Origin of the sequence: Cobetia sp. 3AK (assembly GCF_029846335.1) — a bacterium.
In the GTDB taxonomy this organism is placed as follows: domain Bacteria; phylum Pseudomonadota; class Gammaproteobacteria; order Pseudomonadales; family Halomonadaceae; genus Cobetia; species Cobetia marina.
In genome coordinates this window covers 288,358-346,028 of the sequence record NZ_JARWKR010000003.1, presented here as the reverse complement: position 1 = coordinate 346,028, position 57,671 = coordinate 288,358, and the positions used below count along the sequence as shown (strand labels likewise).

45 protein-coding genes, 9 tRNA genes and 1 pseudogene (1 of these 55 running past the window's edge) are annotated in these 57,671 nt (G+C 62.7%); 31 read left to right on the top strand and 24 right to left on the bottom strand.

All coding sequences use genetic code 11. From position 1 onward, the window contains the following. From QD228_RS06240 to QD228_RS06225, 4 genes are all read left to right on the top strand, one after another. Positions 1-210 carry the 3' portion of a formate dehydrogenase accessory sulfurtransferase FdhD gene (locus QD228_RS06240; protein ID WP_279874801.1) on the top strand. Its footprint begins 567 nt before the window's first position, so 210 of the gene's 777 nt are visible here — the last part of the coding sequence; the start codon falls outside the window, past its left edge; the stop codon is at positions 208-210. Between the two features lie 138 nt (positions 211-348). Further along, on the top strand, positions 349-2,667 hold the full coding sequence (locus tag QD228_RS06235) for an FdhF/YdeP family oxidoreductase (protein ID WP_279874843.1): 2,319 nt from the start codon (positions 349-351) through the stop codon (positions 2,665-2,667). Between the two features lie 175 nt (positions 2,668-2,842). Next, a complete protein-coding gene (locus tag QD228_RS06230) occupies positions 2,843-3,283 on the top strand; it encodes a VOC family protein (RefSeq protein WP_084209428.1) in 441 nt (146 codons plus the stop codon). Between the two features lie 302 nt (positions 3,284-3,585). Then, positions 3,586-4,758 (top strand): GGDEF domain-containing protein, encoded by a 1,173-nt coding sequence (locus QD228_RS06225; protein WP_279874800.1) that lies wholly within the window; start codon positions 3,586-3,588, stop codon positions 4,756-4,758. Between the two features lie 32 nt (positions 4,759-4,790). Here QD228_RS06225 and QD228_RS06220 read toward each other — a convergent pair whose 3' ends face one another. Further along, a complete protein-coding gene (locus QD228_RS06220; RefSeq protein ID WP_279874799.1) occupies positions 4,791-5,501 on the bottom strand; it encodes a phosphatase PAP2 family protein in 711 nt (236 codons plus the stop codon). Positions 5,502-5,815: 314 nt separating this feature from the next. On the opposite strand from QD228_RS06220, the gene QD228_RS06215 reads away from it, so the two are divergent. Then, entirely contained in the window at positions 5,816-6,337 is a 522-nt protein-coding gene (locus QD228_RS06215; RefSeq protein ID WP_279874798.1) for an META domain-containing protein, read from the top strand. A gap of 114 nt (positions 6,338-6,451) precedes the next feature. On the opposite strand, the gene QD228_RS06210 is transcribed toward QD228_RS06215, so the two are convergent. Next, a complete protein-coding gene (locus tag QD228_RS06210) occupies positions 6,452-9,295 on the bottom strand; it encodes a valine--tRNA ligase (protein WP_279874797.1) in 2,844 nt (947 codons plus the stop codon). Positions 9,296-9,560: 265 nt separating this feature from the next. Here QD228_RS06210 and QD228_RS06205 point away from each other — a divergent pair, with 265 nt between their 5' ends. Beyond that, the gene (locus QD228_RS06205) at positions 9,561-12,533 is read left to right on the top strand and encodes an ATP-binding protein (RefSeq protein WP_279874796.1); all 2,973 of its coding nucleotides are present in this window, start codon (positions 9,561-9,563) and stop codon (positions 12,531-12,533) included. A 33-nt stretch (positions 12,534-12,566) separates the two neighbouring features. Here the strand turns inward: QD228_RS06205 and QD228_RS06200 are convergent, their stop codons facing one another. The 3 genes from QD228_RS06200 to QD228_RS06190 form a co-directional block, all read right to left on the bottom strand. Continuing rightward, positions 12,567-13,037: a DNA polymerase III subunit chi gene (locus QD228_RS06200; RefSeq protein WP_077378736.1), complete on the bottom strand. Its 471-nt coding sequence runs from the start codon at positions 13,035-13,037 to the stop codon at positions 12,567-12,569. Between the two features lie 178 nt (positions 13,038-13,215). Continuing rightward, on the bottom strand, positions 13,216-14,310 hold the full coding sequence (locus QD228_RS06195; protein ID WP_084209423.1) for a branched-chain amino acid aminotransferase: 1,095 nt from the start codon (positions 14,308-14,310) through the stop codon (positions 13,216-13,218). A 145-nt stretch (positions 14,311-14,455) separates the two neighbouring features. Further along, complete coding sequence (locus QD228_RS06190; RefSeq protein WP_141392388.1) at positions 14,456-15,976, bottom strand: leucyl aminopeptidase; 1,521 nt, start codon at positions 15,974-15,976, stop codon at positions 14,456-14,458. 494 nt (positions 15,977-16,470) lie between these two features. Here QD228_RS06190 and lptF point away from each other — a divergent pair, with 494 nt between their 5' ends. Genes lptF through QD228_RS06175 form a run of 3 tightly spaced genes read left to right on the top strand, consistent with a single transcriptional unit; the run spans position 16,471 to position 19,107 of the window. Beyond that, positions 16,471-17,565: an LPS export ABC transporter permease LptF gene (lptF, locus tag QD228_RS06185; RefSeq protein WP_169477242.1), complete on the top strand. Its 1,095-nt coding sequence runs from the start codon at positions 16,471-16,473 to the stop codon at positions 17,563-17,565. Continuing rightward, positions 17,565-18,647 carry an LPS export ABC transporter permease LptG gene (lptG, locus tag QD228_RS06180; protein WP_077378750.1) on the top strand — a complete coding sequence of 361 codons (1,083 nt, stop codon included), beginning with the start codon at positions 17,565-17,567 and terminating at the stop codon, positions 18,645-18,647. The genes lptF and lptG overlap by 1 nt, the downstream gene beginning before the upstream one ends. Positions 18,648-18,660: 13 nt before the next feature. Next, positions 18,661-19,107: an RDD family protein gene (locus QD228_RS06175; protein ID WP_279874794.1), complete on the top strand. Its 447-nt coding sequence runs from the start codon at positions 18,661-18,663 to the stop codon at positions 19,105-19,107. A gap of 148 nt (positions 19,108-19,255) precedes the next feature. Here QD228_RS06175 and QD228_RS06170 read toward each other — a convergent pair whose 3' ends face one another. After that, the gene (locus QD228_RS06170) at positions 19,256-20,080 is read right to left on the bottom strand and encodes a hypothetical protein (RefSeq protein WP_279874793.1); all 825 of its coding nucleotides are present in this window, start codon (positions 20,078-20,080) and stop codon (positions 19,256-19,258) included. Positions 20,081-20,787: 707 nt separating this feature from the next. Here QD228_RS06170 and QD228_RS06165 point away from each other — a divergent pair. Next, positions 20,788-20,991 carry a bacterioferritin-associated ferredoxin gene (locus tag QD228_RS06165; RefSeq protein ID WP_077378756.1) on the top strand — a complete coding sequence of 68 codons (204 nt, stop codon included), beginning with the start codon at positions 20,788-20,790 and terminating at the stop codon, positions 20,989-20,991. A 468-nt stretch (positions 20,992-21,459) separates the two neighbouring features. Further along, the gene (gene bfr, locus QD228_RS06160; protein WP_077378759.1) at positions 21,460-21,939 is read left to right on the top strand and encodes a bacterioferritin; all 480 of its coding nucleotides are present in this window, start codon (positions 21,460-21,462) and stop codon (positions 21,937-21,939) included. A 95-nt stretch (positions 21,940-22,034) separates the two neighbouring features. Here bfr and QD228_RS06155 read toward each other — a convergent pair whose 3' ends face one another. The 8 genes and pseudogenes from QD228_RS06155 to QD228_RS06120 form a co-directional block, all read right to left on the bottom strand. Continuing rightward, on the bottom strand, positions 22,035-23,156 hold the full coding sequence (locus QD228_RS06155) for a 5-(carboxyamino)imidazole ribonucleotide synthase (protein WP_279874792.1): 1,122 nt from the start codon (positions 23,154-23,156) through the stop codon (positions 22,035-22,037). A 3-nt stretch (positions 23,157-23,159) separates the two neighbouring features. Then, entirely contained in the window at positions 23,160-23,678 is a 519-nt protein-coding gene (purE, locus tag QD228_RS06150; protein WP_077378762.1) for a 5-(carboxyamino)imidazole ribonucleotide mutase, read from the bottom strand. 223 nt (positions 23,679-23,901) lie between these two features. After that, positions 23,902-24,159 (bottom strand): DUF1653 domain-containing protein, encoded by a 258-nt coding sequence (locus QD228_RS06145; protein WP_240499615.1) that lies wholly within the window; start codon positions 24,157-24,159, stop codon positions 23,902-23,904. A 48-nt stretch (positions 24,160-24,207) separates the two neighbouring features. Beyond that, complete coding sequence (gene tcdA / locus QD228_RS06140; RefSeq protein WP_279874842.1) at positions 24,208-25,071, bottom strand: tRNA cyclic N6-threonylcarbamoyladenosine(37) synthase TcdA; 864 nt, start codon at positions 25,069-25,071, stop codon at positions 24,208-24,210. Between the two features lie 156 nt (positions 25,072-25,227). Next, positions 25,228-26,018: pseudogene (locus tag QD228_RS06135) on the bottom strand (pseudouridine synthase). Positions 26,019-26,256: 238 nt separating this feature from the next. Continuing rightward, entirely contained in the window at positions 26,257-27,150 is an 894-nt protein-coding gene (locus QD228_RS06130; protein ID WP_279874791.1) for a DNA-binding domain-containing protein, read from the bottom strand. Further along, complete coding sequence (locus QD228_RS06125; protein WP_136939091.1) at positions 27,147-28,097, bottom strand: DUF692 domain-containing protein; 951 nt, start codon at positions 28,095-28,097, stop codon at positions 27,147-27,149. The genes QD228_RS06130 and QD228_RS06125 overlap by 4 nt, the downstream gene beginning before the upstream one ends. 153 nt (positions 28,098-28,250) lie before the next feature. Further along, positions 28,251-28,523 (bottom strand): hypothetical protein, encoded by a 273-nt coding sequence (locus QD228_RS06120; RefSeq protein WP_279874790.1) that lies wholly within the window; start codon positions 28,521-28,523, stop codon positions 28,251-28,253. Positions 28,524-28,830: 307 nt separating this feature from the next. On the opposite strand from QD228_RS06120, the gene QD228_RS06115 reads away from it, so the two are divergent. Continuing rightward, the gene (locus tag QD228_RS06115) at positions 28,831-31,329 is read left to right on the top strand and encodes a fatty acid cis/trans isomerase (protein WP_279874789.1); all 2,499 of its coding nucleotides are present in this window, start codon (positions 28,831-28,833) and stop codon (positions 31,327-31,329) included. 97 nt (positions 31,330-31,426) lie between these two features. Here QD228_RS06115 and fnr read toward each other — a convergent pair whose 3' ends face one another. The 4 genes from fnr to QD228_RS06095 all read right to left on the bottom strand — a co-directional run bounded on the left by fnr (position 31,427) and on the right by QD228_RS06095 (position 34,903). Continuing rightward, a complete protein-coding gene (fnr, locus tag QD228_RS06110; protein WP_077378772.1) occupies positions 31,427-32,176 on the bottom strand; it encodes a fumarate/nitrate reduction transcriptional regulator Fnr in 750 nt (249 codons plus the stop codon). A 356-nt stretch (positions 32,177-32,532) separates the two neighbouring features. Further along, positions 32,533-32,811: a hypothetical protein gene (locus QD228_RS06105; protein WP_279874788.1), complete on the bottom strand. Its 279-nt coding sequence runs from the start codon at positions 32,809-32,811 to the stop codon at positions 32,533-32,535. Then, on the bottom strand, positions 32,808-33,467 hold the full coding sequence (locus QD228_RS06100; protein ID WP_279874787.1) for a cbb3-type cytochrome c oxidase subunit II: 660 nt from the start codon (positions 33,465-33,467) through the stop codon (positions 32,808-32,810). The genes QD228_RS06105 and QD228_RS06100 overlap by 4 nt, the downstream gene beginning before the upstream one ends. Next, complete coding sequence (locus QD228_RS06095) at positions 33,464-34,903, bottom strand: cbb3-type cytochrome c oxidase subunit I (RefSeq protein ID WP_279874785.1); 1,440 nt, start codon at positions 34,901-34,903, stop codon at positions 33,464-33,466. The genes QD228_RS06100 and QD228_RS06095 overlap by 4 nt, the downstream gene beginning before the upstream one ends. A 150-nt stretch (positions 34,904-35,053) precedes the next feature. Between QD228_RS06095 and QD228_RS06090 the strand changes: the two genes are divergently transcribed. From QD228_RS06090 to QD228_RS06065, 6 genes are all read left to right on the top strand, one after another. Next, entirely contained in the window at positions 35,054-35,884 is an 831-nt protein-coding gene (locus QD228_RS06090) for an alpha/beta family hydrolase (protein ID WP_279874784.1), read from the top strand. Positions 35,885-36,098: 214 nt separating this feature from the next. Beyond that, positions 36,099-36,174, top strand: a tRNA-Val gene (locus QD228_RS06085). Between the two features lie 77 nt (positions 36,175-36,251). Beyond that, positions 36,252-36,328: transfer RNA gene (locus QD228_RS06080), tRNA-Asp, on the top strand. Between the two features lie 40 nt (positions 36,329-36,368). Next, a tRNA-Asp gene (locus tag QD228_RS06075) sits at positions 36,369-36,445 on the top strand. A 50-nt stretch (positions 36,446-36,495) separates the two neighbouring features. Next, positions 36,496-36,572 (top strand) — tRNA-Val (locus QD228_RS06070). 4 nt (positions 36,573-36,576) lie between these two features. Beyond that, a tRNA-Asp gene (locus QD228_RS06065) sits at positions 36,577-36,653 on the top strand. A gap of 173 nt (positions 36,654-36,826) precedes the next feature. Here QD228_RS06065 and QD228_RS06060 read toward each other — a convergent pair. Beyond that, a complete protein-coding gene (locus tag QD228_RS06060; protein ID WP_279874783.1) occupies positions 36,827-37,942 on the bottom strand; it encodes an AraC family transcriptional regulator in 1,116 nt (371 codons plus the stop codon). A gap of 318 nt (positions 37,943-38,260) precedes the next feature. On the opposite strand from QD228_RS06060, the gene QD228_RS06055 reads away from it, so the two are divergent. From QD228_RS06055 to QD228_RS06030, 6 genes are all read left to right on the top strand, one after another. Next, a complete protein-coding gene (locus QD228_RS06055; protein ID WP_279874782.1) occupies positions 38,261-40,288 on the top strand; it encodes an NADPH-dependent 2,4-dienoyl-CoA reductase in 2,028 nt (675 codons plus the stop codon). Between the two features lie 263 nt (positions 40,289-40,551). Beyond that, on the top strand, positions 40,552-41,667 hold the full coding sequence (locus QD228_RS06050; RefSeq protein ID WP_279874781.1) for a pyridoxal-phosphate dependent enzyme: 1,116 nt from the start codon (positions 40,552-40,554) through the stop codon (positions 41,665-41,667). 211 nt (positions 41,668-41,878) lie between these two features. Next, entirely contained in the window at positions 41,879-42,919 is a 1,041-nt protein-coding gene (locus QD228_RS06045; RefSeq protein ID WP_103751481.1) for a low specificity L-threonine aldolase, read from the top strand. Between the two features lie 680 nt (positions 42,920-43,599). Next, positions 43,600-45,522, top strand: coding sequence for a PrkA family serine protein kinase (locus tag QD228_RS06040; protein ID WP_077378796.1), 1,923 nt, complete (start codon positions 43,600-43,602; stop codon positions 45,520-45,522). Positions 45,523-45,619: 97 nt separating this feature from the next. Continuing rightward, positions 45,620-46,903 carry a YeaH/YhbH family protein gene (locus tag QD228_RS06035; protein WP_084209411.1) on the top strand — a complete coding sequence of 428 codons (1,284 nt, stop codon included), beginning with the start codon at positions 45,620-45,622 and terminating at the stop codon, positions 46,901-46,903. Between the two features lie 46 nt (positions 46,904-46,949). After that, positions 46,950-48,524, top strand: coding sequence for a SpoVR family protein (locus tag QD228_RS06030; protein ID WP_077378801.1), 1,575 nt, complete (start codon positions 46,950-46,952; stop codon positions 48,522-48,524). Positions 48,525-48,617: 93 nt separating this feature from the next. Here QD228_RS06030 and QD228_RS06025 read toward each other — a convergent pair whose 3' ends face one another. Beyond that, entirely contained in the window at positions 48,618-48,935 is a 318-nt protein-coding gene (locus QD228_RS06025) for a high-potential iron-sulfur protein (RefSeq protein WP_077378804.1), read from the bottom strand. 454 nt (positions 48,936-49,389) lie between these two features. Between QD228_RS06025 and QD228_RS06020 the strand changes: the two genes are divergently transcribed. Then, positions 49,390-50,256: a DNA/RNA non-specific endonuclease gene (locus tag QD228_RS06020; protein WP_279874780.1), complete on the top strand. Its 867-nt coding sequence runs from the start codon at positions 49,390-49,392 to the stop codon at positions 50,254-50,256. A gap of 284 nt (positions 50,257-50,540) precedes the next feature. Here QD228_RS06020 and QD228_RS06015 read toward each other — a convergent pair. The 4 genes from QD228_RS06015 to QD228_RS06000 all read right to left on the bottom strand — a co-directional run bounded on the left by QD228_RS06015 (position 50,541) and on the right by QD228_RS06000 (position 51,154). Further along, positions 50,541-50,627 (bottom strand) — tRNA-Leu (locus QD228_RS06015). Between the two features lie 100 nt (positions 50,628-50,727). Further along, positions 50,728-50,814, bottom strand: a tRNA-Leu gene (locus tag QD228_RS06010). Between the two features lie 42 nt (positions 50,815-50,856). After that, positions 50,857-50,943: transfer RNA gene (locus QD228_RS06005), tRNA-Leu, on the bottom strand. 124 nt (positions 50,944-51,067) lie between these two features. After that, positions 51,068-51,154 (bottom strand) — tRNA-Leu (locus QD228_RS06000). Between the two features lie 352 nt (positions 51,155-51,506). Between QD228_RS06000 and rnr the strand changes: the two genes are divergently transcribed. The 6 genes from rnr to rplI all read left to right on the top strand — a co-directional run bounded on the left by rnr (position 51,507) and on the right by rplI (position 57,539). Then, a complete protein-coding gene (rnr, locus tag QD228_RS05995) occupies positions 51,507-54,224 on the top strand; it encodes a ribonuclease R (RefSeq protein WP_084209409.1) in 2,718 nt (905 codons plus the stop codon). Between the two features lie 340 nt (positions 54,225-54,564). After that, the gene (gene rlmB, locus QD228_RS05990) at positions 54,565-55,320 is read left to right on the top strand and encodes a 23S rRNA (guanosine(2251)-2'-O)-methyltransferase RlmB (RefSeq protein WP_240704295.1); all 756 of its coding nucleotides are present in this window, start codon (positions 54,565-54,567) and stop codon (positions 55,318-55,320) included. A gap of 258 nt (positions 55,321-55,578) precedes the next feature. Next, positions 55,579-55,959: a 30S ribosomal protein S6 gene (rpsF, locus tag QD228_RS05985; RefSeq protein ID WP_065392636.1), complete on the top strand. Its 381-nt coding sequence runs from the start codon at positions 55,579-55,581 to the stop codon at positions 55,957-55,959. Between the two features lie 26 nt (positions 55,960-55,985). Continuing rightward, entirely contained in the window at positions 55,986-56,213 is a 228-nt protein-coding gene (gene rpsR, locus QD228_RS05980) for a 30S ribosomal protein S18 (RefSeq protein ID WP_024952281.1), read from the top strand. A 12-nt stretch (positions 56,214-56,225) separates the two neighbouring features. Next, positions 56,226-57,080 (top strand): hypothetical protein, encoded by an 855-nt coding sequence (locus QD228_RS05975; protein ID WP_084209830.1) that lies wholly within the window; start codon positions 56,226-56,228, stop codon positions 57,078-57,080. Between the two features lie 12 nt (positions 57,081-57,092). Then, positions 57,093-57,539 (top strand): 50S ribosomal protein L9, encoded by a 447-nt coding sequence (gene rplI, locus QD228_RS05970; RefSeq protein WP_065392637.1) that lies wholly within the window; start codon positions 57,093-57,095, stop codon positions 57,537-57,539. Positions 57,540-57,671 lie beyond the last annotated feature (132 nt).

Below are 57,671 nucleotides of genomic sequence, written 5' to 3'. Positions count from 1 at the left end.
GACAGCGGCGTCTGGCCCGAGGCGCTGCTGGTCTCCAGTCGCTGCAGTCTGGAGCTGGTCCAGAAGACCATCCGTGCCCGCATTCCGACGCTTGCCACCCTTGCCGTGCCTTCACGCCTGGCGGTGGAGACCGCGCGTGCCTGTGATCTCAACCTGATCTGTGCCCATCGCGGGCGTCGACTCGAGCTGCTCAGTGGTCAGGCCGACTGACGGCCCCTGGCGCGTACTCACGCCTGTCTGATCCTTTCCCGCCTTCCCCTTTTGCCTGTGGACCCTGACATGACTGATATTGCCGCCCCCGAGACGCCTGAGCACGCATCGGCTCGCCTGCCACGTGAGGATGAGAGGATGACGCGCCATCCCCGCATCGCTGCCTACTCTGGTCCGGCGGGCGGCTGGGGGGCGCTCAAGAGTGTCGGTCAGCATGTCAGTCACTCCAGGGCGCCATGGAAGAGCGTGCGCTCCCTGCTCAAGGCCAATCAGGACAAGGGCTTTGACTGCCCCGGCTGCGCCTGGGGCGATCCGGAGCACGGCTCCTCCTTCGAATTCTGCGAGAACGGCGCCAAGGCAGTGGCCTGGGAAGTGACCGCCAAGCGTGTCACGCCACGCTTCTTCGCTCAGCACACCGTCACGGAGCTGCTGGGCTGGGACGACTTCATGCTCGAGGATCAGGGCCGCCTGACCGAGCCAATGCGCTATGACGCGGCCAGTGACCGCTATGAGCCGATCAGCTGGGAGGCGGCCTTCGCGATCATCGCCGAGCACCTCGATGCGCTGACGTCACCGGATGAGGCGCTGTTCTATACCTCCGGACGCGCCAGCAACGAGGCGGCCTATCTGTATCAGCTGTTCGTGCGTCTGTTCGGCACCAACAACTTCCCCGACTGCTCCAACATGTGTCATGAGGCCAGTGGCGTCGGCATGAAGGCGAGTCTCGGTGTCGGCAAGGGCACGGTACTGCTGGAGGATTTCGAGCACGCGGATGCCATCTTCGTGTTCGGTCAGAACCCCGGCACCAACCATCCCCGCATGCTGGGGGACCTGCGACGTGCCTCTCGACGTGGGGCGCGCATCGTCAGCTTCAATCCGTTGCGTGAACGGGGGCTGGAGCGCTTCGCCGACCCGCAGTCGCCGCTGGAGATGATGACCCTCTCCAGTCAGCCCATCAGTCATCGTTATTACCAGCCGCGGATGGGGGGGGACATGGCGGCGGTGCGGGGCATGGCCAAGGCACTCTTCGCCATGGAGGCGCGCGGCGAATTCACGCGCGCTGCTTCCTTCATCGAGCGCCATACGCGGGGAGCGACGGCCTGGCAGGACGTGGTCGAGGCGACGGACTGGGCCACGCTCGAGGATCAGTCCGGGCTGACCCGTGCGCAGCTCGAGGAGGCCGCGATGATCTTCGCCGGGGCCGACAACGTCATCTGCACCTGGGCGATGGGCATCACGCAACATCTGCACGCCGTGGACAGCGTGCGGGAGATCGTCAATCTGCTGCTGCTCGGAGGCCATTTCGGGCGTCCCGGTGCCGGTGCCTGCCCCGTTCGCGGACATTCCAATGTCCAGGGAGACCGCACCATGGGCATCGACGAGAAGGCGCCGGCCGCGTTGATCGATGCACTCGAAGCCCGCTATGGCGTGAGCATGCCGCGTGGCCAGGGCTTCAACACCGTGGAGAGTCTGGCGGCGCTGGAACAGGGCAGGGCGAAGACCTTCATCGCGCTGGGCGGCAACTTCACGCGCGCCACGCCGGACAGCGAGCGCACCGAGGCGGCCATGCGCAACCTCAAGCTCAACGTCCAGATCAGCACCAAGCTCAACCGCAGTCATCTGGTGATCGGCAAGACGACGCAAGCGCTGATTGTGCCGTGTCTGGGGCGCAGCGAGATCGATCGCTCCGCACAGGTGGCCTCCCAGCACATCAGCGTCGAGGACTCGATGTCGATGGTGCACTCAAGCGCTGGCATCAAGGCGCCGGCCAGTGACGAGCTGCGCTCGGAACCCGGCATCATCGCGGGTATCGCGCGCGCCACGCTTGCCCGGGTGCTGCCACGGCGCGGCGTGAGTGACCCGGTCAACTGGGAGGCGCTGAGCGAGAACTATGACCTCATCCGTGACGAGATCGCGGCGGTGATTCCCGGTTTTGCCGATTTCAATGCCCGTCTGGCCCAAAAGCGCGGTTTCCATCTCGCCAACCCGGTGCGTGAGCTGCGCTTCCCCACCACCAGTGGTCAGGCGGAGTTCTCGGCGGCGGCGCTGCCGGGGTCCGTGCTGCATCAGCAGCTCGCGCGCCGGGAAGGCTGGTTGACCCTGCAGACCATGCGTAGCCATGATCAGTACAACACCACCGTCTATGGCTACAACGACCGCTATCGTGGCGTGTCGGGTCAGCGTCGAGTGGTCTTCATCAATGCGCAGGACCTTGCCCGCCTGGGGCTGGCCGATGGTGACTGGGTCGACATGGTCGGTGAGCCGCGCCCGGATGGCAGTGAGCGGCGTGCGCCTCAGTTCAAGCTGGTGGAATACGATATCCCGGCCGGTTGCATCGGTGCCTATTATCCGGAAACCAATGTGCTGGTCGCATTGGAAAGCCATGGCAGCGATACCGGCACACCTGCCTCCAAGGCGGTCCCCGTGCGGCTGGAGCGCAGTTCACGCATCGCCTGACGGTGCGAGGCGCCAGCAGCAGGATGCAAGCATCACCACATTGCCGCGTGGCGAGGAGACTCGTCGCGCGGCAGTCGTGTGTCTAGAATATTCCCGTACGCCGAGCCCGCTTCGCTCGGCACACGTCCTTTCCCGTCTTCAGTGCCGGCTCATCCATCGTTCAAGAGAGTGATCCATGCAATATCTGCACACCATGCTGCGTATCCGTGATGTCGACGCTTCACTGCATTTCTTCCGTGACCTGCTCGGCATGGTCGAGATCTCGCGCAAGGATTCCGAGAAGGGCCGCTTCACGCTGATCTTCCTGGCAGCCCCGCAGGATGCCGAACGTGCCCGTGAGATGCAGGCGCCGATGCTGGAACTGACCCATAACTGGGACCCGGAAGACTATGAAGGCGGGCGCAACTTCGGCCATCTGGCCTATCGTGTCGAGGACATCTACGCCACCTGTCAGCATCTGATGGACAATGGCGTGACCCTCAATCGCCCACCGCGTGACGGCCACATGGCGTTCGTGAAGAGCCCGGATGGCATCTCGCTGGAGTTGCTGCAGGCCGGCGAACCCCTTGCGCCGCAGGAACCGTGGGTCTCGATGGCCAATACCGGCAGCTGGTAACGCTCACGCCGGGGTCGCGATGCCCGACAGCGCTCAGGCGCGGGCAAGCGTCGCACAATGGTGACGCAATGTCGGTGCGGGGCTGGCGGAACCGGCATTTGGGCTTATGCTGTGATCAGAATAATAATGCTCGCCGCATGAGACATGACACGTCATGCGGTGGCTTTCTGGTGTTGTGCAGGGCTACCCCTGCCGTCCAGACAGGTGCAGGCTCCATGACACTCCCCCTGTCGCGCGCTGGCCGTGTCCGTGTCATGAGAGTTTCGCCCACGTGATGACCGCCGAATGGCAAGGACTGCCTGATGTTGAGTGTTGCTCGTGCCTGGTTGCGTCAAGAACCGCGTCTGCTCGCTGTCGAGCATCGCCGTTTCTATCATGCCTATCTGTGGGTCTATCTGATGGTGCTGGGCCTTTATGTGGCCTGGCTGCCTGTCTTCATGGTGCTCAAGGCACCACGCCTGGCGTTCGCCAGCGGGATCATGGTGCTGGTGGGGCTGCTGGGGGTGCTGTTGCATCGTCAGCATCACATGCTGATGGCTCTGGTGCTGGTACTGGGCAGTCTGACGTTGATGACCTGGCTTGCCTCCTACTGCTTCGGCAATGCCGCCGGCTACGAGTATTACTTCTTCATCGTGATGGCCGGTATCCATCTTGCTCCCCTGTCAGGCAAGGTGCGTGTCATCAGCACGCTGTCTCTCTTCGTCGCTGCAGTGCTGTCGCTGATGGTGGCCTCTCAGCATGTTTCCGATGGCTTCATCCCTGTCTGGATCATGCAGTCATTCAACCTGTTTGCCGTCTTCATGCTGATGGTCACCTTCCTGTGGCGCATGCTGGCACTCACCGAACACTTCGAACGCCAGTACCGCCAGGATGCCAGTCGCGATGAGCTGACCGGGCTGTTCAATCGGCGCCAGACCCTGCGCCAGGCGGAAAAATGGTGGCAGGACGCCGTGCCCTGCTCGGTATTGATGATGGATGTGGATCACTTCAAGCAGATCAATGATCTGCGGGGGCATGCGGCAGGTGATGAGGCCCTGAGACAGATCGGGCGCCTGCTCAATGCCACACTGCGCCAGGGGGATAGAGCAGGGCGTATCGGTGGTGAGGAGTTTCTGGTGCTGTTGCCGCGCAGCGGGCGCGGCGAGGCGATTTCCGTGGCGGGACGGATACGTTCCCTGCTGGCCAGCTCGCCGCCACAGTTTGCGGGAAGCACCGTGCCGGTCACCGTCTCGATAGGGGTCGCCGTCAGTCATGAGTGTGAATCACTGGATGACCTGCTGCAGCTGGCGGATCGTCGCCTGTACCACGCCAAGCATCAGGGGCGCGACCGGGTGGTAGCGGGGGGGGAGCGGCAGCAGGAAAGGGAAGGCGAGTCATGCAGCCTCTTGGCTGCCCCTGAGACGGCGCGCCAGGGGGATCAGGGTGAGCCCCCGGCAGAACATGGGCACTTTGCCGACAGGACACTCGTGGGGTGATTCGAGGCTGTCTTGCGCTCTCGAGTCGCTCTTCAGTTCTCGAGCGTGTGCCGGCCCAGGCCTGACAGGCAGCGCTCGATGGCTCTCGCCAGACGGCGCGCCACGGGCGTACACAGCACCCAGGGCAGAATGATCAGTGCAATGCTGAGCGAGCCCAGATAGACATCACTGAACCAATGGGCACCCACCATGATGCGTGGGGCACTCAATATCACCACGAATGCCAGACTCCACAGCGCGATGCGTCGTGGGGCGAAGGCCCACATGTAACCGGCGAAGACCATCAGCATCAAGCCGTGATCCCCCGGGAAGCTGTTCGAGGCCGAGTCCTTGGTCTTGAAGGACACCAGGTCGGAGAGATGCTGTGCGTGCTGGAAGACGCGAGTCGGACTGGCATGGCCGTAGCTGATGGCGCGCAGCACGAACAGCGAGATGATACCGGCGGTCAGCAGCATGGTGATGCCGAGGCTAGCCCAGCGCCGGTAGCGGTCGGGGCGCGAATCCTCAAGCATCGCCCAGCAGAACAGGACACCCATCAGGCCGAAGGCCGCAGCATCGAAGAACCGCGTGTTGAGAAGCCCCAGCAGGGTATCCCAGTGCGGATTGAGTGGCGAGATGAGGTGATTGAATGCCCAGAATACCCGGCCGTCCAGATCGGGCCAGAAATCCAGTGCCGGTACCCACCAGCTGATCAGCAAGGCGAATCCTGTGGCATTGAGTGCCAGTAGTCGTCTGGTCAGCATCTCCGTCCCTCCTGGTGCAGATGGTGCGAGGTATCATCAAGCATCAGCAAGCGATCCCTATCGCTGCCTTCACGGCGTATGGTAATTTCAAAGGCTCTTCAAGAAACACTGTTTTCGAATGTTCCAGGAGAGAAGCATCGTTGCGTCAGACGCGATCTGGCGGGCTATCGTCTCGCAAGCCAGTCGGCCTGTCGGGACCGGGATGGCGCAGGGCATCAAGGGGCTTGTGGTTTGCGCGACGGGTCTGCATGCTCGCGCCCGATCGTTTCATCAATGCCTGACATCGAGGCAGGCTCATCACGGGGGATCTCTTCATGAGCGTCATCTTGCGCCGTCTATCACTTGCCACTTCGCTGGCGATCGCGACATCCCTGCTGGCCGGCTGCGCGGTCAGTCACTCAGGCGCGACGGACGCCGGGCAGGGCGGTGGGAGCGGTGCCGGCAGTGCAAGTCCTGCGCTGGTCGGTACCCCCTGGAGCTTCTCGAAGACCGAGGAGGGCAGCGAGGCGCCCAATTTCCTGTTGCAGGCCCCGACACCGGAGCAGCTGGCGGATGAAGAGGATGACCGCCTGCGTCTGGTGGGCAGCAATGGCTGCAATCGTCTGATGGGGCCGGTGGTACTGGATGAGTCTCGCCAGACCCTGGAGATCGGCCCGCTGGCCTCGACCATGAAGATGTGCCCCAATCCGGAGCAGTCCAATGCCTTCAATCGCATGCTGGAGGAGGTGGCTCGCTATCAGATCGTCGGCAGTGGCGAGAGCGCTCGCCTGCGTGTGATGGATGACACCGGCTACCTGCTGGCGACCTTCATGCCCGTCGCGGCCAGCGACGACTGAGCGCCTGCGACGACTGAGCGCCTGCGCCGACTCCCGTGACATGCCCGGAATGAAGAAAGCCCCCGGCACCTTTCGGTGCCGGGGGCTTTTGCCTGCGATCAAGACGAGTGTGGCTTACAGCGCTTCGATCTTGGCGCGCTGACTTTCCAGCAGTGCAAGCTCCGCCTGGGCATCGGCCAGCTTGGCGCGCTCCTTCTCGACCACATCGGCCGGTGCGCGACCGACGAACTTCTCGTTGCCGAGCTTGTTCTCGAGACCGGTGATGACCTTCTGCTGCTTCTCGTGTTCCTTGTCGATGCGCTTGAGCTCGGCTTCCTTGTCGATCAGGCCGGCCATCGGCACCAGCACTTCCAGCTCACCGACACGCTGAATGGCGGACATCGGGGCTTCGTCGCCCGCCGCCAGGAAGGTGATGCTTTCCAGACGGGCCAGCTTGGACAGGAACAGACGATTGGCTTCCAGACGCTCGGCATCGCCGTCGGCCCCGTTCTGCAGGTAGACCTCCAGCGGCTTGCCCGGGGACAGGTTCAGCTCGTTGCGGATATTGCGCACCGCGATGATGATGCCCTTGAGCCACTCGATGTCACGGATGGCCTGCTCATCGATCCGCTCGGCGTCGGCCTGTGGCCACGCCTGGCTCATGATGCTCTCGCCTTCCACCGGCTTGCCGGCGTGAGGCGCGATGCGCTGCCAGATCTCCTCGGAGATGAACGGCATCATCGGGTGGATCAGGCGCAGGATGGTCTCGAGCGCGCGCACCAGGGTGCGACGCGTGCCGCGCTTGGCTTCCGCGCTGGCGTTCTCGTCCCACAACACCGGCTTGGACAGCTCCAGATACCAGTCGCAGTACTCGTTCCAGATGAACTCATAGAGCGCCTGGGAGGCGTGGTCGAAGCGGAACTCTTCCAGCGCGCGGGTGACCTGCTGCTCGGTCTGCTGCAGGCGCGCGATGATCCAGCGATCGGCCAGTGACAGCTCGACGGCTTCGCCGTTGACGCCGCAATCCTGGTCCTCGGCATTCATCAGCACGTAGCGCGCCGCATTCCACAGCTTGTTGCAGAAGTTGCGATAGCCATCGAGACGGCCCATGTCGAACTTCACGTCACGCCCGGTGGAAGCCAGTGACAGCAGGGTGTAGCGCAGCGCATCGGTACCGTGCGGCTCGATGCCTTCCGGGAACTCGTTGCGCGTGGCCTTGGCGATCGCCTTGGCCTTCTTGGGCTGCATCATGTTGCCGGTACGCTTCTCGACCAGCTCATCCAGGCCGATGCCGTCGATCAGGTCGATGGGATCGAGGACGTTGCCCTTGGACTTGGACATCTTCTGCCCGAGGCTGTCGCGCACCAGACCATGCACGTAGACCTTGCGGAACGGCACTTCACCCTTGAACTTCAGGGTGAACATGATCATCCGCGCCACCCAGAAGAAGATGATGTCGAAGCCGGTGACCAGCACGTCGGTGGAGTGGAAGGTCTTGAGTTCTTCGGTGTCCGCCGGCCAGCCGAGGGTGCCGAAGGTCCACAGCGCAGAGCTGAACCAGGTGTCGAGGACGTCTTCGTCCTGACGCAGTTCGACGTCGGCACCCAGCTGGTTCTCGGCGCGGACTTCTTCCTCGTTGCGGCCGACATAGACGTTGCCGTCGTTGTCATACCAGGCCGGAATGCGGTGGCCCCACCACAGCTGACGCGAGATGCACCAATCCTGCAGGTCGCGCATCCACGCGAAGTACATGTTCTCGTAGTTCTTGGGCACGAACTCGATGTCGCCGTTCTCGACCGCCTCGATGGCCGGGCGTGCCAGCTCCTCGACGGCCACGAACCACTGGTCCGTCAGCAGCGGCTCGATGACGTCGCCGGAGCGGTCACCGTGGGGCAGGGTGTTGTTGATGGTCTCGACCTGCTCCAGCAGACCCCGCGCGTCCATGTCGGCGACCAGCTTCTCGCGCGCGACGAAGCGATCCAGACCGGCGTAGGCGGCCGGCAGGCTGGCGTCTTCCTGGGGCTGCGGACGTCCCTGCAGGTCGTAGATCTCGGCGCGCTCCAGGATGGTGGCATCCTGGCTCATCACGTTGATCAGCAGATGGCCCTGACGCTTGCCGACTTCGTAGTCATTGAAGTCGTGTGCCGGAGTGATCTTGACGCAACCGGAGCCCTTTTCCATGTCGGCGTGTTCATCGGCGACGATGGGGATGCGACGGCCGACCAGCGGCAGTTCGATGAACTTGCCGACCAGGCTTGCGTAGCGTTCATCCTTGGGATTGACGGCCACGCCGGTGTCACCCAACAGGGTTTCCGGGCGCGTGGTGGCGACGACGACGTAGTCCTTGCCATCGGCGGTCTTGACGCCATCGGCGAGCGGATAGCGGAAGTGCCAGAAGCTGCCTTGCTGATCACGGTTCTCGACTTCGAGATCGGAGATCGCGGTGTGCAGGGTCGGGTCCCAGTTGACCAGACGCTTGCCACGGTAGATGAGGTCTTCCTTGTGCAGGCGCACGAAGACTTCCTGCACGGCCTTGTAGAAGCCATCGTCCATGGTGAAGCGCTCGCGGCTCCAGTCGATGCTGGTGCCCATGCGACGCAGCTGACGCGTGATGTTGCCGCCGGACTCTTCCTTCCACTCCCAGATCTTGTCGGTGAAGGCTTCGCGACCCAGATCATGACGCGTCTTGCCTTCTTCGGCGGCGACCTTGCGCTCCACCAGCATCTGCGTGGCGATGCCGGCGTGGTCGGTGCCTACCTGCCACAGGGTGTTGCGACCCTGCATGCGACGCCAGCGTACCAGGGTGTCCATGATGGAATCCTGGAAGGCATGGCCCATGTGCAGGGAGCCGGTGACGTTGGGCGGCGGGATGACCAGTGAGAAGCTCTCGCCCTGGCCTGACGGCGCAAAGCGATTCTCGGATTCCCAGCGCTCGTACCAGCGCGTCTCGATGGCGTTCGGTTGGTAGGTCTTGTCCATGGGTCTGCAAATGATCCGGTTGGGCGGGACGTCCCGCGCCGGCTCAGTGAGCGGGGCAGCGCAGGCAGAAAATGGGCTCGATTATAGCGCCGCTGATGTCAGGCGTCATTCGGTCTTGGCGTGCAGGCTCTTGTGGCCCTCGCCAAGGGGACGGTTTCACAAAGCAGGCAACATCCACGCAATGATGCCGTATCCTGACGCAACCTGCTGACGCCGAGGTGCCTCGCCTCGGAGTCTCCCTCCTGTTCCTGCTCGCGGAGCCGCAATGTCCAAGCCTCGCCCCACGGATGGTGCACCTCGTCCGACCCGTCGCTGGGTCTGGCATGAACTGCTGCGTCATGCACTGGTGCCACTGCTGGTGATGGAGGTGGCGCTGCTGGGCGGTTATCTGGGCTTGCACTGGCTGGTCGCGCAGCAGCAGGAAGCGACCCGTGAAGACCTGATCCGCACCCAGCTTGAGCAGCTGAGCCGTTATGAGGCGGAGCATGCCGGCATGGTGGTGGAGGATTGGCGCAGGGAAGTGCAGCAGCTGGCACACTCGGCACTCCGCGAGATGGATGCTCCCATCGCGCCGGGCGAGCGTGTCCGAGAGATGGCGCGTCATGTCTTCAGTGAGGATGGCACCCTCTACGTGGCCGAGGATGACGGGGAGGCCGGCTCCTATTATTCGTCGCTGGCCCCCAGTTATCTGCAGGACTACGGCAAGGTGGCACGGCTGTCGCGGCTGGATACGGTCATGCAGGACATGCTCGAGATCCGTCCCGAGCTGCGTCAGGCGTGGTTCTCCAGCTACGACGGCTATTTCCGTATCAAGCCGTGGATCGACACCCACGGCATCTTCACCCCCGGGGTGGATCTCACCAGCTACGGCTTCTATTACCTGGCCGATGATCGCAACAATCCCACGCGTGAGCCGGTCGTGACGCCGGCCTATCAGGACCCCGTCGGGGGAGGCTGGCTGATCTCGACCCTGATGCCGGTGCATCGCGGGGACTTTCTTGAGGGTGTCGTCGGTATCGATGTCACGCTCGATGCGCTGGCGAGGCATCTCGAGAGCACGCGACTTCCCTGGAACGCCTACCTGGTGCTGGTGAGTGGCAACAGCGTACTGGCCATGCCCGAGGCCGGTCAGAAGGATTTCGGGGTGCATGTCCCTCCGCGGATCGAGCCGACCCCGTTGACGCATGACCGCTTCCTGGAAACGGCACGTGATCAGAGCAAGTCGCCGGAGATGGTGCGCCTGCTGCATGGTATCGACGATGCTCCCCATGGCATGCGCAAGATACCGCTGCTCGCCGGTGAGCGGCTGGTGGCGTGGTATCCGGTGGCGGGGACGGACTGGCGGCTGCTGGCCGTGGTGGACCCGCAGCAGGTGGAAAGCGGCATCCAGCACTGGAATACGCGCTTCAATCAGTTGGGTTACGTGATGCTGGTCGGCCTGATCGCCTTCTTCCTGGTCCTGCTGGTGGTGATGCGCTGGCGGGCGGAATCCATGGCCACCACGCTTTCCGAAGCCCTGGAACGCTTGAGTGACATGGCGCTGCGCATCGGTCGCGGACAGCCGGTGGTGCGTCAGCGTTTTGCCTTGCAAGAGCTTGATCAGGCGGGGGAAGCCCTGCGGGAAGCCGCATTGCGGCGTGATCAGATCGAGCTCGAACGCGCCGAGGATGCCCGGCATGTCGAGATGGTGATGGCGGCCTCCGGTGATGCGACCTGGCGGTATGACTTCGAGCGTGATGATCTCCACTTCCACGAGAACTTCTTCCTGATGATGGGGCTCCCCATCCAGGCCAGCATGCATCTGGCCGATCTCGATGCCATGACTCACCCGGAGGATCTGGCGGGGATGCTGGAATCCCGCTGGCGCGTGTTGCATGGCGACAGCTGGGCCGAGGCGCGTGACGTGCGTTACCGCCATGCCGACGGCAGCTGGGTGTGGATGCAGGTGCGAGGTCAGGTGACCCGCCGCGATGGTGACGGACGACCGCTGCGTGCCACGGGGGTGGTGCTGGACATCCAGCGTCACAAGCAGACGCTGCAGGTGCTGGAAGCGGCACGTGACAGCGCCACCGAGGCAAGTCAGTCCAAGTCGCGGTTCTTCTCGAGCTTCAGTCACGAGATCCGCACGCCCCTCAATGCCATCCTGGGCTTCACTGACCTGCTGGCGGACGAATCGTCCCTGACGCGCGAACAGCGTCGCTATGTGGATGAAGCGGGCCACGCGGCAAGCCAGCTCTCGGCGCTGATCGAGGACGTGCTGCAGATGTCGAGCCTTGAAGCGGGAGAACTGCCCCTCGATTGCCAGCCTCTGTCGATCGGCCAGCACCTGATTCGCCTCGTCAGTCAGTACCAGCCGCGGCTGGACCAGGCGGAACTGACGCTGTCACTGGCGCTGGAAGAGGCGTCGCTGTGGCTGAATGCCGATCGCCGTCGTCTGGACCAGATTCTCGGCAACCTGATGGGGAATGCCATCAAGTACAACCGCGCGGGCGGCTGGATACGTCTCGCTCTCGGACGCGGTATCGACTCCCACGGCCAGGAGATGGCCTGGGTGGATGTCGAGGATGGTGGCTTCGGGTTTGACCCGAATCAGGCGGCTCAGCTGTTCCAGCCTTTCTCGCGTCTGGGTCGCGAGGATTCGGGAATCGAGGGCACGGGCCTCGGGCTTGCGCTGTCGCGTGAGCTGGCGCGGCGGATGCAGGGGGAGATCACCGCGCAGAGCGTACTGGGCGAGGGGGCCTGTTTCCGGGTATGGCTGCCGTTGGCGGATGTCAGTGCCCATGAACAGGTCGTGAAGGCGGCATGGTCGGCAGATCAGGCGCTGCCAGTGGCGTGTCGCTGGCTGGTGATCAGCACGCGCGCGGAGGACAGACTGCGCCTGGAAGTGATCGGCAGCCATGTCGCCAATCTGGACATCATCACTGCCAGCAGCGCGGCTCAGGCCTTGCGCCTGGTGCGTGATGTCAGCCCCTGCATGGTGATCTTCGGAGACGTCGCCGACATGAGCGTGGCGTCGCTGTTCAGCGAGATCCAGCGTCTGCCGCGTGAGGCGCCGTTGTGGGCTGTGCGTATTGGCGAGCGAACGGGTGCGGAAGCCGATGGCCTGCCGCCGGAATTCTTTGCGGTGGGGGAGAGTCCCCCCGGCATGCAGGACGTCGAGCACTGGATCGAGTGGCTGATCGTGCGTTTTCGCGAGTTTCTCGAGGCCCGGGGGCAAGGCGGGGAACGCGAGCGCTGAGTCGGCTGACAGCGCCACTGCCATCTGTCGGCGTCAGCTCACGCCCTTGAGCTGATGCGAACGCACCGCATAGCCACGTGACTTGTAGGTACGCCAGCATTCGCGCTTGGTGACCAGCACATCCTGATGCTGGTTGATGATCTCGGCGACGCGCTCGAAACGCGAGAACCACTCGGGGATCTCGGGGTGCAGATTGAGCAGTGCCTCGATGCCCGGTGCCGGCGCGTCCTGCCAACCGATGGTCACGGGCGGACGTGGCACGTCATCGGCGTGTTCTGCCTCGCGCGCCGCGAGATCCAGATCGATATCCAGCGCATGGGGTACGAAGCTCTCGGGGCGGAACTGCCACAGGTGCTCATCGAACTGACGCGCCATCGCCTCATCCTCGACATGCACGTGCAGGCGGAACCCCTTGGCATGGATGGTCTCGGCCAGACGGCAGGCGAATTCCAGCCGGGCTTCCAGCGTGGTATCGGGCAGGATGTAGAAGTCGATCTGGGTCATGGGCACCGCTCGTGGCAAGAGTTCGCGAGCGCTCAGGATACCGCACTCGCCACGTGGCTTCGATGCAGGAGGGACTCGGTACGCATCGGAAAGCGCGATATCTTCGCGTCTGCAAACATGAAGGCCCGCCTCTTGCGAGGCGGGCCTTCATGTTGTCGTCTGGCATGGGCCACAGGGCTTACGCCAGGCGGGTCATCCAGCCACGCGTGTCTTCGGCGCGACCGTATTGAAGGTCCAGCAGCTGGCGACGCAGACGCATGGCCACGTCGCCGGCATTGGCGGTCAGATCCAGACGCGCGTCTTCGCTGACCAGCTCGCCCACCGGGGTGATGACGGCGGCGGTACCGCAGGCGAACACCTCGGTGATCTCACCGGAGGCGATACCTTCGCGCCACTCGTCGATGCTGACCGGGCGCTCTTCCGGCGTCAGGCCGAGATCACCCGCCATGGTCAGGATGGAGTCACGGGTGACACCTTCCAGAATGGTGCCGGTCAGACGCGGCGTGACCAGACGACCATCCTTGAAGACGAAGAACAGGTTCATGCCACCCAGTTCCTCGACCCACTTGTTCTCGGCGGCATCCAGGAAGACGACCTGATCGCAGCCATTGGCGGTAGCTTCGCTCTGGGCCGCCAGGGAGCCGGCATAGTTGCCGCCACACTTGGCAAAACCGGTGCCACCGGCCGCCGCACGGTTGTAATGCGAGGACAGCCAGATGGAGACGGGCTTGATGCCACCCTTGAAGTAGGCGGCCACCGGCGAGGCGATCACGTAGTAATCGACTTCACGCGACGGACGCACACCGAGGAAGGCTTCGCTGGCGATCATGAACGGGCGCAGGTAGAGGCTGCACTCATCGCTGGCGCTGGCGGGGGTCGGTACCCAGGCGCTGTCCTGTGCGAGCAGGGCCTTGAGCGAGCCGACGAAGTCCTCGTCGGAGAGCTCCGGCAGTGCCAGGCGGCGGGCGGAGTTGCGGAAGCGTGCCGCGTTCTTCTCGGGACGGAAGGTCCACACCGAGCCGTCTTCATGACGATAGGCCTTGATGCCTTCGAAGATTTCCTGGGCGTAGTGCAGTACCGAGGCGGCGGGGTCGAGGCTCAGCGGGCCATAGGGGCGGACTTCATGGCCGTGCCAGCCGCCATCGGCGGTCCAGCGGACGTGTGCCATGTGGTCGCTGAAGTGACGGCCGAAGCCGGGATTGGCCAGGATGGTGTCGCGAATGGCAGCATCCGCCGGTTGCGTGGACGCGCGGACGTCGAAGCCTTTGGTCACGTGGGTGTCTCCGTAGCAGCGAGACCCCCGGCGCGAAACGCCGGGGGTCGAATCATTTTTATAGGACCTCTGGGGTCAGCGGTGCCGAGTGGCGTGCCGACCCGCGTGTCTCAACGCTAGCACGCCATCGAGAGCATGCGAAGCCTCAGAGCGTCTCTTCCTGGGCGGCATTGAGTTCCGCTTCGCGATCCAGCAGATACTGGGTCAGCAGGCCCACCGGGCGGCCGCTGGCACCTTTCTGCTTGCCGGACTGCCAGGCGGTGCCGGCGATGTCCAGGTGCGCCCACGGGAAGGTGTCCGCGAAGCGGGACAGGAAGCAACCTGCGGTGATCATGCCGGCTTCACGGCCACCGATGTTGGCGATGTCGGCGAAGTTGGAATCCAGCTGTGCCTGATACTCGTCCCACAGCGGCATGTGCCAGGCGCGGTCCCAGGCTTCTTCCCCGGCATCCAGCAGATCCAGCGCCAGGTCATCATCGTTGGAGATCAGGCCGGTGGCGTGATTGCCCAGCGCGATGACGCAGGCGCCGGTCAGGGTGGCGATGTCGACGACGCTGGCCGGCTCGAAGCGCTCGGCGTACGTCAGGGCGTCGCACAGCACCAGGCGGCCTTCGGCGTCGGTGTTGAGGACTTCGACGGTCAGGCCCTTCAGGGTCTTGATGATGTCGCCCGGCTTGGTGGCACGGCCGTCCGGCATGTTCTCGGCGCTGGCCACGATGGCGACCACGTTGAGCTTGGGCTTGAGTGCCAGCACGGTGCGCATGGTGCCGAAGACGCTCGCCGCGCCGCCCATGTCGTACTTCATCTCGTCCATGCCGGCGCCCGGCTTCAGCGAGATGCCACCGGTATCGAAGGTGATGCCCTTGCCGACCAGCACGTGCGGTGCCTCGTTCTCGTCTTCCGCGCCGCGGTATTCCATCACGATCAGACGGCTCGGCTCTTCACTGCCACGGCCGACCGAGAGCAGTGACAGGGCGCCAAGCTTCTCGAGTTCTTCCTCACCCAGCACGGTCACCTTCAGTGCGCCTTCGGAGGTGCTGCCCAGTTGCTCGGCACGCTCGCCCAGATAGGTCGGGGTGCAGATGTTGCCCGGCAGATTGCCCAGGGTGCGGGCTTCGTTGACCCCTTCGCCGATGGCCGCGCCAATACGCAGACCCGCTTCCAGTTCTTCCTGCTGACTCTTGTCGGCACTTACCACGCTCAGACGGGTCAGAGAGGCAGGCTCGCCCGGCTGACTCTTCATCTCGGTGAAACGGTAGGCGTTGCGCAGCGCGCTCTCGGCGATCATGCGTGCCTTCCATGCGGCGTCGCGCAGCTCGATATCGAGGCCGACTCCCGCGAAGGCGGCGTCTTCCACCGGCAGCTTGAGCAGTGCTGCCATGGCGGCGTCCAGCCCGCGCTTGTAGCGGCTCTCGTCGAGTTTCTCGGCCTTGCCGAACCCGGCCAGCAGCAGGCGCTGTGCGCCGAGCCCCGGGGCGAAAGGCAGCAGCAGGGTGTTGCCCAGCTCGGCCTTGAAGTCGCCGCGTTCGATCAGCTGGGAAATCAGCTTCTCGCTGGCGTCGTCCAGACGTGCCGCGGCGCCTTCGAGTTCGCCTTCAATGACGGGAACCACCAGGCAGGCGGTCTCTAGCTGGGCCGGATTGACAGTGACAACAGGAAATTCCATGACAACTCCACGCGGGCGAGTAAGGGATACGAAAATGAGGATAGCGTCAGACCGAAGCGGGTCGGGCGTGTCGCGATATCCGGGGTCAGGCATCCAGGTCCGGCAGGGGCGGATGTGAAGAGGCTCTGCCGTCCATCGGTGTCTGACCGAGCATGACCTTTGAATGGGGACACTGGCCGCTGATGGCAAGCATCTCCCGGTGCCGTCCATCATGCGGAAGATCATGTGCCTGTCGCAAGGCATGGCCGCGACAAGGCTGCATGCTTTCTGGATAATGCTCGAGCATGCCCTTGCGGGGCTCGGTACGCCCAGTGTCATCGACACTCGATCGCACCGGGCCGAGGCGCAAGTGCAGGCCGGATGCCCAGTGTACGCAAAGGCGGTTCGGCATGCATGAGGGATGGTGCATCTTCATGTGTCCCGTATCGTGTCTTCACCGGCTATCATCGTTCTGGTCAACACGCTCGATTGCGAGTGGGAAACAGGAGTTTCATTTGATCATCTTCCGCTACCTGACACGCGAGATTCTCACCACCATGGCCGCGGTGGCCGGGGTGTTGATGCTTGTCATCATGGGCAGCCGATTCATCCGCTATTTCAGTGACGCGGCAGAGGGGGACTTCCCGGCCTCGATTCTCGGCAGCCTGATGCTCTATCACCTGCCGGGGTTCTTCGAGTTGCTGTTGCCGCTGTCCTTCTTCCTGGCCGTGCTGCTGGCCTTCGGTCAGCTGTACATGAACAGTGAGATCACCGTGCTGGTGGCCTGCGGTGTCGGCCCGGAGCGTCTGCTGCGCGTCACCTTGCTGCCGGCACTGCTGATCACGGCGCTGGTGGCGGCCTGCAGCCTCTACCTGACGCCGGCTGGCGCGCTGAAGAACGAGATGTTGCTGGAGCTTCAGAAGCAGAAGACCGACTTCTCGGTGCTGGGCGCGGGACGTTTTCAGCAAATCGGCGATCGCACCGTCTATGCCGAGAGCATGAGTGACGACAACAGCGAACTGAAGCACGTCTTCATCGCCGAGCGTGGCAATGACGGGGCCACCCGCCGCGATGACAGCGAACCGAGTCAGTCGGTGGTGCGCGCCGAGCGCGCCTTCCAGGACGTCAGCGAGGAGACCGGCAGTCGCTATCTGGTGCTGGCGGATGGCTCACGCTACGCGGTGGAGCCGGGCAAGTCGGCTTCACAGCGACTGGGCTTCGAGCGTTATGCGGTGCGGGTCAGCGAGGGGCAGAGCGAGGCAAGCCTCAAGGATGACATCGAACTCGTCTCCACCCGAGAGCTGTTGGCCACGCAGACGCCCGAAGCCCAGGCCCAGCTGCAATGGCGTATCTCTCTGCCGTTGATGGTGCCGATCCTGATGCTGATCGGTCTGCCACTGGCACGCGTCAATCCGCGCCAGGGCCGCTTCGCGCGTCTGTTGCCGGCCATCTTCGTGCATATCACCTACCTCAGCTTGCTGATCGCGGCTCAGAATGCCGTCGCGTCCGGCAAATATCCGGCCGCGATCGGCCTGTGGCCCATTCACGGCGTCTATCTGGCGCTTGGCCTCTGGCTGAGCTGGCGCGACAACCGCGGAGGTGGCCGCTGATGCTGCTTGATCGTCTCGACCGTTACATCGCGCGCAACGTGCTGCTGGCCATGCTGGTGGTACAGGTACTGATCCTCGGGCTTGATCTGATGATCACCTATATCAATGACCTGGGCGATGTCGAGGGGGATTACGGTGCCCTTGAGGTCTTGCTCTACCTGTTGATGAGGCTACCGTCACGTTTCTACGAATTCGTGCCGGTAGGGGTGCTGCTGGGGGCCTTGATCGGCTTGGGCAGCATGGCATCCAGCAATGAGCTGACCATCATGCGTGCGGCGGGCCGCTCCTTGACGCGCATCCTGTGGGGCGTGATGAAGCCGCTCGGGCTGGTGATCGCCATTACCATGGCCGTGGGAGAGTACGTGGCGCCTGTCACCGAGATGCAGGCCGATGCCTGGCGCGCCGAGAAGCAGCAGGGGGCGGGTGCCGTCTATGCCGAAGGCGGTGGCTGGCAGCGTGAGGGCAACAACTTCTATCGCTTCGGTTCGATCCGCAGTGATGATGTGGTGCTCAACGTGACCCGCTATCAATTCGATGATGATCAGGAGCTCAAGCAGGCCATGTACGCCCGGCGTGCTGTCTGGGAGGACGACCATTGGACGCTGGAGGCGGTGGAAACCACGGTCTTCGAGCGTGAAGGCGGCGAGGTGGCCTCCACGCGTGTCGAGCAGCAGGACTCACGCCAGTGGGATACCCGATTGACGCCGGACCTGCTCAAGCTGGTGATCACCGAACCCAAGCAGCAATCCGCCTCTGATCTGTGGCGCTACGCCAGCTATCTGAAGGGGCAGGGTCTGTCCGCCAACCAGCCATTGCTGTACTTCTGGCAGAAGATCCTGCAACCGCTGACGCTGGCAGCGCTGGTGCTGGTGGCAGCGTCCTTCGTGTTCGGGCCGTTGCGCACCGTGGCAGCCGGGACGCGCGTGTTCTACGGGATCATCGTCGGTCTGCTGTTCAAATACCTGCAGGACCTGCTGGCACCGGCCTCGGTGGTCTTCGGGTTCGCGCCCATTTGGGCAGTACTGGCCCCCACGATCGCCTGTTACGTGATCGGCCTGCTGCTGATTCGTCGCAGTGGCTAGGGCACGGTGCCCGGTGGCCCGGCGCTGCTTCGCGCAGCAGGGCGTGCGCCCAGCCGGGCTGATGCGGCGTCTGGGTGGATTGGTGTATGACACCTTTCTGGTAGTGGCGCTGTTGATCGTGCTGGGGTTCGTGGGGGTGGCCGCGAATGGCGGTGAGGCCAATCAGTCGCCATTGTTCCGCTCGCTTCTGCTGGTGGCGATGTTCGCCTTCTTTGCCTACTTCTGGAGTCGAAGTGGCATGACGTTGGGCATGCAGGCCTGGCGGCTGAGGCTGCAGACGCCGGAAGGCTGCGCACCGACACTGCCTCAGTGTCTGCTGCGTTTTCTGGTTGCCGGTCTCTCGCTGGGATGCGGTGGACTGGGGTATCTCTGGCAGCTATGGGACCCTGAACACCGCAGCTGGCACGACATCGCCTCAGGCACGCGCGTGGTGGTGGTGCCGAGGCCCAGCCGAGCGTGACGGCCCGGTAGGCGCCGCCCTTGCGGGTGTCGTGCAAGGGCGGCGTGCAGGAATCGCCGTGAAAGGCATGCCGAATGCCGGAAAACACAACGCCCCGCCAGTCATCGACTGGCGGGGCGTTGTGTCTGTCAGGGGTGCAGGACGTGAATCAGACGCCCAGCAGACTATCGAGACGCGTGATGATGCGGTCGACCGTGGCGCGTGACACGACCAGGCTGTCTTCCTGTGCCGCAGTTTCCGGCAGCTCACGTGGCAGGTCGAGTACCGCGTTGCCCATGCCCTCGAAGCGCACGCCATCACGATAGCGCACGAAGGGCAGCTGGCCGATGGGGCGCTGACCGTCGTGGTCGAGGCGGGCCAGGCGTGTGAAGGCACTGACCGTGTCCAGCACCGGTGCGCTGGTCAGCGGCAGGTGGGTCAGGCGCCATGCCAGCCAGTCGTCCACTTCGACGGCTTCGTCACGCAGGGTGGCGAACCAGTGACGTGCCTGATCCAGGCGATAGCGGGCACGGCCCTGCTTGTCCAGCCACAGGACGTCGGCACTGGACTGACGCGGACTTTCCAGCTCGCCGGGCAGGTACAGCCAGGCCTCGGTAAGGCGATGCAGCGCGCCCGGCAGTGGCTCATCGAGGGTACGCTCGTTGAGCGAGTCCAGTGCAGCATTCAGGTCGCCCTGTTCGGCACTGCTTTCACTGTTGGCGTAACCGACGTTGTAGCGCCAGACGCGATCGGAGATTTCCTGGGTGACGACGTGATCGTGCGGCAGTGCGATGTGACTCATCAACTCACGTGCGTTGCAGCTCTCGTCCACCAGGCCTTCGCGACGCGCCTCGCGATAGAGATTGCGCAGCAGCGGATTGAGCGGCAGGCGGTGATGGTCCCCGAAGCAGCTGCCGGCATCGCGAACGGCGTCGAGATTGAGCGGCAGGTGGGAGGCGGCGTGATGTTCGGCGGTAGCGATGGATGCGGACATTGGGTCAGGACTCCTTGCAGTTTGGCAGTAGGCGAAACGAACGGACAGCAGACGGATTCGGGCCGGTCACGGCATCATCATGTCGCCCATCATCGGCATGCCGATGGGCCGAGTCAGGATGGAGGGCGTCGACGGAATCTCTTGCAGTGTCCTGTTCATGTGCTTTTCCTGATTGCCTGGCAGGTCGTGGCAGTCATTTGCCGTCGCCTTGCTGCGTGTGGGTCATCGTCATGAACGGCAGCGTTCTGGCGAAGTGACGCTAGCAGGAGGCGAGTGACCTGCCTGAACCATTGGATGTCGATGGCTCATTATTTTTTGTTGCGACTTGATTCTTTTCTGCATAATAAAACGTTATACATCTTAGCGTCCCTGTCCCAAATCGCAACCCCTGCCTTAGGCAGGTGACTCCCTTCTTTATACGGTGGGCGCTTTCATCGATGCAACGGATTTGAGAGCAGTGGATTTGAAAGCAATGGTTTGAGAACAGCGGGTTGAGGAAAGCGGGGAGAACGGCGGGTCGAGAACCGTCACGCGGCTCTGGGCGGACGTTCACATCCCGCAGCAGCAATTCATGGCGCCGACGGTGGAAGACGGGGTAATGCAAGTGGTTGATATGTCATGCAAATGAGAATTTTTTGCAGTCAGGTGTTGCGCATCTTTCTGCGAATCATTTACATTTGTCTCACTTGGAGTGAGCGAGGTGAGCCATGTACGTCTGTCTGTGCAAGGGTGTATCAGACCACAAGATCCGTGAAGTCGTGGAGCAGGGGGCGCGCAGCTTCCGTGAGGTCCGCGAGCAGACCGGGTGTGCGACCCAATGTGGAAAATGTGCCTGCATGGCCAAGACGATCACCCGTGAAGCCGTGGCACGCGAAATGATGCCGGCTGACGACCTCGCCTACGCGGTCTGATGTCAGGGTAGCTTGCCTCTCCAGGCCTGGATTGCCCTGTCGATGCAGCACAGCGCCACGAGTCCATGTCATTCAAACGCCAGAGGCCCGATCACATGATCGGGCCTCTGGCGTTTTCGCATGCCGCTCCTTGCCGGGAGAGCTCATCTTTCCAGCTATCCTCTCTCGCACTTTCCTTTCTCGCACTTTCCTTTCTCGTGCTTTCCTCTCCCGGGCTTTCATCGCTTGTACGCTCACCGGTGTCCGTCTGCATATGACAACGCGGATACCAATCTTTCCCATTTGCGCCTAAAAGTCGATAACTTGTTGTCATGTCTCGAAAAATTCATGGTTTTGCGCCATACTTGCCGGACCTGACGAAGCGGGGCGAGTGCCTGAGACGCCTCACCCCCGACGGCCCCTGACACCGGCATGCATGCCGGTCGCCGACGACAACGAGACCGCACCGGACAAGAGAGGAATGGCGACATGAAAGGCGATCCCAAGATCATCGAGCATCTCAACACCATACTGGGCAACGAGCTGGTAGCCATCAATCAGTACTTCCTGCATGCGCGCATGTACAAGGACTGGGGGCTCAAGCGCCTGGCCAAGTGGGAATATGACGAGTCCATCGAAGAGATGCGTCATGCGGACACCCTGATCGAGCGCATCCTGTTCATGGAAGGCCTGCCCAACCTGCAGGACCTCGGCAAGCTGCGTATCGGCGAGAACACCAAGGAAATGCTCGAGTGCGATCTGGCGCTGGAGCACCAGGCACATGGTGATCTGAAAGAAGCGATCGCCTATGCCGAGCAGGTCCGCGATTACACCTCACGTGATCTCTTCCGCAAGATCCTCGACGACGAGGAAGAGCATATCGATCACCTGGAGACCGAGCTGGGTCTGATCGAGAAGGTCGGTATCGAGCTCTACCTGCAGAAGCAGATTCATCACGAGATCGACTGATTCCAGGCGCGGCTTTCCAGGTCGTGACAGGAACGAAAACGCCCCCGCTGCCATCGGCAGCGGGGGCGTTTTGTCTTCAGTGGCGCAGAACCGGCTTACTTGCCCAGGTCATTGACCAGCAGCGCCTCGACGGCTGCGATGCGCGCGTCGAGACTGGCCTGGTCGGCGGCCAGCACCGTGATGTGACCGATCTTGCGGCCGGCTCGCGGTGCCTTGCCGTAGTCATGCAGGCGAGCACCGGGAATGGCCAGCACGGCATCGCGCTCTGGCATGCGCCCGATGATGTTGAGCATCGCGCAGGGGGCCAGCAGGGCTGTCTCGCCCAGCGGCAGGCCGGCGACGGCGCGCAGATGGTTCTCGAACTGGCTGGTGACCGCGCCCTCGATGCTCCAGTGACCGGAGTTGTGCACGCGCGGGGCGATCTCGTTGGCCAGCAGGCGCTCGCTGCCGTCCGCTTCCTTGACCACGAAGAACTCGAAGGCCATCACGCCCACGTAGTCGAGTTCGTGCATCACCTTGAAGGCAGCCGCCTCGGCCTCGGCCTGCAGGTCATGCGCGGCCAGCGGTGTGGCGCAGTGCAGGATACCGCTGCGGTGCTCATTGCGGGACAGCGGCCAGGCGCGTGTCTCACCGTCACGACCGCGTACCGCGATCACCGAGACCTCGTGATCGAAGGCGATGAAGCCTTCGAGAATCAGCGGCACGCTGCCGAGTTCGGAGAAGGTGTCGGCCACGTCCGCCATCTCGCGCAGCACCTTCTGACCCTTGCCGTCGTAGCCCAGCGTACGTGTCTTGAGGACGGCAGGCAGGCCGATGGTGGCCACCGCGCTTTCCAGATCGGCCTGGCTGTCGACCAGCGCCAGCGGCGGCACCTCGATGCCCAGACGCATGAACAGCGACTTCTCGTTCCAGCGATCCCGCGCGGTATCCAGCGCGCCGGCCGGGGGATAGGTCGGACGCTCTGCCGCCAGGCGCTCGACGGCGTCGGCGGGCACGTTCTCGAACTCGAAGGTGATGGCATCGGAGGCCGCCACCAGCTGTGTCAGAGCGGCGTCATCCTGCCAGTCGGCGCGCAGATGATGGCCATGCACGCGGCCACACGGCGAGTCGGCGGGATCAAGAAAGGTGAAGCGGGCATTGAGGGCGGCACCAGCCTGAGCCAGCATGCGACCCAGCTGACCACCACCGACGATACCGAAGCGGATCGGTTCGCTCATGATTCACTGGCCTCCATGCGACAGGCTGGGAGCATCGGGACGCGGGTCCGGATTGTCCAGCACGCGGTCGGTCTGCTCGGCGCGGAAGTTGATGAGCGCCGTGCGGATGGCCGGATACTTGTTGGCCAGCTGGCTGGCAGCCAGCAGCGCCGCATTCACGGCACCGGCACGACCGATGGCCAGGGTGCCGGTGGGGATGCCGGCGGGCATCTGCACGATGGAGAGCAGAGAGTCGACGCCAGACAGCATGCTGGACTGCACCGGCACGCCCAGCACCGGCAGCCAGGTCTTGGCGGCACACATGCCCGGCAGGTGGGCGGCGCCACCGGCTCCGGCGATGATGACCTCAAGACCACGCTCCGCGGCGGTGTCGGCATAATCGAACAGCAGGTCAGGCGTGCGATGGGCAGAGACGACCTTGACCTCGTGTTCGATCCCCAGGGCTTCCAGGGTCTCGACCGTATGGCACATGGTCGCCCAATCCGATTTTGATCCCATGATGACACCAACCAGTGCGCTCATGCTTCCTCCGCTCTTGACGTGGTATGAACCAGCTCACAGCCACCGCCAGCGCATGCTGGACGGCCCGCTGTGTGGGCGTGGTCGAGGTGGCCGGGCCGTGATGGCCAGTCCCACCTCAATGCGTATGTCTGGAAAAACAAGCGGCGCAGTATAGCACCGAGCCTGAGAGGCGGCATGCACCTGTCCGGTCGGTCAGCTTATGGGCGCCACCGACCGGCGAGGCTCAGCAGGACCATTGCGTGACCAGCGCGAAACGCGGCACTGGCTCGCCCTGGATCTCGACATTCTCCATGAACATGCTCAGTGGGCGCACCCACAGGCCACATTCGCCGTAGAGGGCGCGGTAGACCACCAGCAGCTCTTCCGTCTCGCTATGACGACTGGTGCCGATCACCTCGTATTGCGCGCCCTTGTAGTGGCGGTAGAGCCCCGGCACGGGACGATTCTCGGGCAGCGGCGGCATGGGAGGCAGCTCTGACATGATGATTTCCTTGATGGGCAAGACAGTTGGCGCGGTCGCCCGGCGCGATCAGGCGTCGGGCGCGGGCTTGAGAGCGTTGGCCGGCGTGGCCTTGGCACCGCGGCGTGCGATGCGCGCCAGGGCGCGCGCACTGGCGGTGAAGCCGAAGCTTCCGGTGACGAAGGTGGCGGCGCCGAAGCCGGCGGCGCAATCCAGACGCGTGGCGCTGTCGCCGGGTTTGGTGGCGCAGACCTCGCCATCGGCACCGGGGTAGGTCAGCTGCTCATCGGAGTAGACGCACTCGACATCGAAACGGCGCTTGAGATTGCGACTGAAATGGTAGTCGCGGCGCAGCAGGGAGCGAACGCGCGCCAGCAGCGGGTCCTGCTCGGTACGGGCAAGATCCGCGATCTGGATGCGTGTCGGGTCGAGCTGGCCACCGGCACCGCCCGTCACGGTCAGCCCCAGCTTGCGACGCTTGCACCAGGCGATCAGCGCCGTCTTGGCGGGCACGCTGTCGATGGCATCGATGACGTGATCCAGCTCATCGTGGATCAGCTCGGCCAGGTTGTCCGGGGTGACGAAGGCCGAGATGGCGTGAATCTTCATCTGCGGTGCGATCAGCTGGCAGCGCTTGGCCAGCACCTCGACCTTGGGACGGCCGATCTGGCCATCCAGCGCATGCAGCTGACGATTGACGTTGGAGACGCAGACGTCGTCGAGGTCGATCAGCGTCATCTCGCCGATGCCGGAGCGTGCCAGCGCCTCGGCGCTCCAGCTGCCGACCCCGCCGACCCCGACCACCGCGACATGCGCGTGACGGAAGTGGGCGAAGGCGCTGGCGCCGTAGAGGCGACGAATGCCGCCGAAACGGAAGTCGTAATCGTCCGCCGCCGGTGCCTCGGCGTCGGTGGCGAAGAAATCCGCCAGCATGCGTTCGCTGGCAGAGGGCGCGGCGTCCGAGAGAGAGGCCGTGTGGGCCGCTGGCTCATTCAGCGGAATGTCGTCAGGGGTAGTGGTCATGCGCAGCTCATGCTTTCCAGGGGCGTTGAATGCAGATGGCGAAGCGTGTTCGCGGGTGCCCGGTCGTCATTCGGGCAAGTCGTCTGTGGGCCGGCCAGCCAGGTCGCTTTCGGGGCGTTCGGCCTGGTGGATGGCATGGCGCTCCGGCAGATGCCCCAGCCAGCCAAAGCGCGCCAGCAGGGCAGCGTAGGCGCCATCCGGTGGGCATGAAAGACGCAACCAGCCACCCTCGGGGTGCGGCAGTTCCAGTCCGACCGCCGCCAGCAGCAGACGCGGACATTCCAGGGTCGAGGCGAAGTAACGATTGTAGTTGCCCTTGCCGTGCTGGCATCTCCGATGATGGGATAGCCACGGCGCGACAGGTGCCGACGAATCTGGTGTCGACGGCCGGTCAAGGGGCGTGCCTCCACCAGCGAGAAGCGTGACTGGGGGTAGCGGTCGATCGCGACGGGCAGCTCGACCTGAGCCAGTCGGCGGATGTCGGTGATGGCTTCCTGCTCCGGCATCTGGGCCTTGGGAAGGCGACCCTCTTCCTTGCGCAGGCCGTAGTCCAGGCGCTCCTGTTCGGGAGCGACGCCACGCACCACGGCCAGATAGCGTTTGCTGACCTGCTGTTCCTCGAAGGCGGCGCTCAGCTTGCGGGCGGCTTCCGGTGAGAGGCCGAAGACCATCAGCCCGGAGGTCGGGCGATCGAGACGATGTACCGGGAAGACGTGCATGCCGATCTGGTCACGCAGGCGCTGCAGCAGAAATTCCGTCTCATGCTTGTCGATGGGGCTGCGATGCACCAGCAGGCCAGAAGGCTTCTGCACCACCACCAGCACGTCATCCTGAAACAGGATGTCGAGTGGCAAGATGGGCTCGGCCTCGTGAGCCGGGTCAGCATCGAGGGGCGCCGACACGAGTGGTCGAGACGTCACTGACGCGTCGCAGGGCAGGCCATCGGGAGAAGAGGGCAGATCATGGGAAGAAGGGGGCATGGGCATCACGGCAGCAGGAAGACGAAAGCCGATCACCAAGGGGGTGATCGGCGTGTATTGTCCGGCTTTCCTGGCTGGCTGTCATGTCCGGTCTGTTGCAGGAGGGGGCGCCGCCTCAGGCAATACGGTCTGAGGTATGGCGGCTGGCTCGTCCGGTGTCTTCGGGACGTATCAGCATGCCGGCCGGTATCCATTGCACCAGCAGGTTGATGGCGGCGCCCGGCGCTGCCTCGGCGCCGACTTCGGGGACAAGCAACTCTCCCAGTGAGGCGAAGCTCAGGCCGTCATCACCGGCGGAGAGAATGGCGTCGAGCACCAGCGCTTCCAATGGCTCGAGAGAGCGATAGTGCACCTCGGGTGCGCCCTCGGTCGGCTGACGCCAGACGATCCATGGCGTGGGGATGTCGCTCTCGACCGGCGCACGTGGCGGCTCGTCATTGTCGATGGATTTCCAGATGGCCGGCGTATCGAAATGAAAGGCGAAGTGATGCAGTGACGGATGGGCTGCCAGTCTCAGCGTCGGCCAGTCTTGCGGGGCGAGCCCTTGCAGGGTCTCGACGCTGAGCGGCGCGATCTCCTCGGCATCCAGTGCCAGCCCCAGTGCCCATTCGAAGGCCGCCATCTCGGTGACCAGCGAACGCCGGGGTTCGCGCGCGGCCACGAAGGCCGGAAAGTGCTGGCCTGCCCAGCGGATCGAGTAGTGGCTCGGCGGATGGGCATTGAGGTACTCGCGACACAGCAGGCCGAAGGCATCATCGCCAATCAAGGTGTGCACGGCCTCGAAATCACCGCCGAAGACATCGAACAGGCGCAGGCGGTAAGCCGTGGCATAGATGCCAAGGCGCTCCTCGGCACTGGCCAGCTCATCACTGATGACAGCCTGTGCCGCGATGCTGCGGGTGTCGGGTGACGGCGTGGCCAGATAGGCGGCGGTGGCGTCCTGAAGCTGGGTCAAGGCGCGGCGATCGAACTGTGATGCTGTCGTCGCTGTGGTCGATGCATGCGTCATGCGTGCAGCCCCCCATTCATTGCCGCCGCGACAGTCCGGGTCGGTTGATCGTCGGCCAGCGGGCGACCACTGCGGCGACGCAGCTCGGCATATTCTTCCATCAGCTCCGACCATGGCGGGAAGTTGTCATCGCGCTCGATCATGGTGGCGACATCGCCGAAGCGCTCGCGTGCGGCGTCATACAGCGACCACACGGCATCCGGGACGGGTTGGTCGTGGGTGTCGATGCACAGCTCACCGCCAGATACGTCCTGCCTGATGTGCCCGGCGAGATGGTGCTGCCAGACACGCTCCGCCGGCATGGCATCCAGATAGGCCAGCGGATCGAAGTCATGATTGTGGCTGGAGACGATGACGTTGTTCAGGTCGAGCAGGATCAGGCAATCGGCACGGCGGCTGACCTCGGCCAGAAACTCCCATTCGCTCATCTCGTCGGGCTGCCAGGTCAGGTAGCTGGAGACGTTTTCCAGCAATAGCTGGCGCCCGAGCGCGTTCTGGACCTGGTCGATGCGCTCGGCCAGGTGCGTGATGGTGGCCTCGGTATAGGGCAGAGGCAGCAGGTCATGGAATTGATGCGCGCCGGTGCGGGTCCAGCACAGGTGATCGGAGACCCACATCGGTTCGATGCGCTCACACAGTGCGCGCAGCTCGCGCAGATAGCGGGTGTCGATGGGATTGCTGCCACCGATGGATAGCGAGACGCCATGCAGGGCGATGGGATAGTGCTCGCGGACTCGCTCAAGGAAGTGCAGCGGCTTGCCGCCGGCACTGACGCCGTCGGAGTCGATGAATCCGGGGCCCATGTAGTTCTCGCTGATGGCCTCGAACCAATCGATATCCGGCAGCGTCGTCAGAATCTCGTGGTAGTACTCAGGACGTAGCCCTAGCCCTTGACCGGCACCCGAGGTGGCAGTGGCAGGCTGGTGACTCCGGGAAGCTGTCGTCATGAGTGACTCCTTTTCCATGGCATGGCAGGCAGTGCCTGCATTGGCAGTGTAGACCTGATGCAACAACGGGAGGACGGCATGCCGTCCTCCCGTTGCGTCCAGGGACTCCTGGCGACACCGTTACCTGGGTGACGGTGCCCTCATCTCGAGTGCTCAGCTCTTGCCGGAGATGACTTCGCCGCCAGTGCCGACACAGGATTCGGCACTTGCGGTGTAGGACCAGCCCTGACCCTTGCAGGCATTGTGGCCCTTGCAGGCGCTGGTGGCGGTGGCGCACTCGGAGGTGCCCTTGCAGGAGTTGATCCCGGAACACTTCACGGCGTTGTCAGCCGCCTGCACGGACATGGAGGTCAGGGCGGCGGTGGAGAACAGTGCAGCGGCAGCAGCGGCAAAGGTGGCGGCAGTCACGGTCTTCTTCATGGTCATGATGGTTTCCTTTCGGGCGAGCCCGTTTTTTCTGGTTGTTGAGCAAGGTTCGATGCAGATATCCACCCGGCCAGTCAGGTCTCGTTGCCGGGTCATTGAGTCTTACGTCGCCGGCGTGAAGGTGGATGCACCGCGGCTCGAGAATTTGACCGGGAGCGCGAAAACCCTCTGAAAGACGCTATTCTGCTCGTGGCATACTGTGTGCCTGTCATGTCTTCTGTGCTCTGTCGAAGCAGTGTGCAGCGGGCCCTGCCTGCCTCATGGCCGATCCGTCCATCGGTCTCGTACTCTGCTTATGGAGCCTTGCATGCTGAACTCCCTTCGACGCCTGTGGCATACCCCGCGCTGGCGCTGGAGCATCCTCGTCATCCTGTTGCTGGGAGGATGTAGCGCCGTCACCGTGCATCAGCTGGATGCGCGTTTCGGGACGCCCGAGCCACGCGATCGCGTCGTGTCCGGCGATAGTCTGGCGGGGAGGCATTGGGAAGATGAGGTCAAGCCGATCCTCGAGACGCGTTGCGTGGTCTGCCATGGCTGCTATGACGCCCCGTGCCAGCTCAAGATGTCCTCGGCGGCCGGGATCGACCGCGGTATCAATCCCGCTCCTGTCTATGACGGCACCCGCTTGCTGGCGGCCAATCTGACGCGTCTGTTCGAGGATGCCGACAGCACCGCTGAATGGCGTGACATGAACTTCTCGCCGGTGCTCAACGAGCGCAACGACTCGGCGCTCGCCAATCTGGAAGGCAGTGTGCTGTTCCGCTCGCTGAGCCAGAAGCGCAAGCAACCCCTGCCGGTGACGGAGGAAGGCCTGCTGCCGGAAGACCGCTTCGATCTGTCGCTCAATCGCAGTCAGGTGTGCGCGCCCATCGAGCGCTATGATGCCTTCGCGGAAGATCATCCGGACTGGGGCATGCCGTATGCGCTGCCGCAGATCAGTGATGAGGAGCACCGTACGCTGGTCAACTGGTTGGCGCAGGGCTCGCCGATGACCGAGGTGCGCCCGGTGTCTGAGGTCCTGGTGCCACGGATTCAGCAGGTGGAAGCCTTCCTCAATGGTGACAGCCTCAAGCAGCGGCTGATGAGTCGCTACATCTACGAGCACCTGTTCCTGACGCACCTCTACTTCCCCGAGGTCAAGGGAGCCAATGGCCGGCCGATCTTCTTCTCGCTGGTGCGCTCCAGTACGCCGCCCGGCGAGCCCATCCAGCGCATCTCCTCGCGCCGCCCCTATGACGCTCCCTACGCCGCCTATCCCGGAGATGGTCGTGACGTCATGCCGCATGACGAGGCCGGGCGTCCTCGCGTCTATTACCGTCTATGGCAGGAGCGCTCGACGATCCTGGCCAAGAATCATCTGCCCTATTCGCTGAGTGACGCGCGCCTGGAGCGCTGGCAGTCGCTGTTCCTCGCGCCGGACTATACGGTGGATGACCTGCCTGGCTATGACCTCAAGACGGCGTCCAATCCCTTCCTGACGTTCGAGGCGATCCCTGCCGAGTCACGTTACCGCTTCATGCTGGATGAATCGCAGAACACCATCATGGGCTTCATCAAGGGGCCGGTCTGTCGTGGCCAGGTGGCCGTGGACGTCATCAATGACCACTTCTGGGTCAGTTTCACCGATCCATCACTGTTCAGCCTGCCGCAGGTCGAGCGCACCCTGGCACGGGAGGGCGAGAATCTCAGCCTGCCTGCCGAGCAGAGCAGCAATGCATTGCCCATCTCCTCGTGGATCAAGTTCGAGCGCAAGCAGCAGGCCTATCTGCAGGCCAAGCAAAAGCTGATGATGCAGGCCTACGAGGATGGCAATCTGCGTCTGGACATGCAGCTGTTGTGGGACGGCAGCGGCTGGCAAGGCGGCGAGGGTGGCGATCACAACCCCAATGCCGCCCTGACGGTCTATCGTCACTTCGACAACGCTGCCGTGATGAAAGGGCTGGTCGGCAATGTGCCCAAGACGGCCTGGGTGATCGATTACCCGATGCTTGAGCGCATCCATTACCTGCTGGTGGCCGGCTTCGATGTCTATGGCAACCTCGGCCACCAGCTGACCACGCGCCTGTACATGGACTTCCTGCGCATGGAAGGCGAGAACAACCTGCTGGCGCTTCTGCCTGCCGGCGAGCGTCAGGCAGTGCATGACAGCTGGTATCAGGATGTGGATTCGGGGCTGGAAAAGCTGCTGTTCAAGAAGCCGCCCCAGTTTGATGCCCCGAGCGATATCGTCTGGACACCGGGAGAGCTTTCCTCACCGGAGAAGGCGCGCATTGGGCTGATGCGCCGCCTGCGCGAGCGCCTGGCGCCGGAACTTGTCCACGAGCGTAGCCTGGAGACGCTGGAGGATGATGCCGTGCGCCGCGAATTGAAGGCCTTGAGCGAGGTGAGTGGTCTGGCGGCCAGCCTGCTGCCGGAAGTCACCATCATTGCGCTGGAACGGGAGGGAAGCGAGCACCCGCAGTTGTTCAGCGTGCTGCGCAACTCGGCTCATGCCAACATCACCAGTCTGTTCGACGAGGAAGCCAATCGGCGCCCTGAGCGCGATACGCTGGATGTGCTGCGCGGCGTGGCCGGGGATTACCCGAATGCCTTCTGGCATCTGACACCCGAGTCGCTGCAGGGATTGGCACGGCGGGTCGCCGTGCTCAAGGATGAGGCGGACTATCGACAGCTGATGGCCGATATCGGAGTGCGGCGCACCGACCCACGCTTCTGGCAGTTCTCGGACAGCGTGCTGCGTGCCAATTATGCGGATCGTCCCGTCGAGGCCGGGTTGCTGGATTACAACCGTCTGCAGAATCGCTGAGCGTCTCCGAGCCGCCTGGCACTGTCTGGAAAACACGAAGGCCCGCCACATGAGGATGTGGCGGGCCTTCGTGGTGAGAGAGATGGCATCACGGGGGTCAGCGACCGCCCTGACACTCTCCTTCTGCCAGCTCGATCAGGCCATCCAGGTGCAGGATATGGACCTCGCGCGCCTGGATATCCACCAGCCCCTGAGCCTGGAAACGCGTCAGGATACGGCTGATGGTTTCCACGGCCAGTCCCAGGTAATTGCCGATGTCGGCGCGGGACATGGAAAGACGGAAACTGTATGGCGAATAGCCGCGGCGACGGAAGCGCTGAGAGAGGTTGACCAGGAAGCTGGCCAGGCGCTCATCTGCCGTCTTGCGCGACAGCAGCATCATCATCCGACGATCCTCATGCAGCTCCTTGCTCAGGCTCTTGAACAGCTGGGTGCGCAGTTCCGGCAGTTGGGCGGAAAGCGCATCGAGGCGATCGAAGGGAATCTCGCACACGGTCGTGGTCTCGAGTGCCACGGCGCTGCCGGGGTAGGCATTGCTGTCGATGGCATCCAGTCCAGCCAGCTCGCTGGGCAGGAAGAAACCGGTGAGCTGCTCCGTGCCACTGTTCTCGGTGTTGATCTGTTTCAGGCTGCCCGAGCGCACCGTGAAGACGCAGTCGAAGGGCTCGCCCTGGGTGAAGAGAACCTCGCCCTTTCTGAGCGGCGCGCGGCGCCGAATGATGGAGTCGAACTGGTCGATGGCTTCCATGTTCAGTGCCAGCGGCAGACACAGTGAGCTGAGTGAGCAGGTCTGACAGCGTGCTTCATGCGCACGCAATCGATGGGATGCCGTTGTCTGGGCCGTCATGGTGACTCTCCTGGGGCATTACGCCGAAACTCGTGGGGAGCGGGTTTCGGGTGGGGGTGTCCGGGTGCGACACCTGGTACAGGGCGATTCCATGGTCCTGTACGGAGAGGCAGCATCCTCATGGACTGAGTCGCTGCTGCCTGTCGGTGCTGTCCGTCAATGATACCTGTCAGGCGCACTTCCCAGAACGGGTTCCCGTCCTGTGGGGCGGGATGTGAAGTGCTCCGTGAATCGCGCGCATTATATTAGATAATTCTGATTGTGTCGTGATGTCCTGCATGACTCTAGACGCAGAACCTCCCGAAGGGGCAGGTTGCGACGCCCTGCCTCATCCGACTCGGGAGAGCCAGGTGACATCATCCCCTCAAGGACATGACGATCTGCCCCATGCTGACCAGCAGTGTGAGCAGAAACAGCAGACTCCAGACCAGCGGCAGCGGCCTGTCCGGCTGAGGGGTGCCGTCAATGCGGTGTTCGTCGCCTGGCCCATCTCCCTGCAGGTCATCATCGGGTGAGGTGCTGCGCGAGCGAAGCCCGACAAGCAACAGCGTGCAGAAGGCCAGGCTGCCCAGCGTGAGCATGCTGATCCATGCCTGCCAGAACAGTGGCAGATCGACGTTTGCCAGCAGGTTCATGGTGCAGCTCCTGTCGTCAGTGTCAGTGTGGCGAGTGTCTCCCCTGTCGGGTCGGGTATTGTCGCGGATGAGTGCCGAAGGGGATCCGTCTGTTGAAGATAGGCCAGCAGAGCGGTCGCCTCGGCCTTGCCGCGTACCCGGGCGGGCGCCGCGAGGATCTCGTCGTCTCGGTAGGGCACGCCAAACGCCTGCAGGGCCCGCATTCGCTCGGCGACACCCTCGCCGCTCAGGGCGTGCTCGAATAGCCAGGGGTAGGCCGGCATGCTGGAATCCGCCACCTTGTGGCGCGGCGAGTACAGGTGCAGACGTTGCCAGGACTCATCATGTTCCGCCGGGAGGCGGCTCAGGTCAGGGCCATGACGAGCGTTGCCCCACAGGGCCGGTCGCTCCATGAGGTGGCGGGAGGCGGCGTCCCGGCTTGCATGGCGTGCCTGGTCTCCCGGCAGATCCCGCACCATTCGGGTATGGCATTGCTGGCAGCCTTCCCGCAGGTAAAGGCGCTGTCCCTCCAGCGCCAGCGCATCCAGCGGTGTCACTTCTTGCCCTGCCTCCTGAAACCCCAGAGGCAGCAACTGGGCCAGCGCGCCGACACTTGCCGCCATCACGCAGAGCGCGGCCATCAGGCCCGGATGCCGTTCGAGCAGTACGTGTCTCATGCCGGTGTCCTCCCCCGAGCGTGTGAATGCCCGATGTGGTGACGAGCCTGCTGGGTAGAGGGGCGCGTGATGGGTCGGCGGGAGGCGCGCAGGAGATACGCTGCCATCAGCAGCAGGCCGAGTGCCCAGCAACTCAGCCCCGCCAGCGTCATCAGCATCGGCGGGCGAGCCACCGCCAGGACGTCGGCGAGGGAGTGCAGCGGTTGTCCCTCTGCGTCTACGGCATGCCACAGGCTGCCCTGCAGCAGGGTGGTGGTCCAGCTGGCAGCGATGCAGAGCAACGTGCCGGCGATGGCCAGCCAGGCGTGGGTCATGATCAGCGCCGAGGGTGCTTCAGGCAGCCGCAGACGGTAGAGCATGAGCACGCTGACCAGACCGATGACGCCCAGTGTGCCGGCCGGCGAGAGGCTGCCGGCGGCGCTGAAGGTCATGTCGTTGAGCGGGGCGATGGACAGTGCCACATGCTCCATCACGCTGATGGCCAGAAAGAGCAGGGCCGCGCCGAGCAGGCAGGTCTGAGGATGATGGCGCAGGGAGGGCCAGTCCGCCTTGAGGGTCAGCAGGCCGTTGAGAGGAATGGCCAGTCCCGGCGCCAGCAGCAGGAGCCCCATCGCCATTCCCAGCGCCTGGCTCCACTGGGGCAGGGCACTGGCGTGCAGCAGCACCGCACCGCTCCAGGGCAGCAGCAATACCAGCAGCCAGAAGCTGATGATGGCCAGACGGTGAGAGTGAAGGGGCTGGCGGGGCAGTCCCGAGAGTGCCTGATACGCCATGGCAATGAAGCCCAGTGCCAGCATGCCGCCGGGCAGCATTCCCTTCTGCCAGCTCTGCAGCAGCGCGTCCAGACTGCCTGAGAACATGGTCAACGATGTCAGCGGGCCCAGGGGCACCGCCAGTGACAGCAGGGTATGCTGCATCAGTATCATCACCAGACAGCCAATGAAGCACCAGCCAGCCACGGGCAGGCGCGCTGTCGGTCCTGCCTTCCAGTTGACATGGAAGAGCCACGCGACCGCGATCCACACTGCCAGCATCAACAGGTTGAGTGGCCAGGGATATTCGGATTGGCCATGCCCCGACGCGAAGCCCGCGGCAATCGATATGCTGCCAAGCACGAGAATCGTCTGCCAGGCCTGCAGCGTGAACCGCTGGAGACGCCGCTGGCCTGGCCGGGCTTGCGTGTCATGATTGACCAGTGAATACAGGCTGGCAATCAATGCCGAGCCGCCGAGGCCGAAGAGCAGCAGATGCTGTTGCACAATGGCGAGACGGCCATGGCTCAGCCAGGCGATGGGCGGGGCCAGGGTTGGCCACAACTGCACGGCGGTCAGCCATACCGCCAGCAATAGACTGACGGCGCCTGAAAGAATGGCCGTCGTGCCAAATTGGCGAATCACCTCGTGAGAGGCGCCTGCTCCATCAGGTGCTGTGCCCATGTCATGACCTCATCATGCAGTGAACAGCGATGTGCTCTCCTGAAGAGAGCACGACTCACGAGACGATTCAGCATTCATTTCAGCTACCAGGGAGGACACTGAGTGTCTCTTGTCACTTCATCATCGGACGAAGATCGGGATGCGTCCAATGTGGCGGCCGTTCCCACCCCCTACGCCGAGGAAGGTTTCAAGGTCGCTTCCTTTGACGCCATCGCCGATGAGCTGGAAAAGCGTCTGGAGCTGTCAGAGGAGGCGTTGACGGCGCGCGGCCCCTGGCGAGGCTGGGTGGCCTCGTTCGGTCCGCTGGAGATTCATGGCAGCCCTCGGCAGGTGATTCTGCTGCATGCCCATGGGGCGGGCGCCGGACGCGAGACCGATTTCCATCAGCAGTTCGGCAAGGCCTGTGTGCACCAGGGGGCGGCATGGCTGGGATTCGACTTCGCCTACCTCGTCAAGATGCGCTGCGAGGCACGCCGTCGTCCGCCGCCGCGGCTGCCCGGGCTGATTGAGGAGATGACGCGCTGGCATGAGGCGCTGGCCGCCAGTCTTGCCGCCAGAGCGTCTCTGGCGACATGCCGGGTATTGCTTGGTGGCAAGTCCATGGGGAGTCGCGTGGCCTCGCATGTGATGCAGGAGCTGGAGGGGCGAGGCATGCCAGCCCCCTCATCAGGCCCGCGCCGGATGTCGCCCCTGGGCTGGTATGCGCTGGGCTATCCCTTTCACCCGACCGGCAAGCCGGACACGCTGCGAACCGAGCATCTGGCGGCCATCAATGCCCCGGGCGTGATCTGCCAGGGCACGCGAGATCCCTTTGGTCATCGCGAGGAAGTCGAAGGTTACGGATTGCCATGCACCATCAGCCTGCATTGGCTGGAGGATGGCGAGCATGATTTCAAGCCTCGCAAGGCGAGCGGCAAGACGCGTGAGGGACTGATTCGCTCAGCGGTGGCAGCGATCCTTGCACACCCTGCATTGCGCTGATGGGTGTCAATCCATGAGCGACACGAATTTTCTCCCTCGTGGCATCCTGATGTCAGAATGCTGACACAATGCTGATGGTTGCTGGGCTACAGGTGAGTGGTGCTGGGAAAATCCAGTCTTATCAAGACCCTGTCGAGGAGTATTCTGAAACTTCCTGTAAAAAAAGTATTGACTCATGGGGCGGATTCCGTAGAATGCAGCGCCAACGAGACAGGGGTGGTTAGCTCAGTTGGTAGAGCACCAGCCTTACAAGCTGGGGGTCACTGGTTCGAACCCAGTACCACCCACCATTTGAAAAAAGTTATTGCTTATCAAAGCGTTACTTGATTAAATGGCCTGGTTCGTCAGCAGAAGCAAACGTTGCAGTGGACTGGTAGTTCAGTTGGTTAGAATGCCGGCCTGTCACGCCGGAGGTCGCGGGTTCGAGTCCCGTCCAGTCCGCCACTACCGTTTGTCATGCGCCCGATGTTGAGTTGTTCTGAATGGACTGGTAGTTCAGTTGGTTAGAATGCCGGCCTGTCACGCCGGAGGTCGCGGGTTCGAGTCCCGTCCAGTCCGCCATTCAGAATGACGCGATGTCACCGCTGCTTGCAGCAAGGATCGTCTGTGTTGGGTGATTAGCTCAGTTGGTTAGAGCACAAGCTTCACATGCTTGGGGTCACTGGTTCGAATCCAGTATCACCCACCAATGTGGACTGGTAGTTCAGTTGGTTAGAATGCCGGCCTGTCACGCCGGAGGTCGCGGGTTCGAGTCCCGTCCAGTCCGCCACTCGATCTACAGAATTCGTGAAACCCGAGCCCTCGTGCTCGGGTTTTCGCGTTTTTGGCCAGCAAGATGCTCGTTGTTGCCTTCCTCGTTGTTGCCTTCCTCGTTGTTGCCTTCCTCGCTGTTGCCTTCCTTCTGGACGTCTCCTCGTCTCCCGTTCGACCCTTTTTCGTGTTTCAGGTCCGTGAGCTATCCGTTCGGCTGGATGCGCGGTGCTGTCTGCGCCATGCACCCGGTGGTTTGGCGTGCCAGCGCTTGCAGGCGTGCTGGAAGCTTTCCGGACCGGCAAATCCCAGTACCCAGCTGATTTCCTTCAGGCTCAGATGGGTGTCGCGCAGATAACGCTCGGCCAGCGCGCGGCGTGTGTCATCCAGTAGCCCCTCGTAGTGCCAGCCTTCGGCAGCGAGTCGTCTGGCCAGGGTACGCGGGTGCAGATTGAGGGCCGCTGCGATCTCGTCGCGTCCGGGTGCGCGCCCCGAAAGCCGCATGGCAATGGCACGTCGTGTGCGTGACAGCGTGTCATGAGGGCCCTGACGGCTCTCCAGTCGCTCCGTGATCTGTTGACGAAGCTGGGCAAAGGCGACCGGTGCTGCCTGCACGGTAGGGGCGTTCAATACTCTGTCTGGAAGCCACAGCCGATTGCGCCCTGTCGCGAAGTGCAACTGGCTCGCAGGCAGGCCCAGGCGTCGGGCATATCGCCAGCGCCAGCGCTTCTCCGTCTGCTCATGCATATCGTCTGGTGAGGGGGTGAGCGGAGAGCTGTCCTCCGGCGAGCGGGGGATTATGTAATCGATCTCGAGCGATGCATCGCTCAAGGCATCGCCACTCAGCTGGCGAGCCAGATGCCACCAGCCTCCCAGTACGCTGTCGACCACGAAGCGGTTGTAGGCATTGTAGGGAGCGAGGGAGTAGAAGTTCAGCCAGCCGCCGGTGGCCTGGCGCTCGAAATGGCCATGGCCACGACTGTTGTCGCTGTAAAGTGCCTCAGCCTCGCACAGCAACGTCAGCCCTGCCGCCAGAGTGGGGGCGCAGGCACACGCAAGTCCGGGGAGCAGAAAGTCTCCCGGGCGAATCTGAGCGGCCATCTCCAGGCCGAACAGTTCATCACCGCTGGCAGTGATGGCGGCATGGCCCAGACGCATGTAGCGAGCGATGCCGATCCGGGCATCTCCGTCGTCCGGCAGCGGCCAGCCCGTGTAGGGCTGCATGATGGGCTCGGCGTGCACGTTGCGCGCGTCCAGGGCACGTGCAACGAGGTGCGCCAGGCTGACCGAGACTTCTCCTAATTGCATGGGGCTGGCTCGTGTCGAGAGGTCGGGGAGACAAGCGCGAGGCTTGCCGTCGGCCGGATATTGCGCAGGGCATGTCCTGCAAGGATATCAATGTGTCCTCCAGGCGCATTGAGTGCAAGCGATGATGCACTACACTGAGCGTATCGAGATTCATACGACTGTTTGCCTTGGGTGTGCGTCGCCCTGACGTGTCTACCGCCAACGTGCACGAGCAACGCAAGGCGACAAGATGACAATGACGACCTGATGAGTTCCGCGTACTGGTGTCCCAGGGTCCGGTTGACGGCCACGCCAGTGCGACGGCAAGGAGCAAGCGCCATGACTGCCTATCCGAATATCTTCCGTCCGCTGAAGCTGGGACACATCACGCTGAAGAATCGCGTGCTGATGGGGTCGATGCATACCGGGCTCGAGGAAGCTCCCAATGGCTTCACGCGCCTGGCGGCCTTCTATCGCGAGCGTGCCCGTCATGGTGTCGCCCTGATCGTCACGGGAGGGATCGCCCCGAACCCGGAGGGCGCGGTCATGCAGGGGGCGGCCAAGCTGACCACCTCACAGGAGGCGCAGCGTCATCGTGAAGTGACCGATGCCGTGCATGCCGAGGACGGGCGGATATGCCTGCAGATCCTGCATGCCGGTCGCTATGCCTATTCTCCGGATCAGGTCGCGCCATCTGCCATTCAGGCCCCGATCAACCCCTTCATGCCGAGGGCGCTGAGCACCGAGGAAGTGAAAGGCCAGATCGCGGATTATGTACGCTGTGCCACCCTGGCACGCGAAGCGGGCTATGACGGTGTCGAGGTGATGGGGTCCGAAGGTTACTTCATCAACCAGTTCATCTGTCGACGGACCAACCAGCGTGAGGATGAATACGGTGGCAGCTTCGAGAATCGCATCCGTCTGGCGGTGGAGATCGTCGCGGGCATCCGCGCGGCGCTGGGCGAGGATTTCCTGATCATCTATCGGTTGTCGATGCTGGATCTTGTCGATGAGGGCAGCACCTGGAGCGAGGTGGTCGCGTTGGGCAAGGCCATCGAGGCGGCCGGTGCCAGCCTCATCAATACCGGGATCGGCTGGCATGAGGCACGAGTGCCCACCATCGTCACCAGTGTGCCGCGTGCCGTCTTCACCGGACTGACCCAGCGCATGAAGGCGGAGCTCAGTCTGCCGCTGATCACCACCAATCGCATCAACATGCCGGACGTGGCCGAGTCGGTACTGGCGGAGGGACATGCCGACATGGTGTCGATGGCGCGTCCGTTCCTCGCTGACCCGGCGTGGGTCAGCAAGGCGCAGGCGGATGATGCCGCGATCATCAACACCTGCATCGCCTGCAACCAGGCGTGTCTTGATCACACCTTCCAGATGAAGCTGACCTCATGTCTGGTCAACCCGCGAGCCTGCCACGAGACCGAGATGGTGATCGAGCCTGCCCGCCGCGTGCGGCGTGTCGCCGTGGTCGGAGGTGGTCCAGCAGGTCTGTCGGCGGCCGTCACCGCGGCAGAGCGTGGTCATGAGGTGGTGCTGTTCGAGGCGCAGGCGGAAGTCGGCGGGCAGTTCAATTTCGCGCGCCGCATTCCGGGCAAGGAGGAGTTTGACGAGACACTGCGCTACTTCAACGAGGCGCTGGCACGCAATGGTGTCGAGGTTCGGCTCAATACGCGTGCCACCGCGGAGATGCTGGCAGCGTTCGATGCCGTGATCCTGGCCAGTGGCGTGCGTGCGCGTACGCCCGCGATTCCCGGTATCGAGGAGGGCATCTCGCGTGGCCAGGTGCTCAGCTATGGCGAGGCGATTCGTGCTCCGGAGCGAGTGGGGCGACGTGTGGCGCTGGTCGGTGCGGGAGGCATCGGATTCGATGTGGCGGAGTTGATGACGCATCGTGAGCCGTCACCCTCGCTGGATGGCGAGCTGTGGTGCGAGGAGTGGGGGGTGGATCTCTCGGTCAGCACCGCCGGCGGTCTCAAGACACCGATGCCCGGCGAGAGCCCTCGTGAGGTATGGCTGCTGCAGCGCAAGACCTCCAAGCCGGGCAAGCATCTGGGCAAGACGACCGGCTGGGTGCACCGGGCCACCCTCAAGCAGCGCGGAGTCAAGATGGTGGCGGGCTGCGATTATCAGTCCATCGATGCCGAGGGGATGACCGTCAGCATTGATGGCAAGGTCCAGCATCTGGCGCTCGACAGTATCGTGCTGTGTGCCGGCCAGGAGTCGGTGCTGGAGCTCAAGGCGCCCCTGGAGGCGGCAGGGATCGAGCTGCACATCATCGGTGGCGCCGATGAAGCCGCTGAGCTGGATGCCAAGCGCGCCATCGCGCAGGGCACCATGGCGGCCGCAGCCCTCTAGCCCGCTCCCGGGAGTCTCGGCTGGCCGGGTCGCCTTTTGTGGCGGAGCGAGTGTCGGCGAGATGGGGATATTCAGCGTTGAGTTGAGCCGAAGCTCTGCCTAGACTGAGAGTGGCCATCACGGCCATCACGGCCATCACGGCCATCACGGCCATCACGGCCATCACGGCCGTCGTGTCTGCGTGACAATGACGGCCGTGATGGCCTTGTCGTCTCTCCGCCCTCTGCCGTTCTCACGGCGCATCACCACGATGGGACTCGCTCATGTCATCGCACGCAGCCGCTTCTCGCCAATCCACCGACGAGACTCTGCCGCCGGATGGCGCCACGGTCCTGTCCGCGCCTCAAGGCGCGCTCTCCTCTCCTGCTGCTGTCGCGTCTTCAGCGATTGTCGCGGCCTCGCCGATCGTCTCGCTCGAGGCCGACTCCTCATCGGCAGAGGGCGGCCTGGAAGCACTGCTCGAGCTGTTCACCCTGCCACGGGTGGAGCGTCTTGACTGGCGCGTGGCCCGCGAGGCTGGGGTGGTGGTCGAATGCCTGCGGGCCGATACCCTGGATGCCGAGATATCCGGCAACAAGGCATGGAAGCTGCGTCTGCCACTGGCGCGAGCGCTCAGCGAGGGGCGAGGCATCATCAGCTGTGGCGGCGGCTGGTCGAATCACCTGCATGCTCTGGCGGCTGCCGGGGCGCGTCTGGGGGTGGCGACGCATGGCCTGGTGCGTGGGCATCCGGAAGCTCCGCTGACGCCGACGCTGAAGGATGCCATGGCCAACGGCATGCACCTGAACTTCATCTCACGGGCGGAATACAAACAGCGCGACCAGCCCGGGTTCTCCGCCCGCTTCAGTGATGCTCTGTGGGTGCCGGAAGGTGGGGGCAGCGTGGAGGGGGTGGCGGGGCTCGAGCCGTTGGCACAGGCGCTGGTGACACCTTGCAACGGAGAGCCAGCGCCCCAGCTGGTACTGATGGCCTGCGGCAGCGGGACCACGCTGGCGGGTGTTCTGAGCGCGCTGGGAGAGCGTGATGGTCTGCGTGTGATTGGCGTCCCGACCATGAATCACGGAGATCAGCTCTATCACCGTGTGCGTCGTCTGCTGGCCCGGAGCGGCGGCAGTGAGCAGAAGACACCGGAGTGGGGGCTGTGGTTGGGAGCGCAGGCGGGCGGCTTCGCCAAGGCACCCGCCTGGTTGATCGACTTCATCCAACGCTTCGAGGCCGAGACCGGGTTGCAGGTCGAGCCGGTGTATACCGGCAAGTTGTTTGCCTCACTGGCCCACCACCTCGCCAACGGGATGATCGCCCCCGGGACTCGTGTACGGGTTCTGCATACGGGCGGTCTGCAGGGGCGCAGAGGGTACCCGGCTCTCGATGCTGCCTGAGGGATTTTCCTGCATGGCCGTCCCGTCGTGATGGTCGCGTCGGATCATGGCTGGCGGCGGCATGCAGCGCTGTTATGATGGGATTTCTACTGTGGTGCCTGCCATCCCGGGTACCGCGTTCGTTTCATCGGGCAAGGTGACCCCTTGCTCTGCTCTGGATACTCCCATGACGACTGACGCCCTCGCCACGACCCGCTCCGCGGCCACTGACATCGATGACACCTGTACATCACGTTTTCTGGCCAGTGACAACACGTCCGGTATCTGCCCCGAGGCGATGGCATACATGATGCGAGCCAATCAGGATGATGATCTCGCCTATGGCAACGACCGCTGGACTCAACAGGTGACGGACAGCTTCCGTCAGCTGTTCGAGACCGAGTGCGAGGTATTCTTCGTCTTCAATGGCACGGCGGCGAATTCCCTGTCGCTGGCGCATCTGTGTCAGTCCTATCACAGCGTCATCTGCCATGAACTGGCCCATATCGAGACTGACGAATGCGGAGGGCCGGAGTTCTTCTCCAATGGCTCCAAGCTGCTCAATGCGCCGGGTCCGAATGGCAAGCTGACGCCTGAAGGCATCGAGCGACTGGTCACCAAGCGCAGTGATATCCATTATCCGCGTCCGCGTGTCATCTCGCTGACCCAGTGCACCGAAGTCGGCACCGTCTATAGCCTGGAAGAGCTTCAGGCGATTCGCGAAGTGGCCGACCGTCATGATCTTCAGATCCACATGGACGGCGCGCGCTTTGCCAATGCCTGTGCCTCGCTGGGCGTCTCTCCGGCCGAGCTTACCTGGAAGGCCGGCGTGGACGTGCTGTGCTTCTCTGGTACCAAGAATGGGCTGGCGATGGGGGAGGCGGTGATATTCTTTGATCGCGAGCAGGCCCGTGACTTCGACTATCGCTGCAAGCAGGCCGGTCAGCTTGCCTCCAAGATGCGTTTCATCGCCGCGCCGTGGATGGGGCTGCTCGAGAATGACGTCTGGCTGGACAACGCACGTCATGCCAACACCATGGCGCAGTATCTGGCCGAGCGACTCGAGGCATTGGACGGCATCGAACTGCTGTTTCCCTGTGAGGCCAACAGCGTCTTTGCCAGCTTCCCCGAGCATGTGCTGACGGCGCTGCGTGAGCGTGGCTGGACCTTCTACACCTTCATCGGCGCAGGTGGCGCACGCTTCGTATGTTCCTGGAATACCAGTACGGATCTTCTGGATGCTCTGCTTTCTGATATCCAGAGTGCCCTGTAAGAAAGGGGACTGAGAGTGACACTCTCGTAGCGTGTGCTGAAAAGTGAAAAAAGCCCATCGGCCATCCGATGGGCTTTTTTTTCATGAAGATTTTTCAGGACGTTGCGATGCGTCCATGCCCTTGCGGGGGTGTGACAAGGTCAGTGATCGCTACGGCCAAGGCTTCTGTCAGCAGTCGCCTCGTGGCCGCCCGCGTCGGCGGTTTCGCATGTCATCGATTCGCCTTCGGGTCGCCATCGAGTCGCTGGCGACACCTCGTGGGGCCGGATATGTGCAAGGACTGGCTGGCGAGACTCGCCGCTCTGTCCCTATTCTGAACGTGTGCTGCAGTGCGACGTGGCAGACATGGTGCCTTTCAGGAGGAGGGGCTTCAACGGCCACGAGGCGAGGCAATTCTTGCGCAACGGTGCGCTCGAGGAGGCGTCACTCCTGCCTCGTTCCAGATCGCGCTTGTCATGCAGGGACGAGGTTGTCCATTCGGGTGGCGAAAGTTCGTTGAATGCGGTGGGTCCATGTATTGGACACTCGCTACCTATATCGATCTATGCTGATAAACACGCCGAGGCAGTCACCTGAGCGCCAGCAGCGCGGGGCATCAAGTGACCTGGTACCACTGTCATCGTACAGGAGTGGCCCCGGCGATGGTCCCAGCGACCCCGAGTCGCGACAAGGAGGCTTCCATGAGCATCTTCGATCACGTGCAGAGCCGCTACGAGCGGGTCCAGCAAGAAGAGATGAGTCTCCAGGAGTACCTGGAGTTATGTCGGCAGGATCGTTCTGCCTACGCCAGCGCTGCCGAGAGAATGCTGGCGGCCATCGGTGAACCGGAGGTCATCGATACCGCCAAGGATCCCAGTCTTTCCCGGATTTTTTCCAACAAGCTGATTCGACGCTACCCCAGCTTCGCCGAGTTCTATGGCATGGAGGAGGCCATCGAGCAGATCGTGTCCTACTTCCGTCATGCGGCTCAGGGGCTTGAGGAGCGCAAGCAGATTCTTTATCTGCTGGGGCCAGTCGGCGGCGGCAAGTCATCGCTGGCCGAACGGCTCAAGCTGTTGATGGAGCAGATTCCCTTCTATGCCATCAAGGGGTCACCGGTATACGAGTCGCCGCTGGGCCTGTTCTCGCTGGAAGAGGATGGCGAGGTGCTCGAGAAGGAATATGGCATCCCGCGCCGCTGCATGCGCAGCGCCATGTCGCCCTGGGCGGCCAAGCGTCTCAAGGAATATGGCGGAGATCTCAGTCAGTTCCGTGTCGTCAAGCTCTACCCATCCCGCCTGAACCAGATCGCCATCTCCAAGACGGAGCCGGGCGATGACAACAACCAGGATATTTCCGCGCTGGTCGGCAAGGTCGATATCCGTCAGCTTGAGCTCTATGCCCAGGATGATCCGGATGCCTACAGCTTCTCCGGCGGACTGTGCAAGGCCAACCAGGGGTTGATGGAATTCGTCGAGATGTTCAAGGCACCGATCAAGGTGCTTCACCCGCTGCTGACCGCGACTCAGGAAGGCAACTACAACCCCACCGAAGGCATGGGGGCGATTCCCTTCGATGGCGTGGTGCTGGCGCACTCCAATGAGAGCGAGTGGCAGGCCTTCCGCAACAATCGCAACAACGAGGCCTTCCTGGACCGCGTGTTCATCGTCAAGGTGCCCTACTGCTTGCGAGCCTCGGAGGAGGTGAAGATCTACGCCAAGCTGCTGGAGCACTCGTCGCTCAATCATGCGCCATGTGCGCCAGACACCTTGCGCATGCTGTCCCAGTTCATCGTGCTGTCGCGCCTGCAGGAGCCTGAGAACTCCAGTATCTATTCCAAGATGCGCATCTATGATGGCGAGAATCTCAAGGATACCGATCCTCGCGCCAAGTCGATCCAGGAGTACCGTGACAGTGCGGGGGTCGATGAGGGCATGGATGGTCTGTCCACGCGCTTTGCCTTCAAGATCCTCTCCAAGGTCTTCAACTTCGATGCCAGCGAGGTGGCTGCCAACCCGGTGCACCTGCTCTATGTGCTGGAGCAGCGCCTCGAGCAGGAGCAGCTGCCCAAGGAGACCCACGAGCGTTACCTGCGCTTCATCAAGGAGTATCTGGCCCCACGTTATGTCGATTTCATCGGCAAGGAGATCCAGACCGCCTATCTCGAGTCCTACTCCGAGTATGGCCAGAACATCTTCGATCGTTACGTGACCTACGCTGATTTCTGGATTCAGGACCAGGAATACCGTGACCCCGAGACTGGCGAGCTGCTCAATCGTCAGTCGCTCAATGAGGAGCTGGAGAAGATCGAGAAGCCGGCAGGCATCTCCAATCCCAAGGACTTCCGTCATGAAGTGGTCAACTTCGTGCTGCGCGCTCGCGCGCAGAACAACGGGATGAATCCGGGCTGGCAGTCCTACGAGAAGCTGCGTGCGGTGATCGAGAAGAAGATGTTCGCCAATACCGAAGAGTTGCTGCCGGTCATCTCCTTCAATGCCAAGGCATCGGCATCGGATCAGCGCAAGCATGAGGATTTCGTGGCGCGCATGGTGGATCGCGGATATACCGAGAAGCAGGTGCGTCTGCTGTCCGAGTGGTATCTGCGAGTGCGCAAGTCGCAGTAAGCCCTGCCGACTGACGACAGGCCTGCCGGCGGGCGTGATTGCCGCCGGCACTTGCCATCCGGTCTTTCGCTGAACGCGAGGCCGGCAAGGAGGGCGAATGAGTTACTTCATTGATCGACGCAGCAATGCGCGCAACAAGAGTGCGGTGAATCGCCAGCGCTTCATCCGGCGCTACCGCAGCCATATCAAACGGGCGGTGGAGGATGCCGTCAATCGGCGCTCCATCACCGACATGGAGCGTGGCGAGGAAGTCTCCATTCCGACTCGCGATATCTCGGAGCCGGTCTTCCAGCATGGCCAGGGCGGCAAGCGGCGTGTCATCAACCCGGGCAACAAGGAGTTCGTGGAAGGTGATCGCATGCGCCGCCCGAGTGGCGGCGGCGGCGGTGGCGGCAGCGGAGAAGGTCAGGCCTCCAACCAGGGCGAGGGCGAGGATGATTTTGCCTTCACCCTGTCGCGCGAGGAGTTTCTCGAATTCGTGTTCGATGGTCTGGAGCTTCCGCATCTGGAGCGCAAGCAGATCGCGGACATGGATGAAGTACGTCCGGTGCGGGCGGGCATCGCTCGCGATGGCACTCCCGCCAGGATCAATATCGTGCGCTCGATGCGTTCAGCCCAGGCGCGGCGTATCGCCATGCGATCCCCCATCAAGCGGGCGCTGAAGGAGGCCACTGACGCGCTGGAGCTTGAGGAGCGCAAGGATCCGGTGCTGCGCAACAAGGTGCGCATTGCCGAGCTCAAGGCGGAAATCGAGCGTCTTGAAGCGCGCCTCAAGGCGGTGCCGTTTCTCGATACCTATGATCTGCGCTACAACCACCTCATCAATCAGCCGATGCCGTCCAACAAGGCAGTGATGTTCTGCGTGATGGATGTCTCGGGGTCGATGACCCAGGCGCACAAGGATATCGGCAAGCGCTTCTTCCTGTTGCTCTATCTGTTTCTGGAACGCAACTACGAGAAGGTCGAGCTGGTGTTCATTCGCCACCACACCGCCGCCAAGGAAGTGGATGAGGAAGAGTTCTTCTACTCCCGAGAGACCGGCGGCACCATCGTCTCCAGTGCTCTGACGTTGCTGGATGAAGTGATCGAATCCCGCTATCCGGCGGGTGAATGGAATCTCTACGTGGCTCAGGCGTCCGATGGTGACAACTGGGATGACGATTCCACCAATTGTCGCGAGCTGATGATCAAGAAGCTGATGCCGCGTCTGCAATATTACGCCTACGTGGAGATCACCCCGCATGCGCACCAGGCATTGTGGGAAGAATATGAGCGAGTCGAAGCCGAATTTCCGGATCGCTTCGCCATGCAGCAGATTGTCGAGGCGGGCGATATCTACCCGGTATTTCGAGAGCTGTTCAAGCGCCGCATCAGCGCCTGATCGCATCATGTGACGCGCCCGGCCATCTGCCGGGCCGGGAGGCCCCATGAGCCAGAGACGTGATAATCGACTGGAAAATCAGCAACCGGCCAGTGGCTCCGATTGGACCTTCGAGCTTCTGGAGCATTTCGAGCACGAGATTGCGCGTATCGCTGCGCAGTATCGGCTGGATATCTACCCCAATCAGATTGAAGTCATTACTTCCGAACAGATGATGGATGCCTATGCCAGCATCGGCATGCCGGTGGGCTATCACCATTGGTCGTTCGGCAAGCAGTTTCTCTCGGTGGAGCAGGCCTATCGGCGCGGACAGATGGGACTGGCCTATGAGCTGGTGATCAATTCCGATCCCTGCATCGCCTATCTCATGGAAGAGAACACCCTGATGATGCAGATTCTGGTCATGGCGCATGCCTGTTATGGCCACAACAGCTTCTTCAAGGGCAATTACCTGTTTCGTGCCTGGACGGATGCCTCGGCGATCATCGATTACCTCGTCTTCGCCCGGAAGTACGTGTCCGAGTGCGAGGAGCGCCATGGTGTCGATGCGGTTGAGCAGCTGCTGGACGCCTGTCATGCGCTCCAGAATTATGGCGTCGATCGCTACAAGCGTCCCTCGCCCATCTCGCCGGAAGAGGAGATCCAGCGTCAGCAGGAGCGTGAGGCCTATCTGCAGGCTCAGGTGAATGCGCTGTGGACCACCATTCCGCAGGCCGAGGAGGAGGATGAGTTGATCGATGAGGTCAACGACCCACTGGGTCTGCATCGTCGTGGTCGCTACCCTCCTGAGCCTCAGGAGAACCTGCTCTACTTCATCGAGAAGAATGCACCGTTGCTGGAGCCCTGGCAGCGGGAGCTGGTGCGTATCGTGCGCAAGCTGGCGCAATACTTCTACCCGCAGCGCCAGACCCAGGTGATGAACGAAGGCTGGGCCTGCTTCTGGCACTACACCATCATGAATCAACTCTATGATGAGCAGCTGATCGGCGAGGGGGTGATTCTCGAGTTCCTGCAGTCGCACACCTCGGTGGTGCAGCAGCCGGGCTTCGATCACCCGCATTACAATGGCATCAACCCCTATGCGCTGGGCTTCGCGATGTTCATGGACATCAAGCGCATCTGCGAGAATCCTGACGACGAGGACCGTGAGTGGTTCCCCGACATCGCCGGCAGTGACTGGTTGGAGACGGTGCATTTCGCGATGCGCAACTTCAAGGACGAGTCCTTCATCCAGCAGTTCCTGTCGCCCAAGGTGATCCGTGATCTCAAGCTGTTCTCGCTGGTGGATGACGACAGTGATGAGCATCTTCTCATCGATGCCATTCACGATAGTCGAGGCTACAAGCGCATTCGAGAGGCGCTGTCGGTGCAATATGCGCTCAGCCATCGCGAGCCGAACATCCAGGTGTGGGCCGCGAATATCCGGGGAGATCGCTCGCTGACGCTGCGCCATGTCCAGGATGATCGTCGCCCGCTGTCACGCAGCGTCTATCCCGTAATGCGCTATCTGCATCAGTTGTGGGGGTTCCCGGTGCATCTCGAATCACTGGAGCAGGATGAGATCGCGCGCCGCTACCAATGGCCGTTGCCGGAGGATGCTTCCGGATCCACTGCGAGCTGACGTCTGGTCCCGGTAACACAGCCATGAAAAAGACCGCCTCGGGATTGGCTCCCGAGGCGGTCTTCTCGTATCAGGTCCGAGGCGCCGCCGGTATCATGCCGGGCGCTTGGTCCAGGACTGGCACCAGCCTTCGGGTGCCACGCTATTGCTGGGGAATAGCTGACAGCCCTTGTTCTCCGGCTTGTAGAACATGCAGTTGGTGCAGTCGGAGCCGGGCTTGAAGGCGGGGTGATCACTGGCTTCGCTGGCATCTTCCACATAGTGGAGCGCCTTTGCCTGCGGGTTGTCGGTATCCAGTGGGGGCAGGTCGGCGGCAAGGGCGCGCGGCGAGAGCACGGCAGCACCCAATGGCAGGGCGGCAAGCCCCAGCAGGCTGTTGCGCATGAAGTTACGACGGCTTTGATCAGCCATGGTCAGATTCCTTCTCATCGTTGGAGCACAGCCGGTGGGATGTGCTGCGGTCACGGCTCGCCTGTCAGGAGGCGCTTTCATGTCGATCGTTGCAGTGTCACTCGTGCCACGGGCGTCTTGATGAGCGCTCTGTGTGGCGCGGCTGGTCGCAAGCATCCTGGTACGGGAAGATGCAGGTGGCATGCCAGATACTGATCATACGGTCAGATTCTGCGGTATCCGCCGTCGGGATGATCCCCTTCGTGGATATCTGCTCGCTGATGGTGCATGAAGCAAGTGCTGCCTGCTTATTGTGGCTTGAGTTGGGGCGGCCGTCAGCCTCGCGAACGGAACTCTGGCATGATGGAATGCTACGGTAGAACGTGAATGAAGTTGCTGCGGCTTGCGGGTCGTGACGGAATGACGAGCGCATGCCTTGCCGAGGCAATGGCAACGACAAGAAGGAAATGGCGGGATGCTGGATGTGATGGATGATATTCGCTCGGCCGGTCGCAAGCTGTGGCGAGGGTTTGGCGTCAGCGTGGCATTCGCGCTGGTGGGAGGCGGGCTGTGGTGGTGGCAGGAGCGTGATTACCAGCAGTTCTACGCCTGGCAGGGAGTGCCTGAGGCACGTGAACTTGACTGGAAGACGCTGGCGCGTGGCTTGCGCAGCGATGCCTACCTGGTGGGGTGGTCGGATCTGCGCGCCAACCCGTTATGGGTGACATGGCGTCTCGAGAATACCCAGGGGTCGCGGCTGGGGGAGCGTCCTGACGAGTTCGAGCGCGACTGGCGCTCGCTATGGCCCGTCACGCCGGACAGCTATCGCAACAGTGGCTACGACCGCGGACTCCTGGCGCCCAACTACGCCATCGGCAAGATCTACGGGGTCAAGGCCCAGCATCAGACGTTTCGCATGACCAATATCTCGCCACAGACACCGGCGCTCAATCGCAAGCTGTGGCAGCGACTCGAGGCGGCCATCATGGACAGGATTCTGCCGCGGGAAGAGGCGCTGTGGATCACCGCAGGCCCGGTCTTCACGGGAGAGATCGAGCGTCTGCCGAATCTGATCGAGATTCCGGATGGTTTCTACAAGATCATCGTCTCGCCCGGCACTGCTCGGCAGGCGCCTCGCGCCCTGGCGTTTCTCTTTCCTCAGCAGGTAAGAGGGGATGAGCCATTGGATCGCTTTCTGGTCAGCATCGATAGAATCGAATCTCTCACCGGTTTCGATTTCTTCCATGAGTTGCCGGACGATATCGAGCAGCGCCTGGAAGCCTCGGTACGTCGTGATGGATGGCAGGTCGAGAGTTTCAGCCGCATCCCGTCACGCTATTGAGTGTCTGATGACTCTGATGGCGCAGGGGAGGCAATGGGTCGTGCAGAAGGATGCGTCCGGGGATATTCGTCGCGCAGTCGCAGGAAATCCATCCACAGGCCAGGCAGTGGAAGCGGGTGTGGACAAGTCAGCAGGCGTTGGGGGGGATCTGTGTTTCTGGGAGCACGCGAAAGACAACGCAGGGCGCCGCAGGTCTGGATAAAGCAATGAAGCTGATAGCAGGGGGAGAGTATCGCGATGTGAGCAGCGGGCGCTGCGAGAAAGTACATCGGATGACAACTTGATGGTGCCCAGAAGAGGACTTGAACCTCCACGTCCATACGGACACTAGCACCTGAAGCTAGCGCGTCTACCAATTCCGCCATCTGGGCATCAAGTTGTGTGCTGAAGTCTCAAGAGCAGAGCCTTGCAGCGGAACGACCATGAAATCCTTGGTAGTGGATACCATGTTCCCCGTTCGAGTGCGCATCGTGGTGCCCAGAAGAGGACTTGAACCTCCACATCCTTACGGATACTAGCACCTGAAGCTAGCGCGTCTACCAATTCCGCCATCTGGGCGAAGCGCGATACAGGGGTCGTTCATCGTGAGTCTGACATCCGTGGTGCCCAGGAGAGGACTTGAACCTCCACATCCTTACGGATACTAGCACCTGAAGCTAGCGCGTCTACCAATTCCGCCACCTGGGCAGACATCAGAACTCGTTTTGGTCCAAGGACCCGGATCAGCAGTCCAAGTTGTTGAAACTTGAATGCTTTACCCGTTTTCCGGTATCCATCCTAACGTGTGTCACGTCAACATGAAACCTGAAATTGGTGCCCAGAAGAGGACTTGAACCTCCACGTCCATACGGACACTAGCACCTGAAGCTAGCGCGTCTACCAATTCCGCCATCTGGGCAAGTGGTGCCGAATAATACGGATCTTCTGAGGGAATGCAAGAGGTTTCTGTTTTATTTGTGGCGTCAGGGGCTGCATGACGCATTTCGGTCGTCTGCCTTGCTGGCCGGAACTTCGAGATGGTGCAAGCTTTGGAAGACCCGATGGAAAAACAAGCGCTTGGCAAAGCCATGGAAGAAAGCCATGAAATGAGGCCTCCTGCATCACTCTGACGAGCTTCCGGGAGTCGGAAGGTTGGGGAATGGTTGGGTCGGCCCAATGGTAGGGGCTATAATGCGCGCATGAGAGACAACCAGTCATTCCGTGCCGCGCCCGCTGCCCGTCTCGAATTCATCGTCAAGGAATCCTGATTAATGACCCAATGGACGCTCAGCGACGACCCGCACGCGGAACGCGAAGCCCATAAGTACGACAAGCCCATCCCCAGTCGCGAGTATCTTCTCGACAAGCTGGAAGAGTATGGCAAGCCCATTACCCACGAGAACATGAGCCGCATGCTCGGTTTCGAGGACGACGAGCAGCAGGAAGCCGTGCGCCGTCGCCTCAATGCCATGGAGCGTGATGGCCAGGTGCTGCGCAATCGTCGTGGTGCCTATGCACTGATCGACAAGCTGGACCTGATCCGTGGCCGCATCGTCGGCCATCGCGATGGTTTCGGTTTCCTGGCGCGCGAAGATGGCGTCAAGCCGGATCTTGCCGTGCCGCCGCGCCAGATGCGTCGCGTCTTCCATGGTGATCAGGTGCTGGCGCGCGTCAGCGGCCGTGATCGCCGTGGTCGTGATGAAGTCACCATCGTCGAGGTGCTGGCTCACAATACCCAGACGCTCGTCGGCATTTATCGCCAATCCGAGCCGGACTTCGGGGTACTGATTCCGGAGAATTCGCGCATCGCGCAGGAAGTGATCATCCCCAACCGTGTGGCCAATGGTGCCAAGGACGGTCAGGTGGTGTCCGTGCGCATTACCCAGCAGCCCGCGACACGCGTGCAGCCGGTGGGGGAAGTGGTCGAGGTGCTCGGTGAGCGCATGGACCCGGGCATGGAGATCGACATCGCGATCCGCTCGCATGACATCCCCAGCGAATTCCCGCCGGAAGTCGAGGACCAGATCTCGACCATCTCCGCCGAAGTGCTGGAAGAGGACAAGAAGGGGCGTATCGACCTGCGCGAGACGCCACTGGTCACCATCGATGGCGAAGACGCGAAGGACTTCGATGACGCCGTCTGCGCCTGGCAGGACGACAACGGCAACTGGAAGCTGCTGGTCGCCATCGCCGATGTATCGCATTACGTGCGTGGCGGCAGTCCGCTGGATCAGGAAGGCTACGTGCGCGGCAACTCGGTCTATTTCCCGGGTCAGGTCGTGCCGATGCTGCCGGAGCTGCTCTCCAATGGTCTGTGCTCGCTCAACCCGCATGTCGATCGTCTGACGCTGGTCTGTGAGCTGACCATTTCCGCCGCCGATGGCGAGATGCTCGACTACCGCTTCTTCGAAGCCGTGATCCGTTCCCATGCGCGCCTGACCTACGAGAAGGTCGGCACCATGCTGACGGACCCGGAAAGTGAGGAAGGTCAGGCGCTGTGTCAGCAGTACAACGAACTGCTGCCGTCGCTGCACAACCTGCACGCGCTGTACGGTGTGCTGCGCAAGGCGCGCGACAAGCGTGGTGCCATCGACTTCGAGACCACCGAGACGCAGATCCTGTTCAACGATGAGCGCAAGATCGAACAGATCGTGCCGCGTACGCGCAATGACGCGCACAAGCTGATCGAGGAATGCATGCTGGCGGCCAACGTCGCCACGGCGCGCTTCCTGGATCTGCACGATCTGCCGGCCCTCTATCGTGTCCACAAGCAGCCGGCACCTGAGCGTCTCAACAACCTGCGCGCCTTCCTGGGTGAGCTGGGCCTGACGCTGGAAGGTGGCGATGAGCCACAGCCGAAGGACTTCCAGGCACTGCGTGCCTCGATCGCCGAGCGCCCGGACCTCGACATCATCCAGACCGTGATGCTGCGCAGCATGACCCAGGCGGTCTACTCGCCGCAGAACGAAGGTCACTTCGGTCTGGCCTACGATGCCTACGCCCACTTCACCTCGCCGATCCGTCGTTATCCTGATCTGCTGGTGCACCGTGCGATCCGTTCCGTCATCCGTGGTCCGCGCAAGACCGACACCGTGCTGCGCGCCGAAGATGCCGTGACCGAGCGTCCGACCAAATGGTGCCCGTACACCTTCGAGCAGATGCTCGAGCTGGGTGAGCACTGCTCGATGACCGAGCGCCGCGCCGATGAGGCGACGCGTGACGTCAACGACTGGCTCAAGTGCGAGTTCATGAAGGACAAGGTCGGTGAAGTGCTGGAGGGTACCGTCGCGGCGGTCACCCAGTTCGGCCTGTTCGTGCGACTGGATGCCTACTACGTCGAAGGCCTGCTGCACATCTCCTCGCTGCCGTCCGACTACTACCACTACGAGGCCGAGAAGCATCGTCTCAAGGGTGAGCGTGCCGGCGTCAGCTATGGTCTCGGCGATGGCGTCACCGTCCAGGTGGCTCGCGTCGACATGGATGAGCGCAAGATCGACTTCATGCTCAGTGACCCGACGCCGCGTCCCAAGCGCAAGCCGCGCAAGGCACGCAGCAGCGAGCGTGATGCTGACAAGCCCGCAAGCGGCAAGAGCGGTGCTGCCTCCGGCAAGGAATCTGCCCCCAAGGGTCGCCCCGGCAAGCGTGAGCGCGAGCGCCTCAAGTCCCTGACGGAAGAAGTCAGTCAGGAAGGCCAGGGTGGCGGTACGGACGGAGCGTCCGAGACGCCTGCGCAGGAGAGTCCTGCCCGCAAGCCGCGCAGCGAGCGTGATGAGCGTTCCGGTCGCGGCGAGCGCAAGCCCTCCACCGGCAATGAGCGTCCGTCCGCGCCTGAGTCTCCGGCAGCGGCGCGCCCGGCGGTGCCGAGCGGTCCGGAATCTGCTGACAGTCCGTTCGCGGCAGTCGCGCCGATGGGTGCCGCTGGCAAGGATGATCCGTCGCGCAAGCGCGGCTCCCGTTCTCGCGGGCGTCGCGGCAACGGCCGCAGCTGACCGCCGGCAAGATTCACCGTGCAGCATTCATCAGCCCCGGCCATGGTCGGGGCTGATGCGTTGCACGGCCGTGAGTTCGCAGGATTTCATGGCTGTCGCCATGGCGACAGCTCAGTTTCCGTCCAAGTGACAGGGCCCTGTCAGGGCCATCAGGCAGGAAGGCACTATGAGTCAGGACAAGGGGCGCAAGCCCGGCCGCGGCAAGCCCGCTGGCGAGCGCGGTAGCCATTCTCGAAGTGAGCACTCTCGAGGCGAGCACTCAAGGGGTGAGCGTGGTGGCGCTCAGCGCCAGGAACGTGGCGGGGCCCGCAGAGGTGGCGCTCGCACTGGCGCACCGAAGATCCCCGGTGGCCTGGAAGCCGTCTATGGTGTACACGCCGTGGAAGCCTTGCTGGCACGCGGCCGCGCGCCGAGCGAGCTGTGGGTGCAGGCAGGCGAGGCCGAGCTGCGTCTGAACGAGATCGTCGAGCAGGCGCGTGCCGCTGGTTCACGCGTCACCTTGAAGGCGCGTGAGGAGCTGGATGCGCTGTCCACCGGCGGTGGTGCCCATCAGGGGCTGGTCGCTCTGTGCGCGCCGCTCGCCACCGAGAACGAGACTGGTCTCAAGCTGCGCCTCGATGGCTGGTCCCATGAGGAAGCGCCGCTGTTTCTGGTGCTGGATTCGGTCACGGATCCGCACAACCTCGGGGCCTGTCTGCGCAGCGCCGATGCCGCCGGTGCCCATGGTGTCATCGTGCCCAAGGACAAGTCCGCCTCCCTGAACGCGACCGTGCGCAAGGTCGCCTGTGGGGCAGCGGAAGTGGTGCCGGTCTATCAGGTCACCAACCTGGCCCGCACGCTGGATGCCATGAAGGAAGCCGGTGTCTGGGTGCTGGGTACGGCTGGTGAAGCCGAGGCCATGGCCTTCGAGGCCGATTTCACCGGGCCGGTGGCCATCGTGATGGGCGCTGAGGGCAAGGGCATGCGTCGCCTGACGCGCGAGCACTGCGACAGCCTGATCAAGCTGCCGATGGCGGGCAGTGTCTCGAGTCTGAATGTCTCGGTCGCGGCCGGTATCTGCCTGTTTGAAGCCGTTCGTCAGCGCCGCAACGGCTGACAGCGAGAATGGGGGTGTCAGGGCATGAGGCGTGCCTCGCGACGTGTCGCTTGCCAAGCCCTTGACACCTCTCTACAATACTGCGGTTCTGTGAAGTGCAGTCTGCAGTGAATGCGCGGCATGGGGGCACCTGTCCTCGCCCGCGCGCGTTGTACGTGGCTTTCGAGCCCGAATGACACAACCGTAGTAATCACTCCACTCCTTGCTTCCCGGCCCGAGACGCGCCGTGGAGGCTGTCAAACCGAAAGGAGCCAAGCCATGCGTCACTACGAGATCGTGTTCATGGTCCACCCGGACCAGAGCGAACAGGTTCCGGCCATGATCGAGCGTTACACCTCCATCGTGACCGAAGCCGGCGGTACTGTGCATCGTCTGGAAGATTGGGGTCGCCGTCACCTGGCCTACCCGATCAACAAGATCCACAAGGCCCACTACGTGCTGATGAACGTCGAAACTACCGGTGAAGTGGTCGAGGAACTCGAGACCATCTTCCGTTTCAACGACGCCGTCATTCGTAACCTGGTTGTGCGTGCAAAGGAAGCGGCCATCGAGCCGTCTCCGATGATGAAGCCGGCTGAAGAGAAGCGTCCGCGTCGCGAAGACAAGCGTGACGAAGCCGAAACTCAAGACGCTAACTGATACCGCACCCCCAGGAGGTCATTGCAATGGCACGTTTTTTCCGTCGTCGCAAGTTCTGCCGCTTCACCGCTGAAGGCGTGAAGCAGATCGACTACAAGGACATCGAAGTCCTGAAGTCTTACATCACCGAGACCGGCAAGATCGTCCCGAGCCGCATCACCGGCACCAAGGCGCGTTATCAGCGTCAGCTGGCGACTGCCATCAAGCGTGCGCGCTACCTGGCACTGCTGCCGTACAGCGACAGCCACCAGTAAGGCGACACCATGATGCTGGCATTGGCACGTTGGGCCATGCGCGGACCGTTGCAGTGCATCGCGATTGCACTGCTGACGGGTCTTCTGCCCTGGTTCTTCTGGTTCAGTGCCTCCATCAGTGCGCTGGTCACGCTTCGGCGTGGCCTTGCGCCAGCCGCACCCGTGTTCATCGCCGCTGCCATTCCGGCAGGCTGGTGGTGGACACAAGGCGATCCGGTGCCATTGGCGACCGTGTTGCTGGTCACGTTGATGGCAACCCTGCTGCGTGCTCGCATGCGATGGGGGGAGGCGCTGATTGGCGCCAGCCTGACAGCGGCAATGATGGTGCAGTCCGGGATATTCCTGCCACCAGGCGGGGCTGGTCCACTGCTTGAGAGCATTCGTCAGAATGCCCCTGAGCTTGATGCACGCTTGAGCGACTTTGCCGCTCAAGGTGTGCCGACTGAACAGCTCGCAGGGTTGGTCATCGGCGGTATTACCGGGTTGGTGGTCCTGCTGGCCGCCACGGCCTGTCTGGCCCTGGCGCGCAGTTGGCAGTCCGGGCTCTACAATCCGGGTGGATTTCGTCACGAGTTTCATGCCTTCCGGCTGAGCCCGCGAGAAGTCCTGATACTGGCAGCCTGCGGCATCATCGGGGTCTTCCTCGATGTGCCTGCAGTGCTCCTGCTGATCTGGATACCGTTGTTCGTGGCCGGCATTGCCCTGGTGCATGGCTATATCGGGTTAAAGGGGATGAGCGGGTTATGGTTGGTCGGCGTCTACTTTCTGCTGCTGACGACCTGGCCCACGATTCTGATTTTGCTGCTGCTGGCTCTTGTTGACGTCTTTGCGGATCTTCGCGCACGTCTTGCTGGCAGTCATCGATAAGAGGTTTACGAGATGCAAGTCATTCTGCTCGACAAGATTGGCAAGCTGGGCAACCTGGGTGACCAGGTGTCCGTCAAGGCTGGTTTCGGTCGCAACTATCTGCTGCCGTACGGTCTGGCTGTTCCGGCCACTGCCGAAAACCAGGCGGCTTTCGAAGCTCAGCGCGCTGAGCTGGAAGCACAGGTTGCAGAGCGCAAGGCCGAAGCTGAAGCGCGTGCCGCTCAGCTGAACGAAATCGAACTGTCCCTGGTCGCCAAGGCTGGCGAAGAAGGCAAGCTGTTCGGTTCCATCGGTCCGCGTGATCTGGCCGAAGCCATCGCCCAGTCCGGCATCGACATCGCCAAGAGCGAAGTCCGCATGCCGGAAGGCCCGCTGCGCAACACTGGCGAATACGACATCGTGCTGCAGCTGCACGCTGAAGTGACTGCCACTGTTCGTGTGGTCGTGGTCGGCGAGTAATCGCTGATCCGTGGTGGCTGCCCGGTGATCCGGCGCCGCCTCCACAGGTGGTACTCGAACCGCCCTCGCATCCTGGATGCGGGGGCGGTTTTTTTGTGTCTGGCGTTTCTTTGTCGGGCGTGACAGGGAAAA

Excerpts from the sequence above, each read along its gene's own strand:
- QD228_RS06235 (WP_279874843.1), top strand. The coding sequence starts at position 349 with ATGACGCGCCATCCCCGCATCGCTGCCTACTCTGGTCCGGCGGGCGGC.
- QD228_RS06230 (WP_084209428.1), top strand. The coding sequence starts at position 2,843 with ATGCAATATCTGCACACCATGCTGCGTATCCGTGATGTCGACGCTTCA.
- QD228_RS06225 (WP_279874800.1), top strand. The coding sequence starts at position 3,586 with ATGTTGAGTGTTGCTCGTGCCTGGTTGCGTCAAGAACCGCGTCTGCTC.
- QD228_RS06220 (WP_279874799.1), bottom strand. The coding sequence starts at position 5,501 with ATGCTGACCAGACGACTACTGGCACTCAATGCCACAGGATTCGCCTTG.
- QD228_RS06215 (WP_279874798.1), top strand. The coding sequence starts at position 5,816 with ATGAGCGTCATCTTGCGCCGTCTATCACTTGCCACTTCGCTGGCGATC.
- QD228_RS06210 (WP_279874797.1), bottom strand. The coding sequence starts at position 9,295 with ATGGACAAGACCTACCAACCGAACGCCATCGAGACGCGCTGGTACGAG.
- QD228_RS06205 (WP_279874796.1), top strand. The coding sequence starts at position 9,561 with ATGTCCAAGCCTCGCCCCACGGATGGTGCACCTCGTCCGACCCGTCGC.
- QD228_RS06200 (WP_077378736.1), bottom strand. The coding sequence starts at position 13,037 with ATGACCCAGATCGACTTCTACATCCTGCCCGATACCACGCTGGAAGCC.
- QD228_RS06190 (WP_141392388.1), bottom strand. The coding sequence starts at position 15,976 with ATGGAATTTCCTGTTGTCACTGTCAATCCGGCCCAGCTAGAGACCGCC.
- lptG (WP_077378750.1), top strand. The coding sequence starts at position 17,565 with ATGCTGCTTGATCGTCTCGACCGTTACATCGCGCGCAACGTGCTGCTG.
- QD228_RS06170 (WP_279874793.1), bottom strand. The coding sequence starts at position 20,080 with ATGTCCGCATCCATCGCTACCGCCGAACATCACGCCGCCTCCCACCTG.
- QD228_RS06165 (WP_077378756.1), top strand. The coding sequence starts at position 20,788 with ATGTACGTCTGTCTGTGCAAGGGTGTATCAGACCACAAGATCCGTGAA.
- bfr (WP_077378759.1), top strand. The coding sequence starts at position 21,460 with ATGAAAGGCGATCCCAAGATCATCGAGCATCTCAACACCATACTGGGC.
- QD228_RS06155 (WP_279874792.1), bottom strand. The coding sequence starts at position 23,156 with ATGAGCGAACCGATCCGCTTCGGTATCGTCGGTGGTGGTCAGCTGGGT.
- purE (WP_077378762.1), bottom strand. The coding sequence starts at position 23,678 with ATGAGCGCACTGGTTGGTGTCATCATGGGATCAAAATCGGATTGGGCG.
- QD228_RS06145 (WP_240499615.1), bottom strand. The coding sequence starts at position 24,159 with ATGTCAGAGCTGCCTCCCATGCCGCCGCTGCCCGAGAATCGTCCCGTG.
- tcdA (WP_279874842.1), bottom strand. The coding sequence starts at position 25,071 with ATGCTGGCGGATTTCTTCGCCACCGACGCCGAGGCACCGGCGGCGGAC.
- QD228_RS06130 (WP_279874791.1), bottom strand. The coding sequence starts at position 27,150 with ATGACGCATGCATCGACCACAGCGACGACAGCATCACAGTTCGATCGC.
- QD228_RS06125 (WP_136939091.1), bottom strand. The coding sequence starts at position 28,097 with ATGACGACAGCTTCCCGGAGTCACCAGCCTGCCACTGCCACCTCGGGT.
- QD228_RS06120 (WP_279874790.1), bottom strand. The coding sequence starts at position 28,523 with ATGACCATGAAGAAGACCGTGACTGCCGCCACCTTTGCCGCTGCTGCC.
- QD228_RS06115 (WP_279874789.1), top strand. The coding sequence starts at position 28,831 with ATGCTGAACTCCCTTCGACGCCTGTGGCATACCCCGCGCTGGCGCTGG.
- fnr (WP_077378772.1), bottom strand. The coding sequence starts at position 32,176 with ATGACGGCCCAGACAACGGCATCCCATCGATTGCGTGCGCATGAAGCA.
- QD228_RS06105 (WP_279874788.1), bottom strand. The coding sequence starts at position 32,811 with ATGAACCTGCTGGCAAACGTCGATCTGCCACTGTTCTGGCAGGCATGG.
- QD228_RS06100 (WP_279874787.1), bottom strand. The coding sequence starts at position 33,467 with ATGAGACACGTACTGCTCGAACGGCATCCGGGCCTGATGGCCGCGCTC.
- QD228_RS06095 (WP_279874785.1), bottom strand. The coding sequence starts at position 34,903 with ATGGGCACAGCACCTGATGGAGCAGGCGCCTCTCACGAGGTGATTCGC.
- QD228_RS06060 (WP_279874783.1), bottom strand. The coding sequence starts at position 37,942 with ATGCAATTAGGAGAAGTCTCGGTCAGCCTGGCGCACCTCGTTGCACGT.
- QD228_RS06055 (WP_279874782.1), top strand. The coding sequence starts at position 38,261 with ATGACTGCCTATCCGAATATCTTCCGTCCGCTGAAGCTGGGACACATC.
- QD228_RS06050 (WP_279874781.1), top strand. The coding sequence starts at position 40,552 with ATGTCATCGCACGCAGCCGCTTCTCGCCAATCCACCGACGAGACTCTG.
- QD228_RS06040 (WP_077378796.1), top strand. The coding sequence starts at position 43,600 with ATGAGCATCTTCGATCACGTGCAGAGCCGCTACGAGCGGGTCCAGCAA.
- QD228_RS06035 (WP_084209411.1), top strand. The coding sequence starts at position 45,620 with ATGAGTTACTTCATTGATCGACGCAGCAATGCGCGCAACAAGAGTGCG.
- QD228_RS06030 (WP_077378801.1), top strand. The coding sequence starts at position 46,950 with ATGAGCCAGAGACGTGATAATCGACTGGAAAATCAGCAACCGGCCAGT.
- QD228_RS06025 (WP_077378804.1), bottom strand. The coding sequence starts at position 48,935 with ATGGCTGATCAAAGCCGTCGTAACTTCATGCGCAACAGCCTGCTGGGG.
- QD228_RS06020 (WP_279874780.1), top strand. The coding sequence starts at position 49,390 with ATGCTGGATGTGATGGATGATATTCGCTCGGCCGGTCGCAAGCTGTGG.
- rnr (WP_084209409.1), top strand. The coding sequence starts at position 51,507 with ATGACCCAATGGACGCTCAGCGACGACCCGCACGCGGAACGCGAAGCC.
- rpsF (WP_065392636.1), top strand. The coding sequence starts at position 55,579 with ATGCGTCACTACGAGATCGTGTTCATGGTCCACCCGGACCAGAGCGAA.
- rpsR (WP_024952281.1), top strand. The coding sequence starts at position 55,986 with ATGGCACGTTTTTTCCGTCGTCGCAAGTTCTGCCGCTTCACCGCTGAA.
- QD228_RS05975 (WP_084209830.1), top strand. The coding sequence starts at position 56,226 with ATGCTGGCATTGGCACGTTGGGCCATGCGCGGACCGTTGCAGTGCATC.
- rplI (WP_065392637.1), top strand. The coding sequence starts at position 57,093 with ATGCAAGTCATTCTGCTCGACAAGATTGGCAAGCTGGGCAACCTGGGT.